This window comes from Stutzerimonas balearica DSM 6083 (assembly GCF_000818015.1).
Lineage (GTDB): Bacteria > Pseudomonadota > Gammaproteobacteria > Pseudomonadales > Pseudomonadaceae > Stutzerimonas > Stutzerimonas balearica.
Genome location: NZ_CP007511.1, coordinates 4270690 through 4328017, shown reverse-complemented (window position 1 = coordinate 4328017; position 57328 = coordinate 4270690). Strand labels below are relative to the sequence as shown.

Below are 57328 nucleotides of genomic sequence, written 5' to 3'. Positions count from 1 at the left end.
ATCGGCCTCGGCCTGCAGGTGGTGGCGCTGCTGATGCTCACCGTGCCGGCGGCGCTGCTCACGGTGCCCTGGGTGATGGCGGCGCAGGCGTTGTCCGGCATCGCCAAGGACCTCAACAAGATGAGCGCCAAGAGCTCGATCAAGCTGCTGGTGCCGGACGGCCAGCAGGGCACGCTGTTCAAGTGGGTGGCGCTGTTGACCGGCTCGAAGAACGCGCTCAAGGGCGTCGGCTTCTTCCTCGGCGGCGCGCTGCTGGCCCTGCTCGGCTTCGCCGGGGCGGTGCTGGCGATGGCCGCGGTGCTGGCGCTGGTCTGGCTGGCCAGCCTGTTGCTGCTGAACCGGGACCTGGGCAAGGCCAGGCACAAGCCCAAGTTCAGCGAGCTGCTGTCCAAGAGCCGGGCGATCAACATTCTCTCGGCCGCCCGCCTGTTCCTGTTCGGCGCGCGCGACGTCTGGTTCGTGGTGGCGCTGCCGGTGTACCTGTCCGCGACCTTTGGCTGGGACTTCTGGCAGGTCGGCGGCTTTCTTGCCGCCTGGGTGATCGGCTACGGCATCGTGCAGTCATTCGCCCCCCATCTGACCGGCAAGCGTCGCGGCCGGGTACCGGACGGCCGTGCCGCCTTTGTCTGGGCCGCGCTGCTGGCGCTGCTGCCCGCGCTGATCGCCCTCGGCCTGGGCAGCGCACTGCCGGCGCAACCGCTGCTGATCGGCGGGCTGCTGCTGTTCGGCGTGCTGTTTGCGGTGAACTCCTCGCTGCACAGCTACCTGATCGTCAGCTACGCCCGCGAGGACGGGGTGTCACTCGACGTCGGCTTCTACTACATGTCCAACGCCCTTGGCCGGCTGCTCGGCACGCTGCTCTCGGGCTGGGTGTTCCAGGCCCATGGCCTGGCGGCCTGCCTGTGGGTGTCGACCGCCTTCGTCCTGCTGGCCGCGCTGATTTCCCTCGGCCTGCCGCGGCATCACGAACGGACCTGAAGCCTGCGCCGCGATTCATCGTTACGAAAAGCGTAACGAACGCTTTCCGAGCTTGATTGATGACCCCTCGGTCATCTTCCTACTGTGCGCTCCACAAAGCGGAAAACCTGTGGAGTCGCCATGACAACAACAATCTCCCCACCGCCGCAGTGGTCGCGTCGTCGCGCTGAAAAAGCCCGTCGTCTCGATCAGGTGCAGAGCCTCGCCGATGGCGTGGTACTGCCGGGCGAGCGGATCGTCGAGGCCCTCGAACTCTTGATCGCCCCTGGCGACCGGGTGGTGCTCGAGGGCAACAACCAGAAGCAGGCGGACTTCCTCTCCCGCTCCCTGGCCAAGGCCGACCCCGGCAAGCTGCACGACCTGCACATGATCATGCCGAGCGTCAGCCGCGCCGAGCACCTGGATCTGTTCGAGCGGCAGATCGCGCGCAAGCTCGACTTTTCCTTCGCCGGCCCGCAGAGCCTGCGCATCAGCCAGCTGCTCGAGGACGGCCTGCTGGAAGTCGGCGCCATCCACACCTACATCGAACTCTACTCGCGCCTCTTGGTGGACCTGATCCCCAACGTCGCGCTGGTGGCCGGCTTCCAGGCCGATCGCCACGGCAACATCTACACCGGCCCCAGCACCGAAGACACCCCGGCGCTGGTCGAGCCGACCGCCTTCAGCGACGGCATCGTCATCGTCCAGGTCAATGAAATCGTCGACGAGCTGCCGCGCGTGGACATCCCGGCGAGCTGGGTCGATTTCGTCGTGGTGGCGGACAAGCCGTTCTACATCGAGCCGCTGTTCACCCGCGACCCGCGCCACATCAAGCCGGTGCACGTGCTGATGGCGATGATGGCGATCCGCGGCATCTACGAAAAACACAACGTGCAGTCGCTCAACCACGGCATCGGTTTCAACACCGCCGCCATCGAGCTGATCCTGCCGACCTACGGCGAATCCCTCGGCCTGAAAGGCAAGATCTGCCGCAACTGGACGCTCAACCCGCACCCGACGCTGATCCCGGCGATCGAGACCGGCTGGGTCGAGAGCGTGCATTGCTTCGGCACCGAGCTGGGCATGGAGAACTACATCGCCCAGCGCCCGGACGTGTTCTTCACCGGCCGCGACGGCTCGATGCGCTCCAATCGCATGATGTGCCAGCTGGCCGGGCAGTACGCCGTGGACCTGTTCATCGGCGCCACCCTGCAGGTTGATGGTGATGGGCATTCCTCCACCGTCACCCGCGGCCGCCTGGCCGGTTTTGGCGGTGCGCCGAACATGGGCCACGACCCACGCGGTCGCCGCCATCCGACCCCGGCCTGGCTGGACATGGCCATGCCCGGCGGCGAGGCCCCGGTGACCATGCTCGAGCGCGGCAAGAAGCTCGTGGTGCAGATGGTCGAGACCTTCCAGGAAGGCGGCAAACCCACCTTCGTCGAGCAGCTCGACGCGGTGGAGGTGGCGAAGAAGAGCGGCATGCCGCTGGCGCCGATCATGATCTACGGCGACGACGTCACCCACCTGCTCACCGAGGAAGGCATCGCCTACCTGTACAAGGCCCGCTCGCTGGAAGAACGCCAGGCGATGATCGCCGCGGTGGCCGGCGTTACCAGCATCGGCGTGCGGCACAACCCGAAGGACACCGAGCGCATGCGCCGCGAAGGGTTGATCGCCCTGCCGGAAGACCTCGGCATCCGCCGTAACGACGCCACCCGCGAGCTGCTCGCCGCCAAGAGCATCGCCGAGCTGGTGGAGTGGTCCGGCGGCCTCTACAACCCGCCTGCCAAGTTCAGGAGCTGGTGATGAGCGCACTCATTGCACGACAGGCGCCGTCCGCGGCCGAGCACCTGGCCGATCTGGCGGTGCAGGCGCTGGTCGACGAGGCCGACCTGTCGCCCAAGCCGGGGCTGGTCGACCGGCGCGGCAGTGGCGCGCACAGCGATCTGCACCTGGGGCTGATGCACGCCTCGGCGCAGTCGCTGTGGCCGGCCTTCGCCGCCATGGCCGATGCCGCGCGGCGCGAAGGTCGGGTCAGCCAGGCGCTGCGTGAAACCCTCGGCCAGCTGGGCCGCGACGGCGAAGCGGAGATGCTGCGCGTCACCGCCGGGGTCAACACCCATCGCGGCGCGATCTGGGCGCTGGGGCTGCTCAGCGCGGCGGCCATGCTGGAAAGCGGCGCTTCGGCCGGCGGGATCGCCGCCAGCGCGGCCGCCCTGGCGCGGCTGGACGACCCTGCCGCGCCGCACAACCCGGACAGTCACGGCGCGCGGGTCTGCCGTCGCTACGGCGTGCTCGGCGCCCGCGAACAGGCGCAGCACGGCTTTCCCGCGGTCATCGAAGACGGCTTGCTGCAACTCCTGGCCAGTCGCCGCGCCGGCGCCGGCGAGCAGAACGCCAGGCTCGATGCACTGCTGGCGATCATGAGCAGCCTGACCGACACCTGCGTGCTGCATCGCGCCGGTCTGGAAGGGCTGACCCGCATGCAGGCCGGAGCCCGCGCCGTGCTCGAAGCCGGTGGTGCCGCCAGCCTCGCCGGTCGTCGCCAGCTGCGCCTGCTCGATCGCGACATGCTCGCCCTCAACGCCTCGCCGGGGGGCGCCGCCGACCTCCTGGCCGCCACCCTTTTCCTCGACCGTCTGGCACCGCATGCGCCGGCGCCGACTGGGAGCAACTGAACATGGAAACCCTGTCTTTCGAATTCGCCGCCGGGCAACCCGCCCGCGGCAAGGCCCTGGTCGGCGTGGTCGGCTCGGGCGATCTGGAAGTGCTGCTGGAACCCGGCCAGGCCGGCAAGCTGGCGATCCAGGTAGTCACCTCGGTCAATGGTGCCGAGCAACGCTGGAAGAGCCTGTTCGAGCGGATGTTCCGCGAGCAGACGCCACCGGCATTGAACATCGATATTCACGATTTTGGGGCCACGCCCGGCGTAGTGCGTCTGCGCCTGGAGCAGGGACTGGAGGAAGTCGGCCATGACTGATGTGTCCGCTAACACCGTGGCCCGTTTACTCGAGTCGCGCAGCTTCGTCGAACTCGGTGCCCGCCAGCGTGCCCGCGCACTGCTGGACGAAGGCAGCTTCCGCGAACTGCTCGATCCGTTCAATCGCGTCACCTCGCCCTGGCTGCCGAAGCAGGGCATCGTCACCCAGGCCGACGACGGCGTGGTGGTCGCCAAGGGCACCCTTGACGGCCAGCCGGCGGTGATCGCCGCCATCGAAGGCGCCTTCCAGGGCGGCAGCATGGGGGAAGTCGGCGGCGCGAAGATCGCCGGCGCGCTGGAGCTGGCTGCCGAAGACAACCGCAACGGCATCCCGACCCGCGCCGTGCTCCTGCTGGAAACCGGCGGCGTGCGTTTGCAGGAGGCCAACCTGGGCCTGGCTGCCATCGCCGAAATCCAGGCGGCCATCGTCGAACTGCGCGACTACCAGCCGGTGATCGGCGTGGTCGCCGGCTCCGTCGGCTGCTTCGGCGGCATGTCCATCGCCGCCGGGTTGTGCAGCTACCTGATCGTTACCCGTGAGGCCCGCGTCGGTCTCAACGGCCCGCAGGTGATCGAGCAGGAAGCCGGTCTCGACGAGTACGACTCCCGCGACCGCCCCTTCATCTGGAGCCTGACCGGTGGCGAGCAGCGCTATGCCTCGGGGCTGGTGGACGCCTACGTCGCCGACGACACCGACGCCATCCGCGCGCAACTGCACGAACTGTTCGCCTTCGGCAAGCCACTGCAGCCGCGCAGCCGCCGCCACGCCTGGTACCTCCAGCGCCTGGCCGACGTCGATACCCGCACGCAGCTCGATGCTGCCGCCGTGCGCGCCATCTACAGAGGAGATGCCCAATGAGCCGTGGACTGAACTGGTTGCAAGCCCTGGCCGGCGGCCAGGCACTGGCGGGCTATCCGGCCTCGCTGAAGGTGGTCGACGGCACGCTCGGTGAGCGCGCCGCCCGCTATATCGCCGTGGTGCCGGATGCCGAGAATCCCTTCCCGCGCGCGCGCAATGGCGAGGTCGGTCTGCTCGAAGGCTGGGCCCTGGGCCAGGCGCTGGACGAGGTGATCGCGGCCGATCGCGACAAGGCGGACAAGCGTGTGCTGGTCGCCGTGGTCGACGTGCCGAGCCAGGCCTATGGCCGCCGCGAGGAGGCGCTGGGCATTCACCAGGCGCTGGCCGGTGCGGTGGATGGCTATGCCCGCGCACGGCTGGCCGGGCACCCGGTGATCGCGCTGCTGGTGGGCAAGGCCATGTCCGGTGCCTTTCTCGCGCACGGTTATCAGGCCCAGCGGATCATCGCACTGCGCGATCCGGGCGTGATGGTGCACGCCATGGGCAAGGCCGCCGCGGCGCGCATCACCCTGCGCAGCGTCGAGGAGCTGGAAGCCCTGGCCGAATCGGTGCCGCCAATGGCCTACGACATCGACAACTACGCGACCCTCGGCCTGCTCTGGGAAACCCTCTCGGTGGACAGCATCGAGCAGCCCTCGGCGGACGACCTGGCGCGTGTGCGCGACTGTCTCGCCAAGGCTGTCGTGGATATCGGCGACAGCAGCGACCTGCGCGGCCGCCTCGGCGCGCCGAACCGCGAGGCGTCGTCGCGGGTGCGCGAGCTGCTGCGCGCGCAGTGGTAGCGAACACCTGACGCGGCCCTATTCGCCACAGCGATCAGCGACTCGACAACAACAATTACGAGGAGGCTGCAGATGCACGACACACCTCGCCCCCACGACCTGCTCTGGGGCATGACCCCGGCACAGCTGCCGACCGATGCGCCAGCCTGGGCGGTCGCTGTGCTCGCCGCTGGCCAGCCGGTGGTGGTGCGGCGTGCGCGTGTGGCCGCCGGCCTGGTTGCGGTCGGGTTGCGCGGGGCGACGCGTGATCAACGCCTGGCCGCGCTGATGCCGGTCGAGGCGATCGCTCATCGGTTGGCGCCGGAAGAACTGCTCGGTCGTCGGGCCACTGAGGATCTGCCGGTGTTTCGCGTGCTGGCCGAGCTACGCCCCTTGCTCGATGCGCTGGGCCACGCCTGGGGCGTTACCGGCTCGGCGGGTTTTCAGCTCGCCACCGGGCTGCCGACGGCGCACCCGGACAGCGATCTGGACCTGCTGCTCAGGGCCGAGCGCCCGCTGCCACGCAGCGAGGCGCGTCCACTGTTGCAGCTGCTGGAAGGTCGCGCCTGCCGCGTCGACCTGCAACTGGAAACTCCGCTGGGCGGTGTGGCGCTCGGCGAATGGGCCGGCGGCGCCGCGCGGGTGCTGGTCAAGGCTGCCGAAGGACCGCGTCTGGTGAGCGATCCCTGGCAAGCGGAGCGTGCGGCATGAGCAGCCTGTTCGCCTTTCCTGGTCAGGGCGCGCAGAAGCCCGGCATGCTCCAGTGTCTGCCGCAGGAGCCTGAAGTCCTCGAATGCCTGGCGCAGGCCAGTGCGGTGCTCGGCGAGGATGCGCTGCTGCTCGATTCGGCCGAAGCGTTGCAATCGACCCGTGCCGTACAGCTCTGCCTGCTGATCGCCGGGGTCGCCGGAGCGCGGCTGCTGATGCGCGATGGCCAGCGCCCGGATTATGTCGCCGGGCTGTCCATCGGCGCCTATGCCGCGGCGGTGGTCGCCGGGACGCTGGACTATCGCGACGCGGTGCGGCTGGTCTCGCTGCGTGGCGAGCTGATGCAGCAGGCCTACCCGCACGGCTATGGCATGACCGCCATCCTCGGTCTGTCGCTGAGCACGGTCGAGGGCCTGCTGACGGAGGTCGCGGAGCCCGCCTACCTGGCCAATATCAACGCCGACAACCAGCTCGTCATCGCCGGCAGCGACGCCGCCATGGCCGCGGTCGCCGCCCGCGCCAAGGCCCTCGGTGCCTCCTGTGCGCGGCGTCTGGCGATGAGCGTGCCGTCGCATTGCGTGCTGCTCGAGCAGCCGGCGCGTGGGCTGGCCGAAGCCTTCGCCGGCGTCAGCCTGCGCGCTCCGCAAATTCGCTATCTGAGCAGCTCGTCCGCACGCCCGATATTCGATAGCGAGCGCCTGCGCGACGACCTGGCCTTCAACATGTGCCGCGTCGTCGACTGGCACGGCACCCTGCGCACCGCCTACGAACGCGGGGTGCGGCTGCAGATCGAACTGCCTCCGGGCCAGGTGCTGACCGGCCTGGCGCGGCGGGTTTTCGAACAGGGTACGCTGGCCGCCTTCGACGGCGCCCGGCTCGACACACTGGACGCCTTGCTGCGTCAGGAGGGCAGCCAGAGCCGATAAACACGTGCATAAGGGCGCGTTCGCCTGACTCGCCCGCTGATCGACGGATAACAACAACGACCTCGACAACACGCGCCACGCCCTCTGCAGGCCGGCGCAACCAAAAGGACAAGAACAATGATCATCTTTGGTGTGGCCTTCCTGGCCTTGTGTACCCTCACCGGCATCTTCGTCGGCGAGCTGCTCGGCAAGCTGATCGGCGTACCGGCCAACGTCGGTGGCGTCGGCATCGCCATGGTGCTGCTCATCCTCGTCGGCAGTTACCTGAAGAACCGCGGCCTGTTCAAGCCGGAAACCGAACAGGGCGTGAAGTTCTGGAGCGCCGTCTACATCCCGATCGTGGTCGCCATGGCCGCGCAGCAGAACGTCTACGGCGCGCTGTCCGGCGGCCCGATGGCGATTCTCGCCGGCATCGCCGCGGTGGTTCTGGCCTTCGCCCTGGTCCCGGTGCTGGACCGCATCGGCCGAAAAAAGTCTGAGGCCGAGCCGGTTGCCACCGCCAAGCCCACCACCAGCAGCGCACGGGGGTAACGGCCATGTACGAATCGCTCATGAAAGTGGTCACCGGCTACGGCATGATCAGCGGCTTCGCCCTCATCGGCGCAACCATGTGGCTGTCCTACTGGCTGTCGGACAAGCTCACCAAGGGCCGTCTGCACGGCTCGGCAGTCGCCATCCTCATCGGCCTGTTGCTGTCCTACATCGGCGGCGTGGTCACCGGCGGGCAGAAGGGCCTGGTCGATATCGCCCTGTTCTCCGGCATCGGCCTGCTCGGCGGCGCCATGCTGCGTGACTTCGCCATCGTCGCCACCGGTTTCGGCGTCAGCGTCGAAGAGCTCAAGCGCGCCGGGATGGTGGGCGTGCTGGCGCTGTTCGTCGGCGTGTTCTCCTCCTTCATCGCCGGTGTCGCAGTGGCCATCGCCTTCGGCTACACCGATGCGGTCAGCCTGACCACCATCGGCACGGGCGCTGTGACCTACATCGTCGGCCCGGTCACCGGCGCGGCGATCGGCGCCAGCTCCGAGGTGATGGCGCTGTCGATCGCCGCCGGCCTGGTCAAGGCGATCCTGGTGATGGTGGCCACGCCCTTCGTCGCCTCGCTGATCGGCCTGAACAACCCGCGCTCGGCGGTGATCTTCGGCGGCCTGATCGGCACCTCCAGCGGCGTGGCCGGCGGCCTGGCGGCTACCGATCCGAAGCTGGTGCCCTACGGCTGTCTGACCGCCGCGTTCTATACCGCGCTGGGCTGCCTGCTCGGGCCGTCGCTGCTGTTCTTCGTCATGCGCGGGCTGCTCGGCTGAGACGCAGCAGCAGAGGTGGAAAAGGCTGCGCCGTTTTCCACCCTACGAATGCGTAGGGTGGAAAACTCGCGCAGCGATTTTCCACGCGTAACCCTCACCGCGTGGATGGCTGCGGCCATCCTCCCTACGGCGGCTACACGCCCTGGCACAGGCCCGCCAGAGCGCCGTGTGGCCCCGGGCCAAAGCCGGGGGGTTACAGCGGCGGTTTTTTCTGGCAGGGTAACCCTCGATTCGCGACCGATTGCCGCAGGCAGCGGGCGCGGGTCGATGTGCTAGCGGGAGAGACTGCCGCATGGCAGCGCCGAAGGAGCAACCGCCCCGGAAACTCTCAGGCAAAAGGACCGCTATCACTGCTGACACTCTGAAGAGCCGCCCGGTTTTCGTCGCCGGGCGCACCGAAGGAGCAAGCGAGCCGTCATGCGCTCGTGAATCTCTCAGGTCCAGAACAGAGGGGGCGCCCGCCGCGCGTTGGGCGCACGGGCTATGACCCCTCGACGTTCTGGAGCGCAACAATGAAAACAATCGCAGTCATCGGCGGCGGCATCACCGGCGTCACCACCGCCTATGCCCTGGCCAAGCGCGGCTTCTCGGTGACCCTGCTGGAAAAGCACCGCTACGCGGCGATGGAAACCTCGTTCGCCAATGGCGGCCAGCTGTCGGCGTCCAATGCCGAGGTCTGGAACCACTGGTCGACGATCGTCAAGGGCCTCAAGTGGATGCTCAAGAGCGATGCGCCGCTGCTGGTCAACCCCAAGCCCAGCTGGCACAAGCTCTCCTGGTTCGCCGAATTCATCGGCTCGATCCCCAATTACCGCAAGAACACCATCGAAACCGCGCGTCTGGCGATCGCCGCGCGCGAGCATCTGTTCGCCTGGGCGGAAGCCGAAGGCATCGACTTCGACCTGAAGAAGAAGGGCATCCTGCATATCTACCGCGACAAGGCCGGCTTCGATCATGCCGCTGAGGTTTCCCGCCTGCTTGCCGAAGGCGGTCTGCCGCGACGCAGCGTGACGCCGGAAGAAATGCGTGCCATCGAGCCGACCCTGGCCGGCACCTATTACGGCGGCTACTACACCGAATGCGATTCCACCGGCGACATCCACAAGTTCACCTATGGTCTGGCCACGGCGATCGAACGCCTCGGCGTGCGCTGCCGCTACGGTGCCGACGTGAAGTCGGTGGCCAGCGACGGCAAGCGTGCCAGCGTGATCCTCGCTGGCGTTGGCGGTGACGAGCGGCTGGAGTTCGACGGCCTGGTGGTCTGCGCCGGCACCGCCAGCCGTGCGCTGGCAGCCCAGCTCGGCGACCGGGTGAACATCTACCCGGTCAAGGGCTACTCGATCACCGTCAACCTGACGGACGAAGTCAGCCGCGCCTCGGCGCCGACGGTCAGCCTGCTCGATGACGAAACCAAGCTGGTCAGCAGCCGCCTTGGCGACGACCGCTTCCGCGTCGCCGGCACCGCCGAGTTCAACGGCCACAACCGCGACATCCGTGCCGATCGCATCCGCCCGCTGGTGGAGTGGGTCAACCAGTGCTTCCCCGGCGTCAACACCCGCAGCGTGGTGCCCTGGGCCGGCCTGCGCCCGATGATGCCGAACATGATGCCCAAGGTCGGCCGCGGTAGCTCGCCGTGCGTGTTCTACAACACCGGCCACGGGCACCTGGGCTGGACGCTGAGCGCGATCACCGCGGACATGGTAGGTGACGTGGTAGCGCAAAGCCTGGGCCGGCCGGCTCCGGTGGCATCCGGGCAGACAGCCGTCGCCTAGTCATGCTGTCGTAGGGTGGAAGACGGCGAAGCCTCTTCCACCGTGGCGTTGAGCATCCACACGAGGCATCGGCGTCATCGTGATCCTGCGACGTTGCGAAAGGCTGCGTGGATAAGCTTCGCGTTATCCACCCTACGTTTGCCCAACACCGCGGACGTAGGGTGGAAGACGGCGAAGCCTCTTCCACCTTTGCGTTGAGCATCCACACGAGGCATCGGCGTCATCGTGATCCTGCGACGTTGCGAACGGCTGCGTGGATAAGCTTCGCGTTATCCACCCTATGTTGCCCAACACAGCGGATGTAGGGTGGAAGACGGCGAAGCCTCTTCCACCGCCCGGCAACGATCCCCCGATCCGGCTGGCCTTATGGCGACGCGTGGAAAACCGCTGCGCGGGTTTTCCACCCTACGGTGTGCCGTGGCCGTTGTGCTCCAGCGCACGCCGCGCATACATCCGGCATTCGGCGAGCAGCGCCAGCAGGTTGGGGTCGCGCTCCTTGGCCTTGAGGAACACCACGCCGATGTGCTGTTGCAGGTGATAACGCGCCTGCAGCGGGATCAGCCGCACCCGCGATTCGTAGACCATGCCCACGCGCCCCGGCAGCAGGGCGTAGCCGACCCCGGAATTGACCATGCTGAGCAGGGTGAAGATGTCGTTCACCTGCATCGCCACCTTGGGTTCGAAGCCGGCCAGCTCGAACACCCGCCGGCCGTCCTGATGGGTGGCGAAGCCCTGCGACAGGGTGATGAAGGTGGCGTCGCGCAGATCACTGAGATCGACCTCGGCCTGCTCGGCAAAGGGCGAATCGGCTGGTGCGGCGAGAAAGATGTCGTCGGAGAACAGCTCGACCTGCTCGCAGTCGGGGTCGGCGACGCTCTCGTTGAGCGACACCAGGATCGCATCCAGCTCCATGTTCTTCAGCTTGTAGAGCAGGTCGACGTTGGAGCCGAGGATCAGGTCGATGTTGAGTTCGCTGCGGCGCAGCTTCAGGCCCATGATCAGCTGCGGCACGGTCTTGACCGTCAACGAATAGAGCGCGCCGAGCTTGAAGCGCTCGGCGGAGAAGCCGGCCGCTTCGCGGGTGCGGCGCACCGTCTCGAGCACGTCCTTGACCAGCTGCTGGGCACGTTCCTCGAGGACGAAGGCGCTTTCCAGCGGGAGCAGGTTGCGCCCCTCGCGCTTGAACAGCGGGCAGCGCAGGGCGCTTTCCAGCGAGTGAATGGCGCGGTGCACGCTGACATTGCTGGTGTTGAGCTCCGCCGCGGCCTTGCCCATGTTGCAGCTGCGCATGAAGGTGAGGAAGACCTCGAGCTTTTTCAGGGTCAGCTCTTCGTCGATCTGCATGGCGATGACTCCGCGATCAGGCCCTCGATTATGGCAGCCGCTGCGCGCGCGGAGCGAGCCGGCACGCGCGTCGCCGCTCCCCTGGGCGGCGGTGCCGTGCCGGGCATCTGCTTTCGCACGCAGGTCGCCGGCCCGTTGCGGCACGCAAGGCTGGCCTCATGGAAGGCGATCGGAAAAAAAAGGCCCCGGAATCGCTTCCGGGGCCCTGGGCATCGCGGGTGGCTGGCGCCGATCAGAACGCCGGGACGACGGCGCCCTTGTACTTCTCGTTGATGAACTGGCGCACCTCTTCGCTGTGCAGCGCGGCGGCCAGTTTCTGCATGGCGCCGCTGTCCTTGTTGTCCGGGCGGGCGACGAGGATGTTCACGTAGGGCGAGTCGCTGCCTTCGATCACCAGGGCGTCCTGGGTCGGGTTCAGCTTGGCTTCCAGCGCATAGTTGGTGTTGATCAGCGCCAGATCGACCTGGGTCAGCACGCGCGGCAGGGTCGCGGCTTCCAGCTCACGCACCTTGATGTGCTTGGGGTTTTCGGCGATGTCCTTCGGCGTGGCGGTGATGCCGGCGCCATCCTTGAGCGTGATCACGCCGGCCTTGGCCAGCAGCAGCAGGGCGCGGCCGCCATTGGTGGCGTCATTGGGGATCACCACGTTGGCGCCGTCGGGCAGTTCTTCCAGCGATTTGAGCTTGCTCGAGTAGGCGCCGAACGGCTCGATGTGCACGCCGGCGACGCTGACCAGCTCGGTGCCCTTGCCCTTGTTGAACTCGTCGAGGTACGGCTGGTGCTGGAAGAAGTTGGCGTCCAGACGCTTCTCGGCGACCTGGATGTTCGGCTGCACATAGTCGGTGAAGACCTTCACGTTCAGCCCCACGCCCTGTTCGGCCAGCTTCGGTTTGACGAACTCGAGGATCTCGGCGTGCGGCACGGCGGTCGCCGCGACGTTCAGCTCGTCGGCGGCCTGGGCGGAGAAGGCGGCCACGGTGGCCAGGGCGGCAATCAGTTTCTTCATCGTTCGGTTCCTTGGATGGAGCGGCGTGCGAGGGTTCGCGCGCCCAGGTTCATTTGCGGGAGAAGTGGGTCACCAGGCGGTCGCCAACGCTCTGCAGCACCTGCACCAGCACCAGCAGCAGGACCACGGTGACGACCATCACGTCGGTCTGGAAGCGCTGGTAGCCGAAGCGGATGGCCAGGTCGCCAAGGCCGCCGGCACCCACCACGCCGGCCATCGCGGTGTAGGACACCAGGGTGATGGCCGTGACGGTGATGGCGGCGATGATGCCCGGCCGGGCCTCGGGCAGCAATGCGCTGAAGATGATCTGCCGCGTCGTCGCGCCCATCGCCTGGGTCGCCTCGATGATGCCGCGGTCGACCTCGCGCAGCGCGGTCTCCACCAGCCGCGCGAAGAACGGCGCGGCGCCCACCACCAACGGTGGAATGGCCCCGGCCACGCCGAGCGAGGTACCGGTCAGCAGCACGGTGAAGGGAATCATCACGATCAGCAGGATGATGAACGGCAGCGAACGCAGCACGTTGACCACGAACGACAGCGCCGCGTACAGCGGGCGGTTCTCGAACAGCTGGCGGGGGCCGCTGAGAAACAGCAGCACGCCCAGCGGCAGGCCGAGCAGGATGGTGAACAGCAGCGAGCCGCCGAGCATCAGCAGGGTGTCGAGGGTGGCCAGCCAGATCTCGTACCAGTCGACGTTGGTGAACAGCGAGCCGAACAAGGCATCCATCAGCGCAAGACCTCCACGTGTACATCGGCGTGATCGAAGCGCGTCAGGGCCGCCTGCATGTCGCCGCCGGTGAGGGCCAGGGTCAGCTGGCCATAGGGGGTGTCCTTGATGCGGTCGATGCGCCCGGAAAGGATCGAGAAGTCGACGCCCGTTTCGCGTGCGACCGTACCCAGCAGTGGCTGGTAGGTGCTCTCGCCCTGGAAGGTCAGGCGCAGGATGCGGCCCTGCACATGGGCGAAGTCGTCGTGCTGCTCGCGTTCGTCGACCGCCTCGTCCTCGAGCACGAAGCGCTGCGTGGTCGGATGCTGCGGGTGCAGGAACACCTGGGTGACCGGGCCCAGCTCGACGATGTCGCCGCCGTCCATCACCGCCACGCGGTCGCAGACGCGGCGAATCACATCCATCTCGTGGGTGATCAGCACGATGGTCAGCTTCAGCTCGCGGTTGATCTCGGCGAGCAGTTGCAGCACCGATGCCGTGGTCTGTGGGTCGAGCGCGCTGGTGGCTTCGTCGCAGAGCAGGATGCCTGGCTCGGTGGCCAGTGCGCGGGCGATGCCGACGCGCTGCTTCTGGCCGCCGGAGAGCTGCGCCGGATACTTGCGCGCATGGTCCTTGAGGCCGACGCGCTCGAGCAGCGCGGCGACCCGGGCATCGATCTCGCCACGCGACAGCTGGCCGGCCAGGCGCAGCGGCATGGCGACGTTGTCGGCCACGGTCTTGGACATCAGCAGGTTGAAGTGCTGGAAGATCATCCCGACGCGCTGGCGGAAGCGCCGCAGGCCGTCGGCATCCAGCGCGGTGACGTCCTCGCCATTGACCCGGATGCGCCCGCCCGAGGGTTCCTCCAGGCGGTTGATCAGGCGCAGCAGGGTGCTCTTGCCGGCGCCGGAGTGACCGATCAGGCCGAATACTTCACCGGCCTCGATGCACAGGTCGGTCGGCCGCAGCGCCGGTACTTCGCGGCCGGCAACCCGATAGGTTTTATGGACTTGCTGGAATTCGATCACGGGCGAACCTTGTGGGTGCGGTCGTTCCTGGCCGGGATAGCCGGCGAAAGCCGGGCATTCTAGCGCAACTGGTGCTCAGGCTTCAGCCGCCGGCGTGCGTTCATAGACATTGCCTATCGGGCCGATCGGCAAAGCAAATTGCCGCGGCACCGACCTTGTCGGACTTCGGCGGGTCAGTTACCGGAGCACCGTGGAAAAGGCGCGCCCCAGCGGTGGGTTCACCACGGTTTCGGAAACACCCTTCACCGAGGCCCAAGATGACCGACAAGACCCCCAAACAGAGCGAACTCGCCGGCACCGATACCGTCGACCGCGGCAACCGCAACGCCAAACTCGACCAGCTGGAACGCTTTCGCTCGGACGCCACCGGCGAGGCGCTGCGCACCAATCAGGGCGTGAAGATCGCCGATAACCAGAACACCCTCAAGGCCGGCGGCCGTGGGCCCTCGCTGCTCGAAGACTTCATCATGCGCGAGAAGCTCACCCACTTCGATCACGAGCGCATCCCCGAGCGCATCGTGCACGCGCGCGGTGCCGCCGCACACGGCGTGTTCGTCAGCTACGACGACCACAGCCAGCTGACCAAGGCCTCGTTCCTCTCGGCAAAGGGCAAGGAGACCCCGGTATTCGTGCGCTTCTCCACCGTGCAGGGCTCGCGCGGCTCGGCGGACACCGTGCGCGACGTGCGCGGCTTTGCCACCAAGTTCTACACCGACGAGGGCAACTTCGACCTGGTCGGCAACAACATGCCAGTGTTCTTCATCCAGGATGCCATCAAGTTTCCGGACTTCGTCCACGCGGTCAAACCCGAGCCGCACAACGAGATCCCGCAGGCGCAATCGGCCCACGACACTTTCTGGGACTTCGTCTCGCTGACGCCTGAGTCCGCACACATGGTGCTCTGGACCATGTCCGACCGCGCCCTGCCGCGCAGCTACCGGGCGATGGAAGGCTTCGGCGTGCACACCTTCCGCCTGATCAATGCCGAGGGCGTCAGCCGCTTCGTCAAGTTTCACTGGAAGCCGGTGGCCGGCGCTTTCTCGCTGGTCTGGGACGAGACGCTGAAGATCGCCGGCAAGGACCCGGACTTCAACCGCCGCGACATGTGGGAGTCCATCGAGATGGGCGACTACTTCGAGTGGGAGCTGGGCGTGCAGGTGGTCGAGGAGGCCGACGAGCACAAGTTCGACTTCGACCTGCTGGACCCGACCAAGATCATCCCCGAGGAGCTGGTGCCGGTGCAGAAGCTCGGCAAGATGACCCTCAACCGCAACCCGGACAACTTCTTCGCCGAGACCGAGCAGGCCGCCTTCCACATCGGCCATATCGTGCCGGGCATCGACTTCACCAATGACCCGCTGCTGCAGGGCCGGCTGTTCTCCTACACCGACACCCAGCTGCTGCGTCTCGGTGGGCCGAACTTCCACGAGATCCCGATCAACCGCCCGCTGTGCCCGTTCCACAACAACCAGCGCGACGCCTTCCATCGCCAGACGATCAACAAGGGCCGCGCCAACTACGAGCCCAACTCGATCGACAGCGGCTGGCCCAAGGAAACCCCGCCGGCGGCCCAGGGCGGCGGCTTCGAGAGCTATCCGGAGCGGGTCGAGGGGCACAAGATCCGCAACCGCAGCGAATCCTTCGGCGACCACTTCTCCCAGGCCACGCTGTTCTGGAACAGCATGAGCGAGCCGGAGAAGGAGCACATCATCGGCGCCTACACCTTCGAGCTGGGCAAGGTGGAGCGGGTGTTCATCCGTGAGCGTCAGGTCAACGAAATCCTCGCCAACATCGACCTGGAGCTGGCCCGCCGCGTGGCCGAGAACCTCGGCCTGCCGGTGCCGAGCGCGCCGACCGTGACGCCGAAGACGCCAACCCCGCAGAGTTCGCCGGCGCTGAGCCTGATGAATCACGTGCCGGGCAATATCAAGTCGCGCAAGGTGGCGATCCTGGTGGCCAACGGCGTCGATGGTGCGGCGATCGATGCGTTCAAGGCCAAGCTGGCCGAGCAGGGCGCGCTGGCCAAGGTAATCGGCCCGTCGCCGGCCCCGGTGAAAACCGCGGACGGCCAGATGCTGCCGGTCGATGCCGCGATGGACGGCATGCCGTCGGTGATGTTCGACGCGGTGTTCGTTCCCGGTGGTGCCGATGCGGCGGCGGCCATGGCCAAGTCCGGCGAGGCCAAGCATTACCTGCTGGAGACCTACAAGCATCTGAAACCCATCGTGGTGCTGGGTGCGGCACGGCCACTGCTGGCGTCGCTGAACCTCACTCCGGATGCCGGGTTGCTGGAGGGTGATGACGTCGATGCGGTATTCGGCAACTTCGCCAAGGCGCTTGGCCAGCATCGGGTCTGGGCGCGCGAGGCCGCAGCGGCAACGATCCCGGCGTAACGGGTCAGCGTAGGGTGGATGGCCGAAGCCATCCACGCGGATGAGGCGCCAGGTCCGGCATGAGGCGCAACCTGGTCTGACGCGTGGAAAATCGCTTCGCGAGTTTTCCACCCTACGCAGGCTTCGGTGCCAGCGGGACGTAGGGTGGATGGCCGCAGCCATCCACGCGGGGCGGCGTCTCAGCTACCCTGCAGCTCCCGCCAATGCAGGAACAGCCGCAGGTCGAACTCGATCTGCCCGTAGCCGGGCAGCATGTGATCGCAGAGCTTGTAGAAGGCACGGTTGTGCTCGCTCTCGCGCAGGTGAGCGAGCTCGTGCACCACGATCATTTGCAGAAATTCCGGCGCCGCCTCGCGGAACAGCGCGGCGACGCGGATTTCCTTCTTCGCCTTGAGCTTGCCGCCCTGCACCCGTGACACCGCGGTATGCAGGCCCAGCGCGCGGTGAGTCAGGTCCAGGCGATTGTCGTAGAGCACCTTGTCGATCGGCGGGGCGCTTTTCAGGTACTCCTGCTTGAGCGTCTGCACGTAGCCGTACAGCGCCTTGTCGCTCTGCACCTGATGCCGGCCGGGATAGCGCCGCTGCAGGTAATCGCCCAGACGGCCCTCGGCGATCAGCTGGCGCACCTGGGCCAGCAGCGGCTCGGGGTAGCCGCGCAGGTACTTGAGATCGGTCATGCGCGCTTCGGCCAGGCGAAGCTGAGCAGGAACAACGCGGCGGCGCTGACCACGATGGACGGGCCGGCCGGAGTGTCTTCGAACCAGGACAGCGTCAACCCCAGGCACACTGCGACGATGCCCAGCACGCTGGCGCCCAGCGCCATCTGCTCGGGGGTCCGTGCGTGACGCTGGGCCGCGGCGGCGGGAATGATCAGCAGCGAGGTGATCAGCAGCACGCCGACGATCTTCATCGCCACGGCGATGATCACCGCGATCAACAGCATCAGCGCCAGGCGGATCGCCGCCACCGGCAGGCCTTCGACCTTGGCCAGCTCCTCGTGCACGGTGATTGCCAGCAGCGGCCGCCACAGCGGTACGAGCAGCAGCAGCACCAGGGCGCTGCCGCCGACGATCCAGGCCAGATCCGCGCTACCCACCGCGAGCAGGTCGCCGAACAGATAGCCCATCAGGTCGATGCGCACATCGTCCATGAAACTCAGCGAGACCAGGCCCAGCGACAGCGTGCTATGCGCGAGGATCCCCAGCAGGGTGTCCGAGGCCAGCGGCTGGCGCTGCTGCAGGGTGACCAGCAACAACGCGAGCAGCACGCAGCCGACGGTCACCGCCAGGGTCAGGTTGACGTCGAGCATCAGCCCAAGGGCGACACCGAACAGCGCGGCGTGGGACAGGGTGTCGCCGAAATAGGCCATGCGCCGCCAGACGACGAAGGAGCCGAGCGGGCCGGCGACCAGCGCCAGGGCGAGGCCGGCGAGCAGGGCGTGGAGCAGGAAATCGGGCATCTGATGCTCTGTCTAGTGCTTGCAGTTCGGGCCGTGGACGTGGCCTTGGCCGGTGACCACGCTGCCGTGCAGGTCATGGCGGTGATCGTGCTGGTGGTGGTAGATCGCCAGGCTGCGGGCGTCCTGGCCGAACAGCTCGACAAAGGCCGGGTCGGCGCTGACCTGCTCCGGATGCCCGGAACAGCAGACGTGGCGATTCAGGCAGACCACCTGATCGGTGGCGCTCATCACCAGATGCAGGTCGTGCGAGACCATCAGCACGCCGCAGCCGTAGCGCTCGCGCAGCCGGCCGATCAGCCGGTAGAGCTCGGCCTGGCCGGCGATGTCGACACCCTGGACCGGCTCGTCGAGCACCAGCAGCTGCGGCTCGCGCAGCAGCGCGCGGGCCAGCAGCACCCGCTGCATCTCGCCGCCGGAGATGCGCTGCAGCGGGCTGTCGATCACCTGTTCGGCGCCCACTTCGACCAGCGCCGCCTGCGCGCGGGCACGGTCCACCCCCGGCACCAGGCGCAGGAAGCGCAGCACGGACAAGGGCAGGGTGGCATCGATGTGCAGCTTTTGCGGCATGTAGCCCACGCGCAGGTCCGGCTTGCGCCAGATCTCGCCGCGATCGGGCTTGAGCAGGCCGAGCACGATCCGCACCAGAGTGGTCTTGCCGGCTCCGTTGGGGCCGATGAGGGTGACGATCTCGCCGGCGTGGACCTCGAGATCGGCGCCTTCGAGCACCGCCTTGCCGGCGAAGCCGACGTGCACGTCATGCAGGCGGATCAGGCTGTCGCTCATGCCGCGCTCCGGCACGGGGCGCACAGGCCGACCACCTCGACGGTCTGGGTCTCGACCGCGAAATTCACCGTGCGCGCAGCGCTCTCGATGGCCTCGGCAATGCTCGCCTGCTCCAGCTCGATGGCCGTGTGGCAGTTGCGGCAGATGAGGAACTGGCCCTGGTGCGGGTGCTCCGGGTGGCTGCAACCAATGAACGCATTGAGCGAGGCGATGCGGTGCACCAGGCCGTTCTCGAGCAGGAAATCCAAGGCACGGTACACCGTAGGCGGTGCGGCACGGCGGCCATCCTGTTCGCTCAGCGTGGCGAGAATGTCGTAGGCGCCGAGCGGCCTGTGGCTTTGCCAGACCAGCTCCAGTACGCGCCGGCGCAGCGCGGTCAGGCGTACGCCCTGGCGCAGGCAAAGGCTGTCGGCCTCGGCCAGGGCGCTGCTGACGCAGTGATCATGGTCATGGGGCGTGTAGGCCAGGGTAGTCTTGGGCATGGCGACGACTTGTCCGGAGAGAGACGTTATTATGTACCAATTTCCCCGCACGAGTATCGCCCGTGAAAGCTCTTTTTTCGCTTCCCCTGATCGCCGGTGCACTGCTCTGCACCCCCGCCGCTCACGCTGACGTTCGCCTGCTGACCAGCATCAAGCCGCTGCAGCTGATCGCCGCCGCCGTGCAGGACGGGGCCGGCCAGCCTGAGGTCCTGCTGCCGCCGGGTGCCTCCGCGCATCACTACGCGCTGCGCCCGTCGGATGTGCGTGCCATCCGTGATGCCGAGCTGTTCTATTGGGTCGGCCCGGACCTGGAAAGCTTTCTGCCGCGCGTGCTCGAGGGACGCGACGGGCCGAGCGTGGCCGTGCAGGACGTGCCGGGCATGACGCTGCGCCATTTCGGTGAAGCCGCCGAGGCCGCGGGCGAGCATGGTGACGACCACGACCACGACCACGACCACGACCACGATGCCGAGGCGATGGCCGGCGAGCACGATCACGATCATCGGCCCGGCAGCCTCGATGCGCACCTCTGGCTGTTGCCGGCCAACGCTCGGGCGATCGCCGAGCGCATGGCGGAGGACCTGGCCGCACGTGATCCGCAGAATGCGCCGCGCTACCAGGCCAATCTGGTCGCCTTCGAGCAACGCCTGGAGACGCTGGATCGGCGTTTGCAGAGCCGCCTGGCCAAGGTCGCCGACAAGCCCTACTTCGTCTTCCACGAGGCCTATGACTATTTCGAGGCGGCCTATGGCCTGAGTCATGCCGGCGTGTTCGCCATCAGCGGCGAGGCTCAGCCGGGCGCACGGCACGTCGCAGCGATGCGCGAACGGCTGAAGGCGGCCGGCCCGAGCTGCGTGTTCAGCGAGCCGCCGGTGCGCCCGCGCCTGGCCGAGACGCTGACCGCCGGCCTGCCGGTGACCCTGGCGGAACTGGACGTGCTTGGCGTGGAACTGCAGGTCGGCCCGCAGGGCTACGAGCAGCTGCTGGAGCGTCTGGCCGACAACCTCGCCGGCTGCCTGGAGTCGCTGCAGGCGCCCTGAGTGCCGCGCTACCAGGCGCCCGGCGACGGGCCGCCGTTTTCACCCTGCGGTGAAGTTGCGTGAGGTTGGAAATCGCCAAGCGACTGGCCGCGGCGGGGGCCCGAATGGCCATCGGGCGGCCTGAAACCGGCATGGCGGTGAAAAAGGCGGCGCCGCTTTCCACCCCACGGTCGGGGCGGGGGGGAAGGTAACCGCCCTTGCGATTTCCACCGACGCACGGCCCGGGCGGTGCCGGTGCCTCGCTAGAGGCCTGCCTGCGGGCCGCTCGGCTCGGATAGCTCGCGGCCGACCGCCAGGCCTTCCCGCACGGCCTGCAGGGCCGCCTGGTAGTACGCCTGGCCGGCCGCCGAGCGGGCGAAATCCAGGTACTGCTCGAGTTCGGCGTCGGACAGCTCGCGGTAGATGTACAGCAGGGTGTTGTCCAGGTCGCCCTCGATCTGCTCGCGCAGGCGGTCGCGCTGGCTGTTGAGCAGACTCTGGGCCTGCCCGCTGGCGAGAATCCCGGGCAGCATCTGGCTGAGGCTGTCGGCGGCGACACCGGCCAACGCCAGGCTGACTTCCGCACCCGCCTCGCTCGCTGGCAGGGCTTGTGCCAGATGGCGGATCAGCAACTGGCGGTTGCTCCCGGCCTCGATGCGCGGCAGGCCATTGGCATAGCGCGCCAGTTGCTCGCGGCGCCCGGCCAGCACCTCGGCAGCGACAATCTTGCGGCCCAGTTCGGATTGGAAGAACGCCAGCGCCGGCTGCGGCTCGGCCAGCTGCTCGCGCAGCGCCTGTTGTGCGCGGCTGTCGATTGCCTCGGCGGCAAAGCGCCGGTTGCTGTTGTCGACCAGCGCCTGATAGACGGCTGCGGGCAGGGTGTCCTTGTAGCGCTGCTGCACGGCGGTCAGCGCATCGGTGAAATTGGCGCGCTGATCCGGCCAGCCGGCGGTTTCGTAGAGGTCGGAGTAGACGTCGGCACGGCAGACGAGGCTGATGCTCAGCAGAGCGAAGGCGAGTAGGGCGCGCATGGGATCTCCTGTCGAAGGGTCGCCATTTTCGGCGCCGCCGCGCGGGCTGTCGAGGGAGCGGGCAGGCAAGGCGATTTGTCACAGACGAATTGCCGCTGCGGGGCATTCCCCTGGATACCCCGGACACCGCAGAATGACCGTCGGGCGCATGACCTTGCGCCCTGTTCTCCATCATCTTGAATGTCAGACGGGCGCTTCGTTCCCGAAGCGCGCCGAACGGGCCGCTGTGGCGGCGACACGATTCTCGCGGAGCCTCAACCTTGCAGTTTTCCAGCATCATCGATGACCTGGCCGAGCGTGGCTGGTCGGTACAGCGTGCGTTTCTTCCGAGCCATGAAACCCTCCGTCTCGCCGAAGAGTGTCGCCGCCGCGAGGCGGAGGGAGCCATGGTGCCTGCCGCGGTCGGCCGCGGTGAGGGCCAGCTGGTGCACGAGGGCATCCGCGGCGACCATATCCTCTGGCTGGAACCCGGCCAGTCGGCCGCCAGCGATCTCTACCTGCAGCTGATGGACGGCCTGCGCCAGCAGCTCAACCGCGAGCTCTATCTCGGGCTCGAGGAGTTCGAATGCCATTTCGCCGTGTACCCGCCCGGGGCGTTCTACAAGACGCATCTGGATCGCTTTCGTGATGACGACAGCCGGTGCGTGACCGCGGTGTTCTACCTCAACCCGGATTGGCAGCCGGAGCACGGTGGGGCGCTGCGGTTGTACCTGGGCGAGGCCGCCAGCCAGGACGTCGCGCCGCTGGCCGGCACGCTCGCGGTGTTCATGTCCGGCGACTTCCCGCACGAGGTGCTGCCTACCGCAGTCGATCGCCTGTCGGTCACCGGCTGGTTCCGCCGCCGCGCCGCATTGCCGCTATCGGCCTGAGCGACGGGGGGCGTGGACAATCGCCTTGCGCGTTTTTCCGCGCCACGCCACCGAGCGGCATGCAGACATGAAGGTCGCCAGATAAAAAAAGGTTCATCGCGCTTTCCCGGGGAAGGCAGCCTTGATTTTCAGAAAGAAGTATTCCGAGTCCCGGAAACCATAGGCCATGCGCTTGATCACCTTGATGCGGTTGTTAACCCCCTCAAGGACGCTGGTATGCATGTGGAAGTGGGCACTGGCAAGGATGCCTCGGGCGTATTTGCGCAGGTTGCGAGCAAAGCGTTGCAGTGGCGCGAGGCCGCTCTCGCGAGCATGCCGCAGCCAGGTTCGCCAGCGCCGCCAACCCTCTCGTACGCTGGGGGCGTACCAGACATCCTTCAGCGCATCCTTGAGCACATAGACCGTAGCCAGCGGCTGGTTGGCAGCGAGCAGTTCCTGTAACTGCACGGCCTGTCCTTGTTCCGCGGTGTGCAGACCATCCCCTTCGACCCGGCCGCACTGCCGGCCGACAAGGTGAGCCAGGCGGCGGTAGACGAGCTGGTCAAGCGCAACATCGTCGAGCCGGGCGACTGGGTGGTCCTGACCAAGGGCGACAGCTACCACGACTCCACTGGCGGCACCAACACCATGAAGATCCTGCGCGTCGGCGATTCGCTGATGTGATCGCGAGGCGTAGAAAAAGGTTCATCGCGCTTTCCCGGGGAAGGCAGCCTTGATTTTCAGAAAGAAGTATTCCGAGTCCCGGAAACCATAGGCCATGCGCTTGATCACCTTGATGCGGTTGTTAACCCCCTCAAGGACGCTGGTATGCATGTGGAAGTGGGCACTGGCAAGGATGCCTCGGGCGTATTTGCGCAGGTTGCGAGCAAAGCGTTGCAGTGGCGCGAGGCCGCTCTCGCGAGCATGCCGCAGCCAGGTTCGCCAGCGCCGCCAACCCTCTCGTACGCTGGGGGCGTACCAGACATCCTTCAGCGCATCCTTGAGCACATAGACCGTAGCCAGCGGCTGGTTGGCAGCGAGCAGTTCCTGTAACTGCACGGCCTGTCCGGCCTTCAGGTTGTCGCGATTGCGCAGCAGCAGCCAACGACTCTGCTTGACCGCCTTTCGTGCCAGCTTGTCTTCGCGCAGAAGGTTGGCCTGGTCGACCCGGATACGGTCGATCACATCCCGCCCGTAGCGCGCGACGACGTGAAACAGGTCGTACACCACTTCGGCCTGCGGGCAATGCTTTTTCACCTCCAGGTCAAAAGCCGTGTTCATGTCCATAGCCACCGCCTCGATCTGTTGGCAATGCTCGCCGAGCAATTCAAAGAACGGGCGGATCGACTCACGGCTGTTGCCGTGGCCGACCCACAGCACCCGTGTTCGCTCGGCATCCATGATGACCGTGGCATAGCGATGCCCCTTGTGCAGGGCGAACTCGTCCATCACCAGGCGGCGGACACCATGTGAATCGAAGGTGCCTACCTCGGCTTGCAGGCGTCGTTTATCGAGCGTCTTGAGGGTGTGCCAGTGCAGGCCGGTGAGCTGGCTGACGTGGCTGATCGGCAGCCGCCGCAGCAAGCTTTCGAGCCAGACCCGTAACCGCTGGGTTAGGCGAGATGCAGGCTCCAGCCAGTCGATCCGCTCGGTCACCCGACCACAGTTCAGGCAATCGACTCGGCGCACTGGAAGTTGAAGCAGGACGCGCTGATCGAACAGATCACGATCACGCACCAGACGAATCCGGCGCTCGTGAATCAACGGGCTGAGCTGACCACAACGCCCGCATTTGGGCACTGAACCGGCTTGAGGCTCGAGTTCAATCAGAAGGAAGTTGTTGGCGGATGGGCGGCAGGCAACGGCGTCATAGCCTGGCCAGAAAGCGGCAAGATCAATAGGATGCACGGCGACAGCAGGGACAGGTGAAGGGTGTGTTTGGCGACTGCCAATTTACCTGCTTCCCTGACTGTCAACTCGCTCTTCCCCCAGAGTCTGCGAAGAACCTAAAAAAAGCCCGGCGCTGGGCCGGGCTGAAGAAAGGCGGATGCTGCGCGCGTTACATGCCCAGCAGTTCCGGCAGTGCCAGGGAGATCGACGGCACGTAGGTGATCACGATCAGGAAGCTCAGCATCAGTGCCAGCCATGGCAGCACGGCGCGGACCACCTGGGTCACCGGCATGCCCGTCACTGCCGAGGCGACGAACAGGTTCAGGCCCACCGGCGGTGTGATCAGCCCGATCTCCATGTTCACCACCATGATGATGCCCAGGTGGATCGGGTCGATGCCCAGCTGCACGGCGATCGGGAACAGGATCGGCGCGAGGATCAGGATGATCGCCGACGGCTCCATGAAGGCACCGGCGACCAGCAGCACGATATTCACCACCAGCAGGAACATCCACGGCTGCAGGCCGGCCTCGATGACCCAGGAGGTGATCGCCTGCGGGATCTGCTCGGTGGTCAGCACGTGGGCGAAGAGCATGGCGTTGGCGATGATGAACATCAGCATGATCGACAGCTTGCCCGACTCCAGCAGCACCTTCGGGCAATCGCGCAGCTTGAGGTCCTTGTAGACGAACAGTGCGACGAACGCCGAGTACACCGCCGCCACGGCGGCCGCCTCGGTCGGCGTGAACATGCCGGAGTAGATGCCGCCGAGGATGATCACCATCAGCAGCAGGCCCCAGACCGCCTTGCGGGCGGCCGACAGCCACTCGCGGAAGGTCGCCCGCGGCAGCGCCGGCAGGTTCTTCTTCACCGCGATCAGGTAGATCGCCACCATCAGCGCGCCGCCGAGCAGGATGCCAGGCACTACGCCGGCCATGAACAGCTTGCCGACCGAGGTCTCGGTGGCGGCGGCGTAGACCACCATCACCACCGACGGCGGAATCAGGATGCCCAGGGTGCCGGCGTTGCAGACGATGCCGGCACCGAAGGCCTGCGGATAGCCCGAGCGCACCATGCCGGCGATGGCGATGGAGCCGACTGCGGCGACGGTGGCCGGCGACGAGCCGGACAGCGCCGCGAACAGCATGCAGGCCAGTACCGCGCCGATCGCCAGACCGCCACGGATGTGGCCGACGCAGGCGTTGGCGAAGTCGATCAGCCGGCGGGCGACGCCACCGGTGGTCATGAAGGCGCCGGCCAGCAGGAAGAACGGGATGGCCAGCAGCGTGTAGTGCTCGGAAGTCTCGAACAGCTTGATCGCCAGCGAGCGCACCGAGTCCTGGCTGAAGATCATGATGGTCAGCGAGCCGGCCAGGCCGAGGGAAATGGCGATCGGCACGCCGATCAGCATCAGCGCGAAGAGCACCGCGAAAAGAAACAGAATGGTCATGGCTTGGGCTCCTCGTGCTCGCTCAGTCGGGTGGCCTCGGCCGCTTCATCGGCCAGGCCGAGGCCGATCTGCTGCTTGCGCAGCAGGCGCACGAAGATTTCGCCGAAGCGGATGAACACCATGGCAAAGCCGACGGGGACGATCAGGCCGATGTGCCATTGCTTGACGCCGACATGGCCGAGGTCCTCGGCGCCGATGTTGGCGATGAACAGCGTCTGGATCCATTCGAAGCTGGCCACGGTCAACAGGCCCGCGTAACCCAGGCAGAACAGGCAGGCGATGATCGCGATGACGCGCTGCACGCCGGCCGGTGCCAGCTTGACCAGCGCATCCACGCCAATGTGGCCGGCGGTGCGCACGCCATAGGCCAGGCCGAAGAAGATCAGCCAGGCGAACAGCGCCTTGGTCAGCGCCGTGCTCCAGGTCATGGCCTGCGCCAGGCCGATGATGAAATCGCCCACCGCGAAGAAGAAGTCCTCGGCCCCCGGGAAGCGGTCGGCCAGGTCGTAGAACACGGTGTAGAGGTTGTTGAGAATGACGTAGACGAACGTCACCAAGGTCATGGCGGCCAGCAGAAAGGCGATGAAGCCTTCCTCGAAATGGTCCCAGACGCGCCGCAGGGCGTTCATGGATGACATCTCCCGAATGGACTGCAAGGTAATCGGAGCTGCACGGAGCGTGCGCCGTAAGCCAGCCGGGGGCTGGTATGACAGAGCAATGAAAAAACTCTTGTTATGGCCGTCGAAGTGGCAGGGCCCGGGATCGCCGGGGGTCGTTGCCCGCATGCCTTGGGGTGGTGGCGTGGTCTTCGCTAGCGGATTTGTTTTTTCACTGATCTGTCTGTGTCGCTCAAGAGTAGAAGGGGCAGGTTGTGCCCGCCCCTTCGCAAGGCTTATTCGGCCTTGTTCGAGGCTTCGGCGGCCTTGATCAGGTCGGCGCCGATTTCGCCTTCGAATTTCTTCCAGACCGGCTTCATGGCATCACGCCACTTGGCACGCTCTTCCGGAGTCAGGTACAGGATTTCGGTGGTGCCGGCGTCGAGAATGGCCTGCTTGGCTTCCTCGTTCAGGTCGTCGGCCTGCTTGTTCACCTCGACGGTGACCTCGTTCAGGATGCTTTCCAGCTCGCTGCGCACGTCGCTCGGCAGGCCGTTCCAGAACTTGGTGTTGGTGATGACCATGTAGTCCAAGAGACCGTGGTTGGACTCGGTGATGTACTTCTGCACTTCGTGCATCTTCTGCGAGTAGATGTTCGAGTACGGGTTCTCGGCACCGTTGACCACGCCGGTCTGCAGGCCCTGGTAGACCTCGGCGAAGCTCATCTTGCGCGGGTTGGCGCGCAGGGCCTTGAACTGCTCGTCCAGTACGGCGGAAGCCTGTACGCGGAACTTCAGGCCGCGGGCATCCTTCGGCTCGCGCAGCGGCTTGTTCGCCGACAGCTGCTTCATGCCGTTGTGCCAGTAGCCCAGGCCGGTGATGTTCTTGTCTTCCATCGAACGCAGCAGCTGCTGGCCGGCTTCGCCCTTCTGGAAGCGGTCTACCGCGGCGATGTCATCGAACAGGAACGGCAGGTCGAAGACCTGAACGCCCTTGGAGTAATGCTCGAACTTGGCCAGCGACGGTGCGATCAGCTGCACGTCGCCCAGCAGCAGGGCTTCCATTTCCTTGCCATCACCGAACAGCGAGGAGTTCGGGTAGACCTGAACCTCGACTTTGCCCGGCAGACGCTCTTCCACCAGTTTCTTGAACATCAGGGCGCCCTGGCCTTTCGGCGTGTTTTCGGCGACCACGTGAGAGAACTTGATGACGATCGGGTCGGCGGCTTGGGCCAGACCGGCGATGCCGAGCGACAGGGCGCAGGCCAGCGCCTTGGCAGTCAGTTTGAACATTGTTGTTTCCTCTTGTTGTGGAGAGCCGCAGAAGCGGCCCGGCGGTGAACCGGCAGCACGTTGCGCGAGGTTCGGCAGTTTCTTTGAGCAACCGCTGTGCCAGATCGGCCAGCGTCCGGCTGCGGCCCTGCGGTTGTACCAGCCAGCCCCTGAAAACCCAATGGCAAAGCGCCAGGAAAGCCGTCTGGGTCGCAGCTTCCAGCAGATTAGCCCGGAATGCGGGCGGGTGCCGCCGAGGTTCCGAGCGACCGTCACCGATGGCGGAAAACCGCCATTCAGTCCAGTTCGTCGGGCGGGGTTCCGCCACCGTCGGCGAAATTCAGGCCGTGCTTGCGCAGCTTGTCGTGCAAGGTCTTGCGTGGCACGCCGAGCGCTTCGGCGACGCTGCGCAGCGAACTGTGCGGGCGCGCGAGTTCGGCGGCGATCAACGCCCGTTCGAAGGCTTCGACCTGTTCCGGCAGGTTGCCGCCACCGCCGAGCGGCTCTGCCGGCTGGCTGTCCAGGCCCAGATCCAGGCCCAGGGCGAAGCGCTCGGCGGTGTTCTGCAGCTCGCGCACGTTGCCCGGCCAGGCGTGGCGCAGCAGCTGGGCGCGCTGCTCGGCCGAGAGCGTGCGCGACGGCAGGCCGTGACGCGCGGCTGCAGTCTCGGCAAAGTGCTGGAACAGCAGCAGGATGTCCTCGTTGCGCTCGCGCAACGCCGGGATGCGCAACGGGGCGACGTTCAGCCGGTAGTAGAGGTCGGCGCGGAAGCGGCCCTGGTCGGCGGCCTGGCGCAGGTCTTCCTTGGTTGCGGCAATCACCCGGATGTCCAGGCGGATCAGCTGGTTGCCGCCCAGGCGCTCGACCACACGTTCCTGCAGCAGGCGCAGCAGCTTGACCTGCACGTCGAGGCTCATGCTCTCGATCTCGTCGAGAAACAGGGTGCCGCCGTTGGCGAACTCGAACTTGCCGATGCGGCGCTTCTGCGCGCCGGTGAAGGCGCCCGGCTCGTGGCCGAACAGCTCGCTCTCGACCACCGACTCGGCCAGCGCGCCGGCATTGATCGCCACGAAGGGCCCGTCGCGGCGCGCCGACAGGTCGTGCAGCGCGCGCGCCACGACTTCCTTGCCGGCGCCGGTTTCGCCAAGGATCAGCACGTCGGCCTGGGTTCCGGCCAGGGCGCCGATCTGTTCGCGCAGGCGGGCCATGGCCGGCGAGTGGCCGAGCAAACGGCCGGCCAGCTGCTGGCGGTCGGCCAGGGCCAGGCGCAGGCTGCGGTTGTCCAGCACCAGACGGCGCAGCGCCAGCGCGCGGCGCACCGAGTCGAGCAGCGCCTCGCTGGGAAAGGGTTTTTCGAGGAAGTCGTAGGCGCCGGCGCGCATCGCCTGCACCGCGAGCTGCACGTCGCCATGGCCGGTGATCAGCAGCACCGGCAGGTCGGCATCGCGGCCCTGCAGGTTGGCCAACAGCTGCAGGCCGTCGATGCCCGGCATGCGGATATCGCTGACCACCACGCCGTGCCAGTCGGCCGGCAGACGTGCCTCGAGGGTGCGCGCGTCCTCCAGGCAGGCAACCTTGAGCCCGGCGAGATCGAGCGTCTGGCTCAGCGCCTTGCGCAGGTGCGGATCGTCGTCGATCAGCACCACCTGGGTCCCGTCGTCGATACGGTTGTCGCTGCTCATTGCAGGTAATCCTCGCTGGGAAAGGCGTGCCCGGGCTCGGCCGAGCGCAGCTGCAGTTCGATCAGCGCGCCGCCTTTGTCACTGTTGCCCAGGCGCAGTTCGCCACCCAGGGCGCGCACCAGCGTATCGCAGATGGCCAGGCCCAGGCCCAGGCCCTGCGCGCTGGTCTTGGTGGTGAAGAAGGGTTCGCGTGCGCGCTGGAGCGCTTCGGCCGAGAAGCCCGGACCGTTGTCGCGCAGGCTCAGCAGCACGCCATCGGCCCGCTGCTCGGCGCGCAGCCAGATACGCCGCTCCGGTGGCCGCTCGGCCAGCGCATCGAGGGCATTGGCCAGGAGGTTGGCGAGGATCTGGCGCAGGCGCGTTTCGCCGGCCTGCACCCAGAGCGCGGCCTCGGGCAGGTCGCGGACCAGTTCCACGCCCATCGCCTGGCGACGCTTGGCCACCAGCGCCAGGGCATCGTCGAGCGCCGGCTGCAACGCTACCCGCTCCGGGGCGTGCTGGTCGCGGCGGGCGAAAGCGCGCAGGTGGGCGATGATCGAGGCCATGCGCGCCGTGAGTTCGCTGATCAGCTTCAGGTTGTTGCGCGCCTCGTCGACCCTGTCGTGCTCGAGCAGCACGCCGGCGTTGTCGGCATAGCTGCGGATCGCCGCCAGCGGCTGATTCAGCTCGTGGCTGATGCTTGCGCTCATGGTGCCGAGCGCCGACAGCTTGCCGGCCTGCAGCAGTTCGTCCTGCGCGCGTACCAGTTCCTGCTGCGCCTGTTCGCGTTCGAGGACCTCGACCTTCAGGCGGCTGTTCAGCGCTTCCAGGTCGCGGGTGCGCTCCTGCACGCGCAACTCCAGCTCGCGTCGCGCCTGGGCATCGAGTGCCAGGCGCTCGAGAAAGTGCCGGCGTCGCTGCATCAGCAGGCCTATCAGCAGCAGCACGGTCGCCAGCGTGGCGGCGCCGATCGCGACCACCGTGCGCACCGGCCGCTCGATCAGGGCGATGGGCGCGAGGATGCGCACTGTCCAGCCGGTCTCCTTCAGTTCGCGGCTCTGGATCAGCCAGGCATCGATGTCCAGCGTCAGGTCGGTCGGCTCGAGCGTCGGGTAGGGCTGGTCGAAGGCGATCTGCTCGCGTTCGTCGAGCGTCAGTGCGCGGCTGGCACGAAAACGCCAGGCCGGTTCCGAGGTGAGGATCACCACGCCGAAGTTGTCGGTCACCAGCAGGCGCTCGGGCGTGCTGCCCCAGAGCGTCTCGGTGCTGTCCAGGTCGACCTTGACCACCAGCACGCCGAGGATCTGCTCGCCATCGCGTACCGCGGCGCCAAAGTAGTAGCCGCGTTTGCCGGACGTGGTGCCGAGCCCGAAGAAGCGCCCCAGCCGGCCCTCCATGGCCTGTCGGAAGTACGGGCGAAAGGCGAAGTTGCGGCCGACGAAGCTGTCCTCGGCATCCCAGTTGGAGGCCGCCAGGGTCATGCCGCGGGTATTCATCAGATAGATGACGTCGGCGCCGGTGCGCCGTTGCAACTGCTTGAGCAGGCGGTTGGCCTGGTCCTGCACCGCCGGTACCTCGGTATTCTGCAGCGCCGAACGCAGCTCGGGCAGGTCACCGAGAATGCGCGGCAGCACTTCGTAGCGGTTCAGCGTGCCGAGCAGGTTGGCGACGTAGAGGTCGAGGGTCTGCCGGTTCTGTTCGGTCAGCTCGTTGCGGTAATAGCGCTCGGCCAGCTGCTGCAGCGGCCAGAGCAACGGCGTGAGCAGCAATGCCAGGAGCAGGAGGTTGCGCCAGCGTGGGCGGCGAGGTGAGGAAGTCGAAGTCATGCGGGACGCCTGGAGAACGGCGGCATTATGCACCGTTGCGGGCGTCGGATTCAGCGCGTCGGCGCGTCAGGGCAAGGCGATCAGACGATCTGTGGCTGTGGCGCCGGCTGGCTGGCCTCGCTGTTGCGCGGTTGGGTCATGCATTGCTGCAGGGCGACCTGCCAGTCCGGCAGGGCAATGCCCCAGCGGCTCTGCAGCAGGCTGCAATCGAGCCGGGAATTGAGCGGCCGCTGCGCAGCGGTGGGGTAGTCACGCGAGAGGATCGGGGTCACCGTTGCCCGTAGCCGGCCCTGCTGGTGCAGGTGCTCGGCGATGGCGCAGGCAAAGCCGTACCAGGAGGTCTCGCCGCGCGCGGTCATGTGGAACAGCCCGGTCAGCTCGCCCTCGCCAGCGCGCCAGCGGCGCACCAGTTCGCCGGTCGCCGCAGCGATGCTGCGTGCCCAAGTGGGAGCGCCGATTTCGTCGCTGACCACCGACACCGTGTCTCGCTCCTGCAGCAGGCGCATCATCGTCAGCAGGAAGTTGCGCCCGTGCAGGCCGTAGACCCAGCTGGTCCGCAGGATCATGTGCTGTCCGTCGACGGCCTGTACGGCGCGCTCGCCGGCCAGCTTGCTGGCGCCATAGACGCCGAGCGGATTGGGCGTGTCGGCTTCGGTGAAGGGGGCCGCCTTGCGGCCGTCGAAGACGTAATCGGTGGAATAGTGGATCAGCGGGATGCCGAGCCGCGCGGTCTCTTCGGCGAGTATCCCCGGGGCCACGGCATTCACCGCGAACGCCTTGTCGCGCTCGTGCTCGGCCGGGTCCACCGCCGTGTAGGCGGCGGCGTTGATGATCAGGTCCGGGCGCAGCAGGCGCACCTGCTGGCGAATCTGCTCGGCCTCGGCCAGATCGAGCGCCTGGTGCCCGAGGGCGAGCACCTTTCCTTCACCGGCCAGCTCGGTCTGCAGTTCGCGGGCGAGCTGTCCCTTGCTGCCGGTGATGAGGATCTTCATGGAAACAGCTCCGCCTGGCTCAGAGGCTTGCCGGCGATGTCCTTGGCCGACAGCTGCGGCGGCTCGTCGAACGGCCACTCGATGCCCAGCTCCGGGTCGTTCCACAGCAGGCTGCGCTCGTGCTCGGGGGCGTAGTAGTCGGTGGTCTTGTAGAGGAACTCGGCGGTCTCGCTGAGCACCACGAAGCCGTGGGCGAAGCCCTCGGGTATCCACAGCTGGCGCTTGTTCTCCGCGCTCAGGTGGGTGCCGGCCCAGCGGCCGAAGCTCGGCGAGCTCCGGCGCAGGTCCACCGCCACGTCGAACACCTCGCCCTGCACCACGCGAACCAGTTTTCCCTGCGGCTGCCGGATCTGGTAGTGCAGGCCGCGGAGCACGCCGCGCCGCGACTTGGAGTGGTTGTCCTGGACGAACTGGCGCTTGAGCCCGGTCGCCGCCTCGAAGGCGGCGGCGTTGAAGCTTTCGTAAAAGAAGCCGCGCTCATCACCGAATACCTTGGGTTCGATGATCAGCACCTCGGGGATGGACGTCTCGATGACCTTCATGCGCCTTCACCCGCCAGCTTGAACAGGTATTGGCCATAGCCGGTCTTGCCCAGCGCATCGGCGCGGCGCAACAGCTGCTCGCGGTCGATCCACTTGTACTGGTAGGCGATTTCCTCCAGGCAGGCGACCTTCAGCCCCTGGCGGTGCTCGATGGTCTGCACGTATTGCGAGGCCTCCAGCAGGCTGTCATGGGTGCCGGTGTCGAGCCAGGCGAAGCCGCGGCCGAAGCGTTCGACATTGAGGTCGCCACGCTTGAGGTAGGCCATGTTGACATCGGTGATTTCCAGCTCGCCGCGCGGCGAGGGCTTGATCGACTTGGCGATGTCGATCACGTCGTTGTCGTAGAAGTACAGGCCGGTGACCGCGTAGCTCGACTTCGGCTTTTTCGGCTTCTCCTCGATGGACAGCGCCTTGCCGTCCGAGTCGAAGTCGATCACGCCGAAGCGTTCCGGGTCCTTGACCCAGTAGCCGAACACCGTGGCGCCCTTGTCCTGGCGCGCGGCACGCTGCAGCTTCTCGGTGAAGTGCTGGCCGTGGAAGATGTTGTCGCCAAGGATCAGGCACACCGAGTCGTCGCCGATGAACTCTTCGCCGATCAGGAACGCCTGTGCCAGGCCGTCCGGCGAGGGCTGCTCGGCGTACTGCAGGCTGATGCCGAACTGGCTGCCGTCACCGAGCAGGTTCTTGTATTGCGGCAGGTCCTGCGGGGTCGAGATGATCAGGATCTCGCGGATGCCGGCGAGCATCAGCACCGACAGCGGGTAATAGACCATCGGCTTGTCGTAGATCGGCAGCAGCTGCTTGGAGACGCCGAGCGTGATGGGGTGCAGGCGCGTGCCGGACCCGCCGGCGAGGATGATTCCTTTCATGCGATTTTCTCCAGGGCGCCCAGGCGCTCGCGTTGATAGCTGCCGTCCTGAACGCGACGGCACCATTCGAGATTGTCCAGATACCACTGCACGGTCTTGCGCAGGCCGCTCTGGAAGGTTTCCTGCGGCCGCCAACCGAGCTCGCGCTCGATCTTGCCGGCGTCGATGGCGTAGCGCACGTCATGACCGGGACGGTCCTTGACGAAGGTAATCAGCTCTTCGTAGCGGTTGATGCCTTCCGGCTTGGCCGGAGCCAGCTCCTCGAGCAGGGCGCAGATGCCGCGCACCACGTCGATGTTCTTCTGCTCGTTGTGCCCGCCGATGTTGTAGGTCTCGCCGATCTCGCCCTTGCTGACGACTTCCAGCAGCGCGCGGGCGTGGTCCTCGACGAACAGCCAGTCGCGGATCTGCAGGCCGTCGCCATAGACCGGCAGCGGTTTGCCGTCGAGCGCGTTGAGGATCATCAGCGGGATGAGCTTTTCCGGAAAATGGAACGGCCCGTAGTTGTTCGAGCAGTTGGTCACCAGCACCGGCAGCCCGTAGGTGCGGTGCCAGGCGCGTACCAGGTGGTCGGACGAGGCCTTGCTCGCCGAGTAGGGCGAGCTCGGCGCGTAGGGCGTGGTCTCGGTGAACAGGTCATCGGTGCCGTGCAGGTCGCCGTACACCTCGTCGGTGGAGATGTGGTGGAAGCGGAAGGCCTCACGGCGATCGGCCGGCAGGCTTTGCCAGTAGGCCCGCGCCGCTTCGAGCAGCTGGTAGGTGCCGACGATGTTGGTCTGGATGAATTCGGCCGGGCCGTCGATCGAGCGGTCGACGTGCGATTCGGCGGCCAGGTGCATGATCACGTCCGGCTGGAAGTCGAGCAGCGCTTCGCTCACCCGGTCGCGATCGGCGATGTCGGCCTGGACGAAGCGGTACCGCGGATCGCTCTCGACGGCGGCCAGCGATTCGAGATTGCCGGCATAGGTCAGTTTGTCGAGATTGAGCACGCTGTGCTCGGTGTCCTGGATGATGTGGCGGATCAGTGCGGAGCCGATGAATCCGGCTCCGCCGGTTACGAGAATGCGCATGATGATTGGGCTTCCTTGGCGCTTTGCCGAGCAGCAGGCTCTGGGCATGTCGGCAGCATAGACCGGGTGGGCATACAAAAATTCCCGGTGTGCTGCGGGCTGGGCGGTGACCGTTATGTGACAGCCGCGGCCGGCCGCCGCTCGGGCCAGGCCTGCGGCGGGCTGGCGCCGGGCAGGCGAAACGCCTTGGGGAGGTGGCGTCGCTCGCCGGATCGCTAGCGCAACGATACACGCAGGCGCGACAGCGCACCGACGAAGAACACCGCGCCGATGCCGACCAGCGCCAGCAACTGCGGCCAGACGATCGCCACGCCGGCGTTGCGGAACAGGATCGCCTGGGCCAGCTCGACGAAGTGCGTGGTCGGTGCCACCCACATCACGTTCTGCACCAGCTCGGGCATGCTTTCGCGCGGGGTGACGCCGCCGGACAGAATCTGCAGCGGGATCAGCGTGAGGATCACCAGCAGGCCCAGTTGCGGCATCGAGCGCGCCACCGTGCCGAAGAAGATGCCCATCGAAGTGGCGGCGAACAGGTGCAGCGCCGCGCCGCCGGCGAACAGCAACAGCGAGCCCTGGATCGGGATCTGCAGCCAGCCCTCGACGACGAAGCGCAGGGCGAAGGCGGCGGCCGCGAGCACCACCAGCCCCATGGCCCAGACCTTGCCGACCATGATCTCGAACGGTGTCACCGGCATCACCAGCAGGTGCTCGATGGTGCCATGCTCGCGCTCGCGGATCAGCGCCGCGCCGGTGAGGATGATCGCCAGCATGGTGATCTGGTTGATCACCTCGTTCACCGCGCCGAACCAGGCGCGGCTGAGGTTGGGGTTGAAGGCGGTGCGGATCACGGCCTCGACCGGCAGCGCGTCCTGGCCGCGGTAGCGCTTGAGGAACTCGGCGGTCTCGCTGGCGATGATCTGCTGGATGTGCCCGGCGCCGGTGAACGCCTGGCTGACCTGGGTGGCGTCGACGTTCAGCTGGATGCTCGGCTGGCGGCCGGCGAGCAGGTCTTCCTGGAAGCCCGGCGGGATGTTCAGGGTGAAGGTGTACAGCCCGTCATCCATGCCGCTGTCCATCTCTTGGAGGGTGATGGCTTTCGGCGCGATGAAATAGGGCAGCTGGAAGGCGTTGATGATGCGCAGCGAGGCCTGCGAACGATCCTCGTCGACCACCGCGATGCTGGCGCGGTGCGGCGCCTCGGGCACCGCCGTGGCGCCTTCGTAGATCGCCACGGTGAACGAATAGACGATCAGCACCAGCATCGCCGGGTCGCGGTAGAGGCTGCGCAGTTCCTTGAGACCGAGCTGGAGGATGTTGCCGAGCTTGCGGCGCAGGCGGCTCATGTCATTTCTCCTGCTTGCGCAGCCCGGCGACGCTGAGCAGCGTCAGCAGCGGAATGGCCAGCAGCATCGGGATGAAATAGGGATACAGCTCGACCAGCCCCAGGGCCTTGGAGAACACCCCGCGGCTGATGATCAGGAAGTGGCTGGTCGGGTAGAGCTTGCCGACAAAGGCGCCGGCGCCCTCCATCGCCGAGACCGGGTGGATCAGCCCGGAAAACTGGATGGCCGGCAACAGGGTGACGATGGTAGTGCCGAAGATCGCCGCGATCTGGCTGTTGAAGATTGCCGACATCAGCAGGCCCAGGCCGGTGGCGCAGGTCACGTAGAGCAGGGCGCCGAAGCACAGGGTGAGCAGGCTGCCCTTGATCGGTATGCCGAAGACGAACACCGCGAGCAGCGCCAGGGTGGCGAAGTTGATCATCCCCAGCGCGATATAGGGCAGCTGCTTGCCGAGCAAAAATTCCAGGCGGGTGGTCGGGGTGACGTAGAAGTTGGTGATCGAGCCCAGTTCCTTTTCGCGCACCACGCCGAGCGCGGTGAGCATCGCCGGAATCATCATCAACAGCAGCGGGATCATCGCCGGCACCATCGCCGGCAGGCTCTGCACGTCCGGGTTGTAGCGATAGCGGATGGCGATGTCGACCGGCGTCGCCTGCGCCTGCACCCCTGCTTCGCGAGCGAGCTGTTGCAGGTAGTTCAGGTGGATGCCCTGTACGTAGCCCTTGATGGTGTCGGCGCGCATCGGCATCGCCCCGTCGATCCAGAAGGCGACCTGCGGAATCGCGCCGCGCTTGAGGTCGCGGCCGAAGTTCGGCGGGATCTCCACCGCCAGGCTGATGTCGCCGCTGCGCAGGCGCTGGTCGAGTTCGGCATGGCTGGCCAGCGGCGGCTTCTCGATGAAATAGCGCGAGCCGGCCATGTTCAGCAGGTAGTGCTGGCTGGTGGTGGTCTGGTCGCGGTCGAGCACGGCGAACGTCAGGTTCTCCACATCGAAGCTGACGCCATAGCCCATGATGAACATCAGGATCACGCTGCCGAGCATCGCCAGGGTCGCGCGGATCGGGTCACGGCGCAGCTCCATGGCTTCGCGCCGGCTGTAGCTGAGCAACCGGCGCAGGCTGAAGCGGCCCTGGCGGGCGTTAGCTGTAGTTGGGGGCGTACTGGCGGCAGCGCTGGCCGGCGGCGCGGGGGGCGCGGCGTCAGCGGCGCCTGCCGCGGCTTCCTCGAGGTAGGCGATGAAGGTCGCTTCCAGGGTCGGCAGCCCGCGCTTGTCCATCAGCGCCTGCGGCGTGTCGCTGTCGAGCACCCGGCCGGCATGCATCAGCGAGATACGGTCGCAGCGCAGCGCCTCGTTCATGAAATGGGTGGAGATGAAGATGGTCACGCCGTCTTCGCGCGACAGCTGCACCAGCAATTCCCAGAAGCCGTCGCGGGCGATCGGGTCGACGCCGGAGGTGGGTTCGTCGAGGATCAGGATTTCCGGATTGTGGATCACCGCGACGGCCAGCGAGAGCCGTTGGCGCACCCCCAGCGGCAGGCTGGTCGGCAGGCTGTCGGCCTCGTCGGCGAGGTCGAAGCGCTCGAGCATTGCCGCTACCCGCGCATCGCGTCGCTCGACCGGCAGGTGGAACAGCCGCGCGTGCAGGTCGAGGTTCTGCCGGACGGTCAGCTCGCTGTACAGTGAGAACGACTGCGACATGTAGCCGACCCGCTGGCGGGTCTGCATGTCATGCGGGTCCACCGGCTTGCCGAACAGCAGGGCCTCGCCTTCGCTGGCCGGCAGCAGTCCGGTGAGCATCTTCATGGTGGTGGTCTTGCCGCAGCCGTTGGAGCCGAGGAAGCCGAAGATCTCGCCGCGGGCGATGCGGAAGTTGACCCGGTCCACCGCGACGAAGTCGCCGAAGCGCATGGTCAGGCCATGCGCCTCGATGGCGAAGCCGTCGCTCGGCCCGCGTGGCGGGATCTCGAGTTCGCGGTGCTGGCGCCGCTTGTCCTCGGGCAGCAGGCGGATGAAGGCCTGCTCCAGCGTATCGCTGCCCGTGCGTGCCAGCAGCTCGGCCGGCGCGCCGGTGGCCAATACGCGCCCGGCGTCTATCGCCACTAGGTGGTCGAAGCGCTGCGCCTCGTCCATGTAGGCGGTGGCGACCAGCACGCTCATCTGCGGGCGCTCGCCGCGGATGCGCTCGATCAGCTCCCAGAACTGCGCGCGCGACAACGGATCGACGCCGGTGGTCGGCTCGTCGAGGATCAGCAGGTCGGGGTCATGGATCAGCGCGCAGCACAGCCCGAGCTTCTGCTTCATGCCGCCGGACAGTTTGCCCGCCGGGCGATCGACAAAGGGCGCAAGGCCCGTGCTGCGGGTCAGTTCGGCGATGCGCCGGCGGCGCTCGCCGGCGTCCTGGCCAAACAGCCGGCCGAAGAATTCGAGGTTCTCGAAAATCGTCAGCGTCGGGTACAGGTTGCGCCCCAACCCCTGTGGCATGTAGGCGATGCGCGGGCAGACGGCGCGGCGATGGCGGTCATCGCCGATGTCGCCGCCGAGCACCTGCACGCTGCCCTGCTGCAATTGCCGCGCGCCGGCGATCAGGGCCAGCAGGCTGGATTTGCCGACGCCATCGGGGCCGATCAGACCGACCATGCGCTGGGCCGGGAGTTCGAGAACCAGGCCGTCCAGGGCGCGGGTCTTGCCGTATTGCAGGCTGACGCCGCTGATCGCGGCGACCGGGGCAGGGGACGGGTTCATTTGCCGACGTTGATCGCCAGGTTGGCCGGCCACTCGGCGTCGGCGTCAAGCTTCAGGTAGGCCATGCCCGGAAGCCCGGTCTTGACCTGTTCCATGTGTTGTTTCAGCAGCTCCGGATCGATCCTGGCCTTGACCCGGAACATCAGCTTCTCGCGCTCGCTCTGGGTTTCCACGGTCTTGGGTGTGAACTGCGCGACGCTGGCGACATAGGTGACGCGGGCCGGAATCACGTACTGCGGCGCGGCATCGATCACCAGGCGCGCCTCGGCGCCGAGCGCCACGCGCCCGGCCTGCCGCTCGGGCAGGAAGAAGGTCATGTACACGTCGGCCAGATCGACCAGGTTGAGCAGCTTGCCGCCGGCGGCGAGCACCTCGCCGGGCTGCGCTACCCGGTATTGCACGCGCGCGACGCGATCGGTCTTCAGCTCGCTGTCGCGGATGTCCGCCTCGAGCCGCTCGACGCTGGCCTCGGCCGCCTCCTGGGCCGACTCGGCTTCGATCACCTGCGAGCGGGCGGCGGCGATACCGGCGTCGGCCGAGAGTACCTGCGCCTGCGCGGCCGCCAACGCGGCCTGGGCGCTCTGCATCGCCGCCAGGTCGTCATCCAGCTGCTGGCGCGGCATGGCATTGCGCGCGACCAGGGTTTCCGTGCGGCGGTGGCGCTTCTGGGCGGCTGTCAGTTCGGCGCGGCGCTGGTGCACCACGGCTTCGGCGGTGGCCTTTTCGCTTTCGCGCTGGGCAACCAGCGCCTGTGCCGTGAGGATCGCGTTCTGCGCCTGGCGCACCTGGGCCCGTGCCTGGTTCAGCTGGGCCTCGAGCACCTCGGTGTCCATGCGCGCAATGACCTGGCCGGGCTGGACGAAGTCGCCTTCGTCCACGGTGATCTCGCGGATGCGCCCGCCGAGCTTGGTGGCCACATCGATCTCGGTCGCCTCGATACGTCCATTGCCGCTGGCAAAGCCTTCGCCGAGCCCCTTGGGGCGCAGCTCCGACCAGAGCATCAGGCCAAGGGCAAGCAGCAGAGCGACGGCAATGCCGCCGCGGGTCAGCTTTTTCTTCAGTTCAGGTTTCATGCATGCGGCTCTTCAAGTGTTGCCTCGGGCCAGCCTAGGGCAGTTGTGTGACTGCTGCGCTTGCCCAGGTCAATAAAGGTGCGGATCGCCCTGTGCGCGATCGGCAGGCGGACGAACGGTTGGCCGGTGTCACGGCTGCGCCAGCCACTCCAGCAGCTGTCGGCCGAGCTCGTCAGTGGCCTGGCCGAAGGCGTTCACCACCTGATCCACCTCGCGACCCTGGCTCGGCTGACGAATTTCGAAGCGGCGGCTGGCGAGCACGCGCTGGCTCTGGCCGTCGGCCAGCTGTGCGTCCAGCCGAATCACCACCACCGGCCGGCCCTCGACATACTCGGCCTGAAAGGCCAGTAACTGGCTGACCAGGTCGCGATCGGCCTGAAGCGGGGCGTCTTCGCTGATCGCCGAGGCGAACTGGCCACTGCCCTGGGCCCGCTCGATCAGCCGATCGCGCAGCAGAATCGGCGCCGCGTCGCTCCAGCGTGCGCCGCGGTAGCTGCTGATCTGGCTGCCCTCGGGAATCACTGCGATGCGCGGCGTGGCCAGCAACCGGCTGGACTGCGGCGTGAGGATGCGCAGCGTCGGGCCCTGTTCCGGTGCCTTGCGCGCGGCCGGGCTGACCGAGGTCGGCAGCAGATAGGCGCGTAGCGGCTCGGCCTCGGGCAGGATCGAACAGGCCGAGAGCAGGCCGAGCAGAACGGTGAGCGCGCCTGAGCGCAGCGATGAACGGATCATGGTTCGAATTCCTCGAGCTTTTCCCGACCGAGCAAGAAGCCGCTCGGGTTGTCTTCCAGATGCTGCGTCACCCGGCGCAGCGAACCGAGCGTGGCGCGCAGCTCGTTGATCGCCGGGCCCAGATCGTTGAAGCCCTGCAGCCCATTGTTCAAGGCGCCCTGGTTGTCCGACAGCAAGCTGTCCAGCCGTTCGGTGGAGCGCTCCAGCGCCTGCATCGACTGCGCCGCGCTGACCAGCAGGGCGCGCCCCTCCTCATCGAGCAGGCCGTTGGCGCTGCGCGTCAGCCGGGTGATCTCGCCGAGCGCGGTGTTGGTCTGCTCGGTGATCTGGCTGAGTTGCCCAAGCGCCGCCGACAGGTCCGACCGTTGTTCGGCCAGCACGCTGGTGGCCTGCTCCAGGTGTTCGAGGGTGCGGCCGATGCGCCCGGCATTTTCCTCGGAGAACAGCGCATTGGCATTCATCAGCAGGCTGTTGACGTTGCTCATCAGGTCTTCGCCGTTCTCGAGCAAGGCGCTCAGCGGTGAGGGGTCGGCGATGATCAGCGGTGGATCGCTGCGCTTGCCAACCAGCAACGGGCTTTCCGGGCTGCCGCCATGCAGCTGGATGACCATCGCCCCGGTGATGTTGGCCAGCGCCAGGCGGGCACGGGTGTCCTGCCTGATCGGCGTGCCGGCATAGACACGGATGCGCGCGCGAACCTTGCGCGGGTCATCGGGTTCGAGCCAGAGCCGCTCGACGTCGCCGACCTTGATGCCGCTGTATTCCACCGAACTGCCGGTGGAAAGACCGCTGACCGCCCGGTTGAAGCCGACCTCGTAATACTCGTATTCGCGGTCGATGCTCGACTTGCCGAGCCACAGCGCAAAGAGCAGCGCGCCGCCGACCACCAGCACGGTGAACAGGCCGATCAGCACATGATGGGCACGGGTTTCCATTCAGCGATTCTCCTGCAATGCCGCGGCCTGCTGCGCCGCGCGGCCCCGGGGGCCATGGAAATACTCGCGGATCCAGGCGTCGTCGGTCTGTTCGACCACCGCCAGGCGATCGGCGACCAGCACCCGCTTGCGCGACAGCACGGCGACCCGATCGCAGATGGTATAGAGCGTGTCGAGGTCGTGCGTCACCAGAAAGACGCTCAGCCCCAGCGCGTCGCGCAGCGTCAGGATCAACTGATCGAATGCCGCTGCGCCGATCGGGTCGAGCCCGGCGGTGGGTTCGTCGAGAAACAGTACTTCGGGGTCGAGTGCCAGTGCACGGGCCAGAGCGGCTCGCTTGATCATCCCGCCGGACAGCTCGTCAGGGTATTTGCACGCTGCAGTGGGTGGCAGCCCAGCCAGCGCCAGCTTCAGTCGCGCCAGGTGCTCGGCGTCTTGGCGCGCCAGCCCGGCATGCTCGATCAGCGGCAGCGCCACGTTCTCCTGCAGGTTCAGCGAACTGAACAGCGCACCGCGCTGGAACAGCACCCCGAAACGACGCTCGACCTCCGAGCGGCGGGCGGCTGGCAGCTCCAGCAGGTTCTCGCCGAAGACGCTGACGCTTCCGGCATTGGGCCGCCGCAGGCCGACGATGCTGCGCAGCAACACCGACTTGCCGGTACCCGAGCCGCCGACCACACCGAGAATCTCGCCACGGCGAATATCCAGATCGAGGCCGTCGTGCACGGTCTGGCTGCCGAAGCGATTCACCAGCCCGCGTACCTGAATCAGCGTTTCGCCCGTCACCAGCCCATCTCCATGAAGAACAGCGCGGCGATGGCATCCAGCAGGATGACCATGAAGATCGATTGCACCACGCTGGAGGTGGTGTGCTCGCCCACCGATTGCGCGCTGCCGCTTACCTTGAAGCCCTCCAGACAGCCGATCACCGCGATGACGAAGGCGAACACCGGGGCTTTGCCGATGCCGACGAGAAAATGCACCAGGTCGATGTCGCGCTGCAGGATGGTGAGGAACAGCGTGGGCGAGATATCCAGCGCGAGCACACACACCACCGCGCCGCCGACGATGCCGCAGAGCATGCCGATGAAAGTAAGGATCGGCAGCGTGATCAGCATCGCCAGCACTCGCGGCAGCACCAGCAGCTCGATCGGGCTCAGCCCCAGCGTGCGGATCGCATCGATCTCCTCGTTCGACTTCATCGAGCCGATCTGCGCGGCGAAGGCGCTGGCACTGCGGCCCGCCAACAGGATTGCGGCCAGCAGCACGCCGAACTCGCGCAGGAAGGCGAAGCCGATCAGGCTCACGGTATAGATCGTCGCGCCGAAGTCGGCGAGCACCGTGGCGCCGAGAAAGGCCACCACGGCGCCGACGAGGAAGGTCAGCAGGGCGACGATGGGAATCGCATTCAGCCCGGTCTGCTCTATGTGCGCGACCAGCGCGGTCAAGCGCCAGCGCCTCGGGCGCGGCAATGTCAGGGCCAGGGTCTGCAGCGTCAGACCGATGAAACCGAGCAGGTCACGCTGCTGCCGCCAGATGCTTTGCATCGTGCGGCCGATATGGGCCAGCACGTCGCCAAACCCGTAGCCCTGCTCAGGCGGCTCCGCTTCCGGCTGATCCATCGATCTGGCGACGCTACGCAGCAGCGCAAGCCGCTCGGCCGGCAACTCGGGCGCCCAGGCCTCGATCGCGGCGATGCGCTCCTGGCCGAGCAACTCGACAAGCAGGCCGGCGCCGGCCGTATCCAGTGCACCCAACCCGTCGAGCTCGACCTGGCTGCGTGCGTCGATTCGCTCCCCGAGCCGCTGCACTTCATGGCGCAGCATCGCGTAGTGGGTGAGAGTCCAGTCACCGACGACACGCACCCGCAACGGCGAAGCCCCTTGATCGAGGGTTACCGAACCGGGCGACGGGGACGAGGTGGCGCTCATCTTCTGCAAACGGGTGCCTATATCGGGCGCTGGAGTCCTGATTGATGCTAGCAGGGCTCCGCTCGGCAAGAAAGGACCGGGCGGCTCGTGGTCGGCAACCGTCCGGGGGCGCCTGCTGCTGATCCATGGGCCACCACGGAGGCGTCAAAACGTGCCGTTACGCTCGAGCCGGTACTGCTGATCGCCTCGTACCCACATTGCGCAGCCGATGGATGTCGCCGATGGGGCGATGCTCCGGTAGTGCATGCCGTGGGTTATAGCTGAGGTTGTCGCAGGGGAGATTCTGCTCGGGGGAAGTCCTGCGGCGGCAGGATGTCGGCGACCGTCTCGAATGGCGCGATGGCTTCGTCCCACTGATGCTGGTGTCCTCGATGGGCAGTTAGTGCCCGGCGTTCTGCCGCACCTACAGGGCAAAGCAGGCGGGCGCGCGGTCGAGAGGCATCGCCGCGCCGCCATCGATACGAATGGCCTGACCCCCGTAGCGCAGCTCGCCGGTGTGGTAAGCCGCGCAGGTCACATCCAGATAGGCGCGACCGCTCTCAGCATCCTCGTGGCGGGCAAAGCCGACCGGCAGGTTGCCGGGGTTCAGCGCAGTGGCTTGTTGCGCGGGATCGACCAGAAAGCCGAAGCGGGCAAGGTAGTCGGGCGTGGCGAACCTGTCCCTGCTGAAGGGTAGCTCCAGCGCACGAAACCATTCGTACTCCAGCCCCTAATCTGGGTGCCTTGCGGTGTGTAGTAGTAGGTCTGTCGCTGGGTGGCGTCCCACGGCTCCAGATAATGCAACGCTTCGGGCACTTCATGCTCTGGAAGGTTCGGGTAGGCCAGGAAATACAGCCCGACCCCCTCGGCAAGCAAAGCCAACAACAAGACAGCACCCGGGCTCGGCGCAGCAATCGCAGGTACATCCTTGTAGCGTCATGGCGAATGCGCGTTGATGGCAGGGTTGTGGGGCGATGGCAATAAGACGGCGTTCTTTTGGCGTGACGGACGTTAGTGTCGGTACGGCCCACCCCGCACTTTGCTAGCTCGAGCGAAGCCTATGCGCGGTTGTTTCCAGAGCCCTTATATGTCAGGTGCAATGTGTTTCAGATAGTTCGCCCTGTCATTACTCATTTTGGCGATACAATTATCAATCGTTACTTGATAAGCCTCTGCGGTCTTCTCTATTTCAAAGGCTTCAAGCTTGCAATCTGCGTCTCGCAGATCAATCCACTCTCGCTGCGCCGCCTTTAATAGGGAAACGTATTGATCTGCTAGCAAAGGTGAATTTTGATACTGAAGTCTGATTCGATTCAAAGTGGCCTTGTACGTTGAGTTAAGAAGATTGTCTGATTGATTTTTATTGTATTGCGCACACAGGGCTATTTGAGAAGAGGCTTCAATCTCTTCGCATGGATCATTAACATCATTGCTTAATGCTGTGCGTACAAACAAAAGCAAAAAAATTACAGTTATTTTTCTAATAGTTAACATTAGTAATTCCTAAGATAACGAGCTCTGTTTCGCCCCGGTTCATACTGCCTGATGGCAGGCGTATTTTCTATGTAGCGTATCAGCTCGGCTTTATCATTCCTCATCCCAGCCTTCATCGGGTTGGGCCCCTGTGTAAAACCTTGATAGACGAAGTCTACCAGCACATCCCTGATGACCTGATCTAGGGCGCTCCACTCGGCTCTATCAGGTTCGCTCGAAGTCCAGTGGTCATAGTTGCTGATAGCGCGATCTACGTAGTTTGGGTAGATAATGTTGAAAAGGAGTATTTCCTGCTCGGGAGTTATTTGCCCAATGGATGCTTTGTTCTCTCTAACAAATTGCTGGGCGATTATGCCTTTCTTTCCGTGCGCCTGAGCAATCTTAGTTGCCTGATCATGCGCAATGCCGGCACTTGTCATATGCGCGTAGATTTCTATTTCGGTCCGTGAACCCATGTCATAACCGCGACCGAGAGTGACCCCCGATAGATCGTTTCCAGGCCAGTGAACGACCCGGCTGAAGAACGGAGAGGTTGGAATATTATTCCCTTCGGCATCAAACGTTATTCTCCCTTCGCTAATCGTGGGGCGGGCACGCGCTACGGTGCTGAATTTGCCGACAAGGGCAAGTGGTTGAAAGTGCCAAGCTTTCCCATCTGCGCTGATAGAGTAGCGCCCGGCGATATCGCCCCACCAGCTTAGAGTTTTGATGCGGTTCTTCTCTTCGGCCCAATCCTGATTGGGGTCATCGGAGCGGTGGCCCATCAGCTCATCGAGTTCGTCCCAACGCGCTGCATTCCAAAACCACTCGCTTTCATGCCGCGTGACGAGCTGCGAGATGGATTGGGCGTGGCAAGGCTTTTCCAGTGCCACCTGGATTTCTTGGGAGGTCATCTTGCCGTCGCGGTTGGTGTCGACGATGTCGTAGAGGCGGCTGCGCACCGGACCTTTGTCGGCCTGGTCGATGGCGCCCTGGTAGCTGGCTTTTTCGTCGTCGGACAGGCGAAGCGCCGCGTTGAGGTAATAGACGAATCCCGAAATGGGAGGATCGGCATCCTCAAGGCATTCAAAACCCTCCCACTCCCATGGGCTATGACGAGTAGTGATCAGCTCCTGCTCGGCGAGCCAGCCGTCGATGGGGTTGCCGTCGGCGTCGGCGAACAGGCCGTCCAGCCGCCACCAATGCATGGTGTCGTCCGCGCCATCCTTGGCCTGGATTTTTCTCGAAGCGGGGAGTCCATCCAGCAAGGACTGCGGAATGATCAGGTCGACGCCGATCTGCGTGCCATCGTCGTCCAGTTTGGGTGGGCTCTCCGCGTTGATATCGTCCCGATGGGTGATCAGTTTGCTCGCACCTTTGTAGATCTTGAGCAGGGTTTTCTGGTCGTCCGGCAAGCGGCTGGCCCAGGCGCGGCTCCGGGCGATGAATGCGGGCACATCGTCGCAGCTGAACAGTTCGACATGGACCATGCGCTGAGCAGCGCTGTCGTGGTTCTGGTACAGGCCGGGATGGCCAATAAGGTCACCCGCCTTGATCGGCAACCCGCTGTCGAGAACGATGACCCTGCCGTATTCCGCTGGCTCGCTGTGCGGTTTGAGCAAGTTGGTGGATACATAGCCGGGCAGTTGCCCCTCGTCGTCGGCTGATAGGGCGGGTTGTGCCGTCCCGCTGATCAGGCTGACCAGTTTGCTGAACTCGCCTTCCGTCTCGCCGATGGTGATCTCGGCACCCTTGGACAGCTCCGACAGCTTGGTGGTGTGCTTGCTCGGGCCTGCGCGAACGCTCAGGCCATCGTGCTGCGTATTCACGGTATAGCGTTTGGTTTCCCAGAAGGCGGGGCGCGGAAGGTCCGCTTGTGCCTGGTAGCCCGTCCAATCCAGCAGGTGCATGTACAGGCTGTAGAGAGTGAGGCTTGGAGGGGTTTGCCCTTCGACGATGGTGCCGTCAGCGTTCTTCAGCGGCGGCGGCTGCAGGCTGTGCTTGACCAGCACGAACCCCGTGGAAAAGGGTGCACGTTTGACCAGTGGAATCTCGTCGGTGAATTCGCTGACCGGGTAGCGCTCGTCGATGCGGTAGGCAATTACTTCTCCGTCGGCGATACAGCGCACGCTCGACTGGTCGAATGCAGCGGCCGTGCCTTCGTCGAAATGCACGCCGCCATGCCATAAGCCGTTTTCGCCGGTGGGGTAGAACCCGGCAGGGTGGCGCCAACACCCAGGGCCTCGCCGATATTGCGCGCCATCGGCTGCATGGCCGAACCGTTCCACAGCACCCAGTCGAACTTCCAGATATCCCACACCTGTGGATAGCTGACCGGCGCATTGGCGACGCGATAGTTGGCCGGATCCAGCGCGTCGCCAAAGGCGGTGTTGGCGATGCGGCCGAACGCATCGGTCCGGCCGAAGCCTTCCTCGGTCGGGTAGAGGCCGCGGTGCCAGTCGTTGTAAGCGGTGCCGAGCAGGCGATCGAGCACCTGCTTGAAATCGCGGCGCAGCTGGGCGCGGTCCTGCTCGTAACGTTCGCCCAGCACATGCTCGGCGAAGCGACGGAACTTGAGCGGGTTGTAATAGGTGAAGGCCATGCTCATCCCGAGCGCCTGGCCAAAGGCGCCGCCGCGCAGGGTCGGTACGGTGGAGGCCAGCGAATGCATCGCCGCGCCACCGTCGATACGGATGGCCTGACCCCCGTAGCGCAACTCGCCGGTGTGGCAGGCCGCGCAGGTCACATCCAGATGGGCGCGACCGGTCTCGTCATCTTCATGGCGGGCAAAGCCGACTGGCAGGTTGCCGGGGTTCCGCGTGGTGGCCTTTTGCGCGGGATCGACCAGAAATCCGAAGCGGGCGAGATAGTCGGGCGTGGCGAACCTATCCTGGCTGAAGGGCAGCTCCAGCGCGACGAACCAGTCGTACTCCAGCCCTTTAACCTGCGTGCCTTGCGGCGTGTAGTAATAGGTCTGCCGGTCCGCCTCGCTCCATTGATCGAGGTAGTTAAGCCGAGCCGGAGGCTGATAGTCCGGCAGGTTCGGATAGGCCAAGAAATACAGACCAACCCCGGCCGCAAGCAGGGCCAGCAACACCAGGCCAAGCAGGGCGCGTCGCAGCAATCCCATCGTTACTTCCTTGTAGCGTCATGGCGAAAGCGCGTTTATGGCAGGGTTGCGGGGTGATGGCAATAAGATGTCGCCGCTTTTGCGGTGACTGATAAGGGTGAATGCGTGCTCGGACAGTTATTCAAGGTCAAGCAAACTTCCCTCCACGGAGGCTGAAATGCATGAGATATAAGTTAAGTAGTTAGAATTTTTCTTAACTAATATGCCGTACTTGGGCTCTTGGACGTCCGCAACCTTATTGACGCTGGATATTACTGTGTACGTATATTCGCCATTAACGAAGCTGATGGAGTTGGTCAGCTCGCTGCCAGACGCGCTGCCTATTACAATCTGCACCTCATCTGATGTTTTTTTTAATTCTAGCTCTGGTGGAGAGTTGATTTTCCCAAATTTATAAATAATCGTATTGTCTTGCTTGTGTAATTCGAGGATCTTATTGGATTTTGTTTTGCAGCTGAAGAGGGGTTTTGCCTCTTCCATAGTATTTGCCGATAGGAGAGGCGAGAAAGCTAAAGTCAGGACTAGTGCAAGATGCGAGATTTTCATTCTAACGATCGCTTCATGGTTATTAAAGAAATATTTTGTCTCTGGCTACTTTAATATTTGGGCGCTCCAGAGTTTCTCAAAATTCGCCCGTCTTGCTTGATAGCTATCCGTGTTTAGATTCACTAACCTTGTTATTGCGTCCACCGTCTCCGGGCAGTCACCTTTATCCGCAAGTTCGTACAGCCTATTCGATATCCAGAAATTTGCAGCAGATCGAGTGGCATATTTCATGGTTAACAAGAGATCGGGCTGCTCTGTAAAGTCCAGATCCTTGTCGGTTGGCCAATGTTCGGCGAGCCGATTGTGCCAAGAAGTGAGCGCTTCGTAATTGTGCCTCCCCGTTAACTGCTTCAAGCCCCGTCCTCGGTATTTCCAACCGTCCCCGGACGAATAGTCACCGTTGCCTAGATCAGCTCGGCCACCATAAGCTCCATTAGCAATCGCCTCAAAATCTTCCTGAGACATTCTGCTGCCGTCAGCCTTTATCCCTCGATGAGTATCATAGCCATGGGCCTTGGCCAGCTCCGGATTATTTCTGAAATGCTTAAATATTTTTGTTAGAGACTCTGCCTTATATATAAATCCTTCCTCGACTTTTAGTTGGGGTCCTGTTTCTTGCAGGATTTGAGCAAAGAAATGGGTTCTTCGCAATGTGGTGTCTAATTTGTAGAGGGAGAGGTGGCTGTTTAGCTCGTTTGCTATTTCCGCTAGGTCACTTTCCCTGTTGGGTAACAAGGACGGATAAATTCGTTTCATTATATCGAGCGTGAACTTGAACGATCGGTCTGCAATGAAGCTGCAGGCAATTAGCATCGGGGATATGTGCCAGGCGATCCCATCCTCGCTGACCTTATGCCTTCCTGCCAAGTCACCCCACCAACTCAACTTCTCGATTCGCTGCTTTTCCGCTTCCCAAACAAGATTCGGCTTTCCGGGCTCTTCTGCTAACAATGGATCAAGCTCATCCCACTTGTCCTTGTTCCAGAACCACTCGCTTTCATATTTGGAGACGAGTTGGCCAAGCACTTGAGCGTGCCAAGGCCTGGCCAGCGCTGCTTGGATTTCAGTGCTGGTCAATACGCCATCCTTATCGGTATCGGCGATGTCGTAGAGACGAGCGAGCGTTACGATTGGGCCGCCATCGGCCTTGCTGATCTGCGCCCGGTAGTTGTGCTGTTCGTCTGCGCTCAGCAGGCCTCTGGCATTGAAGGCGTAGGCGAGCTTTTCGACGGGCGTTCCGGTTTCCTCGATGCACTGGAAGCCTTCCCACTCCCATGGGCTATGACGAGTAATGATCAGCTCCTGCTCGGCGAGCCAGCCGTCGATGGGGTTGCCGTCGGCGTCGGCGAACAGGCCGTCCAGCCGCCACCAGTACATGGTGTCGTCCGCGCCATCCTTGGCCTGGATTTTTCTCGAAGTGGGGAGCCTATCCAGCAAGGACTGCGGAATGATCAGGTCGACGCCGATCTGCGTGCCATCATCGTCCAGTTTGGGTGGGTTCTCCGCGTTGATATCGTCCCGATGGGTGATCAGTTTGCTCGCACCTTTGTAGACCTTGAGCAGGGTTTTTCTGGTCGTCCGGCAAGCGGCTGGCCCAGGCGCGGCTCCGGGCGATGAATGCGGGCACATCGTCGCAGCTGAACAGTTCGACATGGACCATGCGCTGAGCAGCGCTGTCGTGGTTCTGGTACAGGCCGGGATGGCCAATAAGGTCACCCGCCTTGATCGGCAACCCGCTGTCGAGAACGATGACCCTGCCGTATTCCGCTGGCTCGCTGTGCGGTTTGAGCAAGTTGGTGGATACATAGCCGGGCAGTTGCCCCTCGTCGTCGGCTGATAGGGCGGGTTGTGCCGTCCCGCTGATCAGGCTGACCAGTTTGCTGAACTCGCCTTCCGTCTCGCCGATGGTGATCTCGGCACCCTTGGACAGCTCCGACAGCTTGGTGGTGTGCTTGCTCGGGCCTGCGCGAACGCTCAGGCCATCGTGCTGCGTATTCACGGTATAGCGTTTGGTTTCCCAGAAGGCGGGGCGCGGAAGGTCCGCTTGTGCCTGGTAGCCCGTCCAATCCAGCAGGTGCATGTACAGGCTGTAGAGAGTGAGGCTTGGAGGGGTTTGCCCTTCGACGATGCTGCCGTCAGCGTTCTTCAGTGGCGGCGGCTGCAGGCTGTGCTTGACCAGCACGAACCCCGTGGAAAAGGGTGCACGTTTGACCAGTGGAATCTCGTCGGTGAATTCGCTGACCGGGTAGCGCTCGTCGATGCGGTAGGCAATTACTTCTCCGTCGGCGATACAGCGCACGCTCGACTGGTCGAATGCAGCGGCCGTGCCTTCGTCGAAATGCACGCCGCCATGCCATAAGCCGTTTTCGCCGGTGGGGTAGAACCCGCCTTTGGCCTGGGCCATATGTGTAAGCAGTTGCAGCGGATTGTGGCTGGTGTCCTTGCTGGGAAACGGGTAAGCCCAATTGATCGGCTTGTGTTCGGCCATGTTCGATGCTTCCTTGCGTTCCAGCCGGCTGCGCAGCCGGCACTGTTCTTAGCCCGAGAAATTGAGCGAGCGCTTGCGTTTGCTGTGCAGGCTGGCTGGCTCGCCCGGCATTGCCTGCTCCAACAGGCTCCCGGCCTTGTCGCTATCCGCGACCCCTGGCAGTACCGGTGGCTTGATCTTGATCCCCGAGCCCTTGCCCGGTGCGCCGCCGGCGTTGATTCGCGCCAGCGGGCCGGAGACGGTGATGCCGCCCGGGTCGAGCTTGATGAAGCTGCCGCCGGCCTTGAGGGTCAGTTCGACGCCGGCTTCGATGACCATCTTCTGCCCGGCCTTGAGGTGGATCTCGCGGCCGGCCTTGGTCAGCTGGGCGGTGCCGAGCTTGATGTGCTGGGTCTGGCCGACGGTGAGATGGTCGTCGGGTTTGACTTCCACCTTGCGGTCGCCGGCAACGGTCAGGTGTTCCTCTGCCCTGAACTCGCTGTAGCTGTTGGCCTCGGCGGTGTCGTGGCGTTCATGGCCGACGCGGATCTTCTGGTCGTGTTCGATGTTCTCGTCCCAGTCGCGCTGGGCGTGGAGGTAGATCTGTTCCTGGCCCTGGCGGTCTTCGATGCGCAGTTCGTTGTAGCCGCCACCGCCGGGGCTGCTCAGGGTCTTGAACACCGTGCGGGTCTTGTTGGCCGGCAGGTCGTAGGGGACCACGTGCTCGGCGTGGTACAGGCAGCCAGTGACCAAGGGCTGATCGGGGTCGCCTTCGAGAAAGGTTACCAGTACTTCCATGCCGACCCGCGGAATCGCGATGCCGCCGTAGCGGTCACCGGCCCAGCTGGAGGAGACACGCAGCCAGCAGCTGGTCTTGTCGTCGGCCTGGCCATGACGATCCCAATGGAACTGCACCTTCACCCGGCCGTACTCGTCGCAGTGGATCTCTTCGCCGGCAGGTCCGGTGACGACGGCGGTCTGGCTGCCGAGGACCTTGGGTTTCGGATGGCGCAGGGCCGGGCGGTAGGGAACGGTCCAGGGCGTGGCGGTGAAGTGGTTGCGGTAACCCTGGTGGAACTCGGTGGCGGCCAGTTTCCCCTCACCCCAGCCCTCTCCCCGGCGGGGAGAGGGGGTTGCACTGTGCAAGTTGGGCGCGCTGGTAATCGACTCCTCCAGCACCTGCGGCTGCTTGCCTTCGTGGAGCACCTCGTCCAGCAGCCAGAGCTGGTTCCAGTCGCTGCGGGGATGCTCGGTCAGCTCGAGGAAGTGACCGCTGACCAGCGAGGGCTGGTCACTTTCTCCTTCGGCCCGTTCGTAGTCGTGGCGGTGGCGCTCCAGGGCGCGTTGGGCCAGGTGCTTGCCGCGGCTGCGGTCGACGAAGCGGCCGGGGTAGTCGTAGTCCTCCAGGTCCGGCTGGAAGTCGCTCTGAAAGGCGGCCTCCATGGTCAGGCGCGGTTTCTCGAAGTCGTAATCCCGACGGGTCACACGGCTGGTGCGAGTCTCCAGGCGCAGGCCGAAGCGCTTGATCACCGGCTGATCGGCGACCAGCCCGGAGTCCTGCTGGTAGGCCACCGGCGAAAGTTTGGGGAAGACCGTCTGGTCGTCGCCGAACACCAGCACATGGCCGTCCGGGCTGTGCTGGAAGTGATAGTGGACGCCTTCCTCTTCGCAGAGGCGCTGGATGAAATGCAGGTCGCTCTCGTCGTACTGCACGCAGTACTCGCGTTCGGGATAGACCACCGGGCCGAGGTCGAAGCGATGGCCGACGCCGGCGAGGATGCCGTGCTCCTCGAGCACCTGAGCGACGATCTGCGGCACGGTCAGGTGCTGGAAGATGCGTTGGTTGCTGCGGTGGGCGAGGTAGGCGAGCTGCGGCACCAGCGTCAGGCGATAGCGGGTCAGGCGTTTGCCGGACTCGCCCTGGGCGATGCGATGGACCAGGCCGTGAATGCCGCCGCCGTCCGGGGCGAAGGCGAGAAACGCCGGCTGATGCAGCAGCGACTCCAGCTCCAGGTCGGGGCGTTCGCTGACCAGTTCGACCTCGAAGGCAAAGGGCGTAGAGAGCGCCTCGCGGCCGCGGAATTCGAGCACCTGCAGGTCATGCGCGACCGGCAGCTGCAGGCTGAAATGAGGCTGGTTGGCCGGGTTGAACATTCCTTGTTCCTCCGTCAGTCCGTTGAGCGGATAGCGGCCAGCTTTTTACGGCGGAACAGGGATGGAGGAGCGTACCGGTCGAGGTTTGCGTGGTACAGGCACGATATTTCGTGACCGCATTCGCATGCGCGCAAGATGTCGGCGGGCTTGGTCGGAACTGGCAGAAATCTGCGCAGCAGAGCGGCTGAATGCTGTTTTTTTACGCCAGCGGAACGTTTTCTACGGGCAAAAAAAACCTCGAACTTCATTGGGGGAGGGGGAAGTTCGAGGTCGAATCTGGACCGCTAGGGCGGGGTCCAGAGATCTGCCAACACTTAACACAACAAGGAGCATCGAAGAGCTTTCACACCCTTCGCAAGCTCTGACCGACGCGCGTTGCGTAAAGTTCAACCGGCGCGGAAAAAATGTCTGCTAGCGACGCTTTACGGCAGTACGCGGTCAGTGCGCCTCATCCCAGTTGGCGCCAACGCCCGCTTCCACCAGCAGCGGCACGTCCAGTCTCGCCGCCTCGCTCATCAACGGGCAGATGCGCTCGCGCAGCGTCTCGACCTGATCCTCGCGGACCTCCAGCACGAGTTCGTCGTGCACCTGCAGGATGATCCGCGCATCCAGGTTCGAGGCCTGCAGCCAGGCGTCCACCGCAATCATCGCGCGCTTGATGATGTCCGCCGCGGTGCCCTGCATCGGTGCGTTGATCGCGGTGCGCTCGGCGGCCTTGCGCATCGCGCCGTTCTTCGAGTGAATTTCCGGCAGGTACAGGCGACGGCCGAACAGCGTCTCGACGAAGCCCTGCTCGGCGGCCTGGGCGCGGGTGCGCTCCATGTAGTCGAGTACGCCGGGATACCGCGCGAAGTAGCGGTCGATGTAGTCCTGCGCCTCCTTGCGGCCTACGCCGATCTGCTTGGCCAGGCCAAAGGCGCTCATGCCGTAGATCAGGCCGAAGTTGATCGCCTTGGCGCTGCGCCGCTGGTCGCCACTGACGTCTTCAAGCGCGACGCCAAAGACTTCCGCGGCGGTGGCGCGGTGCACGTCCAGGTCGTTCTGGAATGCATGCAGCAGCCCGGCATCCTGCGCCAGGTGCGCCATGATGCGCAGCTCGATCTGCGAATAGTCCGCGGCCAGCAGCCTGTAGCCCTTGGGCGCGACGAAGGCCTGGCGGATGCGCCGCCCTTCGGCGGTGCGGATCGGGATGTTCTGCAGGTTCGGGTCCGAGGAAGACAGCCGGCCGGTGGCGGTGACCGCCTGGTGGTAGCTGGTGTGGATGCGCCCGGTGCGCGGGTTGATCTGCTGCGGCAGCTTGTCGGTGTAGGTGCCCTTGAGCTTGCTCAGGCTGCGGTGCTGCATGATCACCTTCGGCAGCGGGTAATCCTGCTCGGCCAGCTCGGCGAGCACGCCCTCGGCAGTGGACGGCTGGCCGCTGGCGGTCTTGGAAATCACCGGGCATCCGAGCTTGTCGTAGAGAATGGCGCTGAGCTGCTTGGGCGAGCCGAGGTTGAATTCCTCGCCGGCGATGTCGAAGGCCTGGCGCTCGAGCTCGATCATCTTCTCGCCGAGCTCGACGCTCTGCTGGCCGAGCAGTTGGGCATCGACCAAAGCGCCGTTGCGCTCGATGCGCGCCAGCACCGGCACCAGCGGCATCTCGATGTCGCGCAGCACCGACAGCAGCGAAGGCGTCTGCTCCAGCTTGCCGAGCAGGGTCTGGTGCAGGCGCAGGGTGACGTCGGCATCCTCGGCGGCGTAGGGGCCGGCCTGCTCGATGGCGATCTGGTCGAAGGTCAGCTGCTTGGCACCCTTGCCGGCGATGTCTTCGAAGCGGATGGTGCCGCGGCCAAGGTACTTGAGCGCCAGGCTGTCCATGTCGTGGCGGGTCGCGGTGGCGTCGAGCACGTAGGATTCGAGCATGGTGTCGAAAGCCAGGCCGCGCAGCTCGACGCCGTAGTGCATCAGCACGTTCATGTCGTACTTGCCGTGCTGGCAGATCTTCGCCCGGGTCTCGTCCTCGAGCAGCGGTTTGAGCGCGGCGAGTACGGCATCGCGGTCAAGCTGCTGCGGCACGCCCATGTAGCTGTGGCACAGCGGCACGTAGGCGGCCTTGCCTGGCTCGACGGCAAAGGAGACGCCGACCAGTTCGGCGCGCTGGGCGTCGAGGCTGGTGGTCTCGGTGTCGAAGGCGAAGCACTCGGCCGTCTTCAGCCGCTCGAGCCAGCGCTCGAAATCGGCCTGCTCGAGAATCGTCTCGTATTCGGCCTCGGCCTGCACCGAGCAGCCGTCGGGCTGCACCGCGCAATCTTCGCCGGCGGCCTTGGCCTCGCGCAGCAGTTCGTCGAGCCACTGCTTGAACTCGAGCTCGCGGTAGAGCGCAATCAACGCCTCGCGATGCGGCGGCTCGGGCATCAGGTTGGCGACCTCCACCTCCAGCGGCACGTCGAGCTTGATGGTCGCCAGCTCATAGGAAAGGAAGGCCGCGTCACGGTGCTCCTCGAGCTTGGCCGCCAGCGACTTGGCGCCGCGGATCGGCAGGCCGGCGACCTGGTCGAGGTTCTCGTACAGGCCCTTGAGGCCGCCGTCGATGCCATTGAGCAGGCCACAGGCGGTCTTCTCGCCAACACCCGGGACCCCGGGAATGTTGTCGACCTTGTCGCCCATCAGCGCGAGGAAATCGATGATCAGCTCCGGGCCTACGCCGAATTTGGCCTTCACGCCCTCGACGTCGTAGACGCTGCCGCTCATGGTGTTGACCAGCGTGACATGCGGGCAGACCAGCTGCGCCATGTCCTTGTCGCCGGTGGAGATCACCACGTCGCGGCCGAGCGCCGCGCACTGCCGGGCCAGGGTGCCGATCACGTCGTCGGCCTCCACGCCCTCGACGTTCAGCAACGGCAGGCCGAGGGCGCGCACCGCGGCGTGCAGCGGTTCGATCTGCACGCGCAGGTCGTCGGGCATCGGCGGGCGGTGCGACTTGTAATGCTCGAACAGCTCGTCGCGGAAGGTCTTGCCCTTGGCGTCGAAGACCACCGCGAACGGGCTGTCCGGATACTGCTTGCGCAGCGCCAGGAGCATGTTCAGCACACCCTTCACCGCCCCGGTGGGCTTGCCCGTGGAAGTGGTCAGCGGCGGCAGTGCGTGGAAGGCGCGGTAGAGGTAGGACGAACCGTCCACCAGGACGAGGGGCGCTTGGCTCATGAGGCGAATCAACCTTTTCGGCGGGCCCGGGGCTAGAATGCACGGACCATCTGACGACAAAGGGACAAGGTTACCATGCGCGCTTTCAAACACCTGATGCTGGCCGGCCTGCTGGCCTGTGTGCCCCTCGCATCGTTCGCCCAGCAGCCCGAGGGCGAGCCGGAAGTGACCATTCGTCAGGAAGAGGACCGCACCGTCGAGGAGTACCGCGTCAACGGCTTTCTCTACGCCATCAAGATCACGCCCAAGCATGGCAAGCCCTATTTCCTGGTACGCGCCGATGGCAACGAGGGCAATTTCGTGCGCTCCGACCAGCCGGACATGCTGATTCCGTCGTGGAAGATCTTCAGCTGGTAAACCCCGCTCCACAGGAGGAACGCCGTCATGTCCGTCTTCACCCCGCTGCGCCGCGATGAACTCGAAGCCTTCCTCGCGCCCTACGGGCTGGGCCGGCTGCACGAATTCCAGGGCATCGCCTCGGGCACCGAAAACAGCAACTTCTTCGTCAGCCTCGAACGCGGCGAGTACGTACTGACCCTCGTCGAGCGCGGCCCGGGCGAGGCGTTGCCATTCATGATCGAGTTGCTCGACGTGCTGCACCGCGCCGGGTTGCCGGTTCCCTACGCTATCCGCAGCGAAGACGGCGAGCCGCTCGGCGAACTGGCAGAAAAGCCGGCGTTGCTGCAGCCACGCCTGCCGGGCCACCACGTGGCGGCGCCCAACCCGCACCATTGCGCCGAGGTCGGCCGCTTTCTGGCCCGCCTGCATCTGGCGACCGGCGAGCAGACCCTCGAGCGGCCCAGCGATCGCGGCCTGGACTGGATGCAGGAGCAGGGACCGAGCCTGGCGCTCGGCCTGCCCGACAACCAGCTCGAGCTGCTGCGCGAGGCGCTGGCCGAGATCGCCGAACGTCGGCCCCGCTTGCTCGCCCTGCCGCGTGCCGACCTGCACGCCGACCTGTTCCGCGACAACGTGCTGTTCGAGGGCAACCACCTCAGCGGTGTGATCGATTTCTACAACGCCTGCTCGGGGCCGATGCTCTACGACCTGGCGATCGCCGTGAACGACTGGTGCTCGCACCCCAACGGCGAGCTCGATCACCAGCG

48 protein-coding genes, 5 pseudogenes and 1 riboswitch (2 of these 54 running past the window's edge) are annotated in these 57328 nt (G+C 65.4%); of the genes and pseudogenes, 17 read left to right on the top strand and 36 right to left on the bottom strand.

All coding sequences use genetic code 11. From position 1 onward, the window contains the following. The 11 genes from arsJ to CL52_RS19965 form a co-directional block, all read left to right on the top strand. Positions 1–978 carry the 3' portion of an organoarsenical effux MFS transporter ArsJ gene (gene arsJ / locus CL52_RS20015; protein WP_043222747.1) on the top strand. Its footprint begins 243 nt before the window's first position, so the window shows 978 of its 1221 coding nt (coding positions 244–1221); its start codon lies off the left edge, out of view; it ends in the stop codon at positions 976–978. 120 nt (positions 979–1098) lie between these two features. Beyond that, complete coding sequence (gene mdcA / locus CL52_RS20010) at positions 1099–2766, top strand: malonate decarboxylase subunit alpha (protein WP_043222745.1); 1668 nt, start codon at positions 1099–1101, stop codon at positions 2764–2766. Continuing rightward, the gene (locus CL52_RS20005) at positions 2766–3638 is read left to right on the top strand and encodes a triphosphoribosyl-dephospho-CoA synthase (RefSeq protein ID WP_043222743.1); all 873 of its coding nucleotides are present in this window, start codon (positions 2766–2768) and stop codon (positions 3636–3638) included. Before mdcA ends, CL52_RS20005 begins: the two co-directional genes overlap by 1 nt. 2 nt (positions 3639–3640) lie before the next feature. Beyond that, the gene (locus CL52_RS20000; protein ID WP_003281886.1) at positions 3641–3940 is read left to right on the top strand and encodes a malonate decarboxylase subunit delta; all 300 of its coding nucleotides are present in this window, start codon (positions 3641–3643) and stop codon (positions 3938–3940) included. Next, positions 3933–4799 (top strand): biotin-independent malonate decarboxylase subunit beta, encoded by an 867-nt coding sequence (locus CL52_RS19995; RefSeq protein WP_043222738.1) that lies wholly within the window; start codon positions 3933–3935, stop codon positions 4797–4799. Before CL52_RS20000 ends, CL52_RS19995 begins: the two co-directional genes overlap by 8 nt. Continuing rightward, positions 4796–5581: a biotin-independent malonate decarboxylase subunit gamma gene (gene mdcE / locus CL52_RS19990; RefSeq protein ID WP_043222736.1), complete on the top strand. Its 786-nt coding sequence runs from the start codon at positions 4796–4798 to the stop codon at positions 5579–5581. The genes CL52_RS19995 and mdcE overlap by 4 nt, the downstream gene beginning before the upstream one ends. A gap of 72 nt (positions 5582–5653) precedes the next feature. After that, a complete protein-coding gene (locus tag CL52_RS19985; protein WP_043222734.1) occupies positions 5654–6271 on the top strand; it encodes a malonate decarboxylase holo-ACP synthase in 618 nt (205 codons plus the stop codon). Continuing rightward, complete coding sequence (gene mdcH, locus CL52_RS19980) at positions 6268–7194, top strand: malonate decarboxylase subunit epsilon (protein WP_043222732.1); 927 nt, start codon at positions 6268–6270, stop codon at positions 7192–7194. The genes CL52_RS19985 and mdcH overlap by 4 nt, the downstream gene beginning before the upstream one ends. Before the next feature lie 117 nt (positions 7195–7311). Further along, on the top strand, positions 7312–7725 hold the full coding sequence (madL, locus tag CL52_RS19975; RefSeq protein WP_023444066.1) for a malonate transporter subunit MadL: 414 nt from the start codon (positions 7312–7314) through the stop codon (positions 7723–7725). Between the two features lie 5 nt (positions 7726–7730). Further along, complete coding sequence (gene madM / locus CL52_RS19970; RefSeq protein WP_043222729.1) at positions 7731–8495, top strand: malonate transporter subunit MadM; 765 nt, start codon at positions 7731–7733, stop codon at positions 8493–8495. Between the two features lie 266 nt (positions 8496–8761). Then, positions 8762–8849: riboswitch (glycine riboswitch) on the top strand. Between the two features lie 158 nt (positions 8850–9007). After that, a complete protein-coding gene (locus tag CL52_RS19965) occupies positions 9008–10267 on the top strand; it encodes a D-amino acid dehydrogenase (RefSeq protein WP_043222728.1) in 1260 nt (419 codons plus the stop codon). 405 nt (positions 10268–10672) lie between these two features. Here CL52_RS19965 and CL52_RS19960 read toward each other — a convergent pair whose 3' ends face one another. The 4 genes from CL52_RS19960 to CL52_RS19945 form a co-directional block, all read right to left on the bottom strand. Then, a complete protein-coding gene (locus CL52_RS19960; RefSeq protein ID WP_043222726.1) occupies positions 10673–11611 on the bottom strand; it encodes a LysR family transcriptional regulator in 939 nt (312 codons plus the stop codon). Positions 11612–11843: 232 nt separating this feature from the next. Then, positions 11844–12617, bottom strand: coding sequence for a MetQ/NlpA family ABC transporter substrate-binding protein (locus CL52_RS19955; RefSeq protein ID WP_043222724.1), 774 nt, complete (start codon positions 12615–12617; stop codon positions 11844–11846). A 49-nt stretch (positions 12618–12666) separates the two neighbouring features. Then, on the bottom strand, positions 12667–13344 hold the full coding sequence (locus CL52_RS19950) for a methionine ABC transporter permease (RefSeq protein WP_043222723.1): 678 nt from the start codon (positions 13342–13344) through the stop codon (positions 12667–12669). Next, on the bottom strand, positions 13344–14351 hold the full coding sequence (locus CL52_RS19945) for a methionine ABC transporter ATP-binding protein (RefSeq protein WP_041109040.1): 1008 nt from the start codon (positions 14349–14351) through the stop codon (positions 13344–13346). Before CL52_RS19945 ends, CL52_RS19950 begins: the two co-directional genes overlap by 1 nt. Positions 14352–14563: 212 nt before the next feature. Between CL52_RS19945 and katE the strand changes: the two genes are divergently transcribed. Further along, the gene (gene katE, locus CL52_RS19940; RefSeq protein ID WP_256363840.1) at positions 14564–16744 is read left to right on the top strand and encodes a catalase HPII; all 2181 of its coding nucleotides are present in this window, start codon (positions 14564–14566) and stop codon (positions 16742–16744) included. Positions 16745–16923: 179 nt separating this feature from the next. Here katE and CL52_RS19935 read toward each other — a convergent pair whose 3' ends face one another. The 4 genes from CL52_RS19935 to zur are packed head-to-tail and all read right to left on the bottom strand — an operon-like array spanning position 16924 to position 19468. Beyond that, positions 16924–17421, bottom strand: coding sequence for a YgjP-like metallopeptidase domain-containing protein (locus CL52_RS19935; RefSeq protein ID WP_043222719.1), 498 nt, complete (start codon positions 17419–17421; stop codon positions 16924–16926). After that, a complete protein-coding gene (gene znuB / locus CL52_RS19930; protein WP_041109034.1) occupies positions 17418–18203 on the bottom strand; it encodes a zinc ABC transporter permease subunit ZnuB in 786 nt (261 codons plus the stop codon). The genes CL52_RS19935 and znuB overlap by 4 nt, the downstream gene beginning before the upstream one ends. A gap of 12 nt (positions 18204–18215) precedes the next feature. Further along, complete coding sequence (gene znuC, locus CL52_RS19925; RefSeq protein ID WP_041109032.1) at positions 18216–18986, bottom strand: zinc ABC transporter ATP-binding protein ZnuC; 771 nt, start codon at positions 18984–18986, stop codon at positions 18216–18218. Further along, entirely contained in the window at positions 18983–19468 is a 486-nt protein-coding gene (zur, locus tag CL52_RS19920; RefSeq protein ID WP_043222717.1) for a zinc uptake transcriptional repressor Zur, read from the bottom strand. The genes znuC and zur overlap by 4 nt, the downstream gene beginning before the upstream one ends. Positions 19469–19530: 62 nt before the next feature. On the opposite strand from zur, the gene znuA reads away from it, so the two are divergent. Next, positions 19531–20508, top strand: a complete 978-nt coding sequence (znuA, locus tag CL52_RS19915; RefSeq protein WP_043222715.1) for a zinc ABC transporter substrate-binding protein ZnuA — start codon at positions 19531–19533, stop codon at positions 20506–20508. A 242-nt stretch (positions 20509–20750) separates the two neighbouring features. On the opposite strand, the gene CL52_RS19910 is transcribed toward znuA, so the two are convergent. Beyond that, on the bottom strand, positions 20751–21518 hold the full coding sequence (locus CL52_RS19910; RefSeq protein WP_041109026.1) for a DUF2059 domain-containing protein: 768 nt from the start codon (positions 21516–21518) through the stop codon (positions 20751–20753). Between the two features lie 260 nt (positions 21519–21778). On the opposite strand from CL52_RS19910, the gene CL52_RS19905 reads away from it, so the two are divergent. Beyond that, the gene (locus CL52_RS19905; protein ID WP_041109024.1) at positions 21779–22387 is read left to right on the top strand and encodes a 2OG-Fe(II) oxygenase; all 609 of its coding nucleotides are present in this window, start codon (positions 21779–21781) and stop codon (positions 22385–22387) included. A 93-nt stretch (positions 22388–22480) separates the two neighbouring features. On the opposite strand, the pseudogene CL52_RS19900 reads toward CL52_RS19905, so the two are convergent. After that, positions 22481–22840, bottom strand: a pseudogene (locus CL52_RS19900) (transposase); the annotation flags it as partial. Here CL52_RS19900 and CL52_RS20940 point away from each other — a divergent pair. Further along, positions 22838–23050 (top strand): annotated as a pseudogene (locus CL52_RS20940) (pyruvate kinase alpha/beta domain-containing protein); the annotation flags it as partial. The pseudogenes CL52_RS19900 and CL52_RS20940 sit on opposite strands and share 3 nt — an antisense overlap. Before the next feature lie 21 nt (positions 23051–23071). Here CL52_RS20940 and CL52_RS19895 read toward each other — a convergent pair. The 26 genes and pseudogenes from CL52_RS19895 to polA all read right to left on the bottom strand — a co-directional run bounded on the left by CL52_RS19895 (position 23072) and on the right by polA (position 56222). After that, positions 23072–24274, bottom strand: a complete 1203-nt coding sequence (locus CL52_RS19895; RefSeq protein WP_074519829.1) for an ISL3 family transposase — start codon at positions 24272–24274, stop codon at positions 23072–23074. 151 nt (positions 24275–24425) lie between these two features. Further along, positions 24426–25706, bottom strand: a complete 1281-nt coding sequence (gene dctM, locus CL52_RS19890; RefSeq protein WP_043222712.1) for a C4-dicarboxylate TRAP transporter large permease protein DctM — start codon at positions 25704–25706, stop codon at positions 24426–24428. Further along, positions 25703–26335: a TRAP transporter small permease gene (locus CL52_RS19885; RefSeq protein ID WP_041109020.1), complete on the bottom strand. Its 633-nt coding sequence runs from the start codon at positions 26333–26335 to the stop codon at positions 25703–25705. Before CL52_RS19885 ends, dctM begins: the two co-directional genes overlap by 4 nt. 263 nt (positions 26336–26598) lie before the next feature. Continuing rightward, positions 26599–27594, bottom strand: coding sequence for a C4-dicarboxylate TRAP substrate-binding protein DctP (gene dctP / locus CL52_RS19880; RefSeq protein ID WP_041109018.1), 996 nt, complete (start codon positions 27592–27594; stop codon positions 26599–26601). 275 nt (positions 27595–27869) lie between these two features. Beyond that, entirely contained in the window at positions 27870–29255 is a 1386-nt protein-coding gene (locus tag CL52_RS19875) for a sigma-54-dependent transcriptional regulator (protein ID WP_041109016.1), read from the bottom strand. Further along, on the bottom strand, positions 29252–31060 hold the full coding sequence (locus CL52_RS19870; RefSeq protein ID WP_043222710.1) for a sensor histidine kinase: 1809 nt from the start codon (positions 31058–31060) through the stop codon (positions 29252–29254). The genes CL52_RS19875 and CL52_RS19870 overlap by 4 nt, the downstream gene beginning before the upstream one ends. 80 nt (positions 31061–31140) lie before the next feature. After that, positions 31141–32052 carry a dTDP-4-dehydrorhamnose reductase gene (gene rfbD / locus CL52_RS19865; protein ID WP_041109012.1) on the bottom strand — a complete coding sequence of 304 codons (912 nt, stop codon included), beginning with the start codon at positions 32050–32052 and terminating at the stop codon, positions 31141–31143. After that, positions 32049–32594 carry a dTDP-4-dehydrorhamnose 3,5-epimerase gene (gene rfbC, locus CL52_RS19860; RefSeq protein WP_041109010.1) on the bottom strand — a complete coding sequence of 182 codons (546 nt, stop codon included), beginning with the start codon at positions 32592–32594 and terminating at the stop codon, positions 32049–32051. The genes rfbD and rfbC overlap by 4 nt, the downstream gene beginning before the upstream one ends. Beyond that, positions 32591–33463: a glucose-1-phosphate thymidylyltransferase RfbA gene (gene rfbA, locus CL52_RS19855; RefSeq protein ID WP_043222708.1), complete on the bottom strand. Its 873-nt coding sequence runs from the start codon at positions 33461–33463 to the stop codon at positions 32591–32593. Before rfbA ends, rfbC begins: the two co-directional genes overlap by 4 nt. Next, positions 33460–34533 (bottom strand): dTDP-glucose 4,6-dehydratase, encoded by a 1074-nt coding sequence (gene rfbB, locus CL52_RS19850; RefSeq protein ID WP_041109006.1) that lies wholly within the window; start codon positions 34531–34533, stop codon positions 33460–33462. Before rfbB ends, rfbA begins: the two co-directional genes overlap by 4 nt. A 215-nt stretch (positions 34534–34748) precedes the next feature. Next, on the bottom strand, positions 34749–35876 hold the full coding sequence (locus tag CL52_RS19845) for an ABC transporter permease (RefSeq protein ID WP_041109004.1): 1128 nt from the start codon (positions 35874–35876) through the stop codon (positions 34749–34751). Position 35877: 1 nt separating this feature from the next. Next, positions 35878–38619: a ribosome-associated ATPase/putative transporter RbbA gene (rbbA, locus tag CL52_RS19840; protein ID WP_043222705.1), complete on the bottom strand. Its 2742-nt coding sequence runs from the start codon at positions 38617–38619 to the stop codon at positions 35878–35880. Beyond that, on the bottom strand, positions 38616–39692 hold the full coding sequence (locus tag CL52_RS19835; protein ID WP_043222702.1) for an HlyD family secretion protein: 1077 nt from the start codon (positions 39690–39692) through the stop codon (positions 38616–38618). Before CL52_RS19835 ends, rbbA begins: the two co-directional genes overlap by 4 nt. 129 nt (positions 39693–39821) lie before the next feature. After that, positions 39822–40424 carry an ABC-type transport auxiliary lipoprotein family protein gene (locus tag CL52_RS19830; RefSeq protein ID WP_041108999.1) on the bottom strand — a complete coding sequence of 201 codons (603 nt, stop codon included), beginning with the start codon at positions 40422–40424 and terminating at the stop codon, positions 39822–39824. Then, complete coding sequence (locus tag CL52_RS19825; RefSeq protein ID WP_043222698.1) at positions 40421–41359, bottom strand: MlaD family protein; 939 nt, start codon at positions 41357–41359, stop codon at positions 40421–40423. Before CL52_RS19825 ends, CL52_RS19830 begins: the two co-directional genes overlap by 4 nt. Continuing rightward, entirely contained in the window at positions 41360–42145 is a 786-nt protein-coding gene (locus CL52_RS19820; protein WP_043222696.1) for an ABC transporter ATP-binding protein, read from the bottom strand. It abuts the gene before it with no gap. Next, complete coding sequence (locus CL52_RS19815; RefSeq protein WP_043223365.1) at positions 42142–43290, bottom strand: MlaE family ABC transporter permease; 1149 nt, start codon at positions 43288–43290, stop codon at positions 42142–42144. The genes CL52_RS19820 and CL52_RS19815 overlap by 4 nt, the downstream gene beginning before the upstream one ends. 144 nt (positions 43291–43434) lie before the next feature. Further along, a pseudogene (locus tag CL52_RS21590) lies at positions 43435–43732 on the bottom strand (catalase family protein); the annotation flags it as partial. Continuing rightward, positions 43730–44189, bottom strand: a pseudogene (locus CL52_RS21385) (hypothetical protein); the annotation flags it as partial. The pseudogenes CL52_RS21385 and CL52_RS21590, both read right to left, overlap by 3 nt. A 163-nt stretch (positions 44190–44352) precedes the next feature. After that, the gene (locus CL52_RS20925; RefSeq protein WP_074519958.1) at positions 44353–44763 is read right to left on the bottom strand and encodes a lysozyme inhibitor LprI family protein; all 411 of its coding nucleotides are present in this window, start codon (positions 44761–44763) and stop codon (positions 44353–44355) included. Further along, a complete protein-coding gene (locus CL52_RS21585; protein ID WP_235366382.1) occupies positions 44763–46916 on the bottom strand; it encodes a DUF8812 domain-containing protein in 2154 nt (717 codons plus the stop codon). Before CL52_RS21585 ends, CL52_RS20925 begins: the two co-directional genes overlap by 1 nt. A gap of 44 nt (positions 46917–46960) precedes the next feature. Next, a pseudogene (locus tag CL52_RS19800) lies at positions 46961–47872 on the bottom strand (di-heme-cytochrome C peroxidase); the annotation flags it as partial. 117 nt (positions 47873–47989) lie between these two features. Continuing rightward, positions 47990–48418, bottom strand: a complete 429-nt coding sequence (locus tag CL52_RS21195; protein ID WP_143008666.1) for a hypothetical protein — start codon at positions 48416–48418, stop codon at positions 47990–47992. A 45-nt stretch (positions 48419–48463) separates the two neighbouring features. Beyond that, positions 48464–50047, bottom strand: a complete 1584-nt coding sequence (locus CL52_RS21580; protein WP_235366381.1) for a hypothetical protein — start codon at positions 50045–50047, stop codon at positions 48464–48466. Between the two features lie 907 nt (positions 50048–50954). Beyond that, positions 50955–53039, bottom strand: coding sequence for a type VI secretion system Vgr family protein (locus CL52_RS19785; RefSeq protein WP_043222688.1), 2085 nt, complete (start codon positions 53037–53039; stop codon positions 50955–50957). 438 nt (positions 53040–53477) lie between these two features. Beyond that, positions 53478–56222 (bottom strand): DNA polymerase I, encoded by a 2745-nt coding sequence (gene polA / locus CL52_RS19780; protein WP_043222686.1) that lies wholly within the window; start codon positions 56220–56222, stop codon positions 53478–53480. Positions 56223–56297: 75 nt separating this feature from the next. Between polA and CL52_RS19775 the strand changes: the two genes are divergently transcribed. Together CL52_RS19775 and CL52_RS19770 are read left to right on the top strand one after the other, a co-directional pair. Next, complete coding sequence (locus CL52_RS19775) at positions 56298–56579, top strand: DUF2782 domain-containing protein (protein WP_041108988.1); 282 nt, start codon at positions 56298–56300, stop codon at positions 56577–56579. Between the two features lie 27 nt (positions 56580–56606). Then, positions 56607–57328: the 5' portion of a homoserine kinase gene (locus tag CL52_RS19770; protein WP_041108986.1), read on the top strand. It continues 232 nt past the right edge of the window; 722 of the gene's 954 nt are visible here — the first part of the coding sequence; it begins with the start codon at positions 56607–56609; the stop codon falls past the right edge of the window.

Excerpts from the sequence above, each read along its gene's own strand:
- rfbA (WP_043222708.1), bottom strand. The coding sequence starts at position 33,463 with ATGAAAGGAATCATCCTCGCCGGCGGGTCCGGCACGCGCCTGCACCCC.
- zur (WP_043222717.1), bottom strand. The coding sequence starts at position 19,468 with ATGCCCAAGACTACCCTGGCCTACACGCCCCATGACCATGATCACTGC.
- CL52_RS19785 (WP_043222688.1), bottom strand. The coding sequence starts at position 53,039 with ATGTTCAACCCGGCCAACCAGCCTCATTTCAGCCTGCAGCTGCCGGTC.
- CL52_RS19775 (WP_041108988.1), top strand. The coding sequence starts at position 56,298 with ATGCGCGCTTTCAAACACCTGATGCTGGCCGGCCTGCTGGCCTGTGTG.
- CL52_RS19910 (WP_041109026.1), bottom strand. The coding sequence starts at position 21,518 with ATGCGCGCCCTACTCGCCTTCGCTCTGCTGAGCATCAGCCTCGTCTGC.
- CL52_RS19830 (WP_041108999.1), bottom strand. The coding sequence starts at position 40,424 with ATGATCCGTTCATCGCTGCGCTCAGGCGCGCTCACCGTTCTGCTCGGC.
- polA (WP_043222686.1), bottom strand. The coding sequence starts at position 56,222 with ATGAGCCAAGCGCCCCTCGTCCTGGTGGACGGTTCGTCCTACCTCTAC.
- CL52_RS19950 (WP_043222723.1), bottom strand. The coding sequence starts at position 13,344 with ATGGATGCCTTGTTCGGCTCGCTGTTCACCAACGTCGACTGGTACGAG.
- dctP (WP_041109018.1), bottom strand. The coding sequence starts at position 27,594 with ATGTTCAAACTGACTGCCAAGGCGCTGGCCTGCGCCCTGTCGCTCGGC.
- mdcA (WP_043222745.1), top strand. The coding sequence starts at position 1,099 with ATGACAACAACAATCTCCCCACCGCCGCAGTGGTCGCGTCGTCGCGCT.
- CL52_RS21195 (WP_143008666.1), bottom strand. The coding sequence starts at position 48,418 with ATGAAAATCTCGCATCTTGCACTAGTCCTGACTTTAGCTTTCTCGCCT.
- CL52_RS19995 (WP_043222738.1), top strand. The coding sequence starts at position 3,933 with ATGACTGATGTGTCCGCTAACACCGTGGCCCGTTTACTCGAGTCGCGC.
- rfbD (WP_041109012.1), bottom strand. The coding sequence starts at position 32,052 with ATGAAGATCCTCATCACCGGCAGCAAGGGACAGCTCGCCCGCGAACTG.
- znuC (WP_041109032.1), bottom strand. The coding sequence starts at position 18,986 with ATGAGCGACAGCCTGATCCGCCTGCATGACGTGCACGTCGGCTTCGCC.
- rfbC (WP_041109010.1), bottom strand. The coding sequence starts at position 32,594 with ATGAAGGTCATCGAGACGTCCATCCCCGAGGTGCTGATCATCGAACCC.
- dctM (WP_043222712.1), bottom strand. The coding sequence starts at position 25,706 with ATGACCATTCTGTTTCTTTTCGCGGTGCTCTTCGCGCTGATGCTGATC.
- CL52_RS19845 (WP_041109004.1), bottom strand. The coding sequence starts at position 35,876 with ATGAGCCGCCTGCGCCGCAAGCTCGGCAACATCCTCCAGCTCGGTCTC.
- madM (WP_043222729.1), top strand. The coding sequence starts at position 7,731 with ATGTACGAATCGCTCATGAAAGTGGTCACCGGCTACGGCATGATCAGC.
- znuB (WP_041109034.1), bottom strand. The coding sequence starts at position 18,203 with ATGCCCGATTTCCTGCTCCACGCCCTGCTCGCCGGCCTCGCCCTGGCG.
- CL52_RS19875 (WP_041109016.1), bottom strand. The coding sequence starts at position 29,255 with ATGAGCAGCGACAACCGTATCGACGACGGGACCCAGGTGGTGCTGATC.
- CL52_RS19985 (WP_043222734.1), top strand. The coding sequence starts at position 5,654 with ATGCACGACACACCTCGCCCCCACGACCTGCTCTGGGGCATGACCCCG.
- CL52_RS19885 (WP_041109020.1), bottom strand. The coding sequence starts at position 26,335 with ATGAACGCCCTGCGGCGCGTCTGGGACCATTTCGAGGAAGGCTTCATC.
- CL52_RS21580 (WP_235366381.1), bottom strand. The coding sequence starts at position 50,047 with ATGTGCCCGCATTCATCGCCCGGAGCCGCGCCTGGGCCAGCCGCTTGC.
- rbbA (WP_043222705.1), bottom strand. The coding sequence starts at position 38,619 with ATGAACCCGTCCCCTGCCCCGGTCGCCGCGATCAGCGGCGTCAGCCTG.
- madL (WP_023444066.1), top strand. The coding sequence starts at position 7,312 with ATGATCATCTTTGGTGTGGCCTTCCTGGCCTTGTGTACCCTCACCGGC.
- CL52_RS19835 (WP_043222702.1), bottom strand. The coding sequence starts at position 39,692 with ATGAAACCTGAACTGAAGAAAAAGCTGACCCGCGGCGGCATTGCCGTC.
- CL52_RS19815 (WP_043223365.1), bottom strand. The coding sequence starts at position 43,290 with ATGAGCGCCACCTCGTCCCCGTCGCCCGGTTCGGTAACCCTCGATCAA.
- CL52_RS19870 (WP_043222710.1), bottom strand. The coding sequence starts at position 31,060 with ATGACTTCGACTTCCTCACCTCGCCGCCCACGCTGGCGCAACCTCCTG.
- mdcH (WP_043222732.1), top strand. The coding sequence starts at position 6,268 with ATGAGCAGCCTGTTCGCCTTTCCTGGTCAGGGCGCGCAGAAGCCCGGC.
- rfbB (WP_041109006.1), bottom strand. The coding sequence starts at position 34,533 with ATGCGCATTCTCGTAACCGGCGGAGCCGGATTCATCGGCTCCGCACTG.
- CL52_RS20005 (WP_043222743.1), top strand. The coding sequence starts at position 2,766 with ATGAGCGCACTCATTGCACGACAGGCGCCGTCCGCGGCCGAGCACCTG.
- mdcE (WP_043222736.1), top strand. The coding sequence starts at position 4,796 with ATGAGCCGTGGACTGAACTGGTTGCAAGCCCTGGCCGGCGGCCAGGCA.
- CL52_RS19825 (WP_043222698.1), bottom strand. The coding sequence starts at position 41,359 with ATGGAAACCCGTGCCCATCATGTGCTGATCGGCCTGTTCACCGTGCTG.
- CL52_RS20000 (WP_003281886.1), top strand. The coding sequence starts at position 3,641 with ATGGAAACCCTGTCTTTCGAATTCGCCGCCGGGCAACCCGCCCGCGGC.
- CL52_RS19955 (WP_043222724.1), bottom strand. The coding sequence starts at position 12,617 with ATGAAGAAACTGATTGCCGCCCTGGCCACCGTGGCCGCCTTCTCCGCC.
- CL52_RS19935 (WP_043222719.1), bottom strand. The coding sequence starts at position 17,421 with ATGACCGATCTCAAGTACCTGCGCGGCTACCCCGAGCCGCTGCTGGCC.
- CL52_RS19960 (WP_043222726.1), bottom strand. The coding sequence starts at position 11,611 with ATGCAGATCGACGAAGAGCTGACCCTGAAAAAGCTCGAGGTCTTCCTC.
- CL52_RS20925 (WP_074519958.1), bottom strand. The coding sequence starts at position 44,763 with ATGTTAACTATTAGAAAAATAACTGTAATTTTTTTGCTTTTGTTTGTA.
- CL52_RS19965 (WP_043222728.1), top strand. The coding sequence starts at position 9,008 with ATGAAAACAATCGCAGTCATCGGCGGCGGCATCACCGGCGTCACCACC.